55 protein-coding genes, 1 tRNA gene and 3 pseudogenes (1 of these 59 cut by a window edge) are annotated in these 56080 nt (G+C 69.6%); 25 read left to right on the top strand and 34 right to left on the bottom strand.

Annotated elements, in window-relative coordinates:
* Window positions 1-417: the 5' end (the start) of an endonuclease III gene (nth, locus tag ACLIYP_RS03610; RefSeq protein ID WP_412711675.1), read on the bottom strand. It extends 432 nt beyond the left edge of the window; only the first 417 of its 849 coding nucleotides appear in the window; it begins with the start codon at window positions 415-417; the stop codon falls past the left edge of the window.
* 261 nt (window positions 418-678) lie between these two features.
* Here nth and ACLIYP_RS03605 point away from each other — a divergent pair, with 261 nt between their 5' ends.
* Window positions 679-1353, top strand: a complete 675-nt coding sequence (locus ACLIYP_RS03605; RefSeq protein ID WP_093657459.1) for a Crp/Fnr family transcriptional regulator — start codon at window positions 679-681, stop codon at window positions 1351-1353.
* A 189-nt stretch (window positions 1354-1542) separates the two neighbouring features.
* Here the strand turns inward: ACLIYP_RS03605 and ACLIYP_RS03600 are convergent, their stop codons facing one another.
* From ACLIYP_RS03600 to ACLIYP_RS03585, 4 genes are all read right to left on the bottom strand, one after another.
* Window positions 1543-2373: an MBL fold metallo-hydrolase gene (locus ACLIYP_RS03600; protein WP_412711674.1), complete on the bottom strand. Its 831-nt coding sequence runs from the start codon at window positions 2371-2373 to the stop codon at window positions 1543-1545.
* Entirely contained in the window at window positions 2370-3302 is a 933-nt protein-coding gene (locus ACLIYP_RS03595; protein WP_412711673.1) for an NUDIX hydrolase, read from the bottom strand. The genes ACLIYP_RS03600 and ACLIYP_RS03595 overlap by 4 nt, the downstream gene beginning before the upstream one ends.
* 102 nt (window positions 3303-3404) lie before the next feature.
* The gene (locus ACLIYP_RS03590; RefSeq protein ID WP_412711672.1) at window positions 3405-3881 is read right to left on the bottom strand and encodes a RidA family protein; all 477 of its coding nucleotides are present in this window, start codon (window positions 3879-3881) and stop codon (window positions 3405-3407) included.
* Window positions 3878-4036, bottom strand: a complete 159-nt coding sequence (locus ACLIYP_RS03585) for a DUF4177 domain-containing protein (RefSeq protein WP_003991873.1) — start codon at window positions 4034-4036, stop codon at window positions 3878-3880. Before ACLIYP_RS03585 ends, ACLIYP_RS03590 begins: the two co-directional genes overlap by 4 nt.
* A 149-nt stretch (window positions 4037-4185) precedes the next feature.
* On the opposite strand from ACLIYP_RS03585, the gene ACLIYP_RS03580 reads away from it, so the two are divergent.
* Together ACLIYP_RS03580 and ACLIYP_RS03575 are read left to right on the top strand one after the other, a co-directional pair.
* Complete coding sequence (locus ACLIYP_RS03580) at window positions 4186-5163, top strand: ArsA-related P-loop ATPase (protein WP_412711671.1); 978 nt, start codon at window positions 4186-4188, stop codon at window positions 5161-5163.
* Window positions 5160-6536: an ArsA family ATPase gene (locus tag ACLIYP_RS03575; RefSeq protein WP_412711670.1), complete on the top strand. Its 1377-nt coding sequence runs from the start codon at window positions 5160-5162 to the stop codon at window positions 6534-6536. The genes ACLIYP_RS03580 and ACLIYP_RS03575 overlap by 4 nt, the downstream gene beginning before the upstream one ends.
* 131 nt (window positions 6537-6667) lie before the next feature.
* On the opposite strand, the gene ACLIYP_RS03570 is transcribed toward ACLIYP_RS03575, so the two are convergent.
* A complete protein-coding gene (locus ACLIYP_RS03570) occupies window positions 6668-7027 on the bottom strand; it encodes a WhiB family transcriptional regulator (protein ID WP_093657448.1) in 360 nt (119 codons plus the stop codon).
* A 396-nt stretch (window positions 7028-7423) separates the two neighbouring features.
* Here ACLIYP_RS03570 and ACLIYP_RS03565 point away from each other — a divergent pair, with 396 nt between their 5' ends.
* On the top strand, window positions 7424-9838 hold the full coding sequence (locus tag ACLIYP_RS03565; RefSeq protein ID WP_412711669.1) for a transglycosylase domain-containing protein: 2415 nt from the start codon (window positions 7424-7426) through the stop codon (window positions 9836-9838).
* A 120-nt stretch (window positions 9839-9958) separates the two neighbouring features.
* Here the strand turns inward: ACLIYP_RS03565 and ACLIYP_RS03560 are convergent, their stop codons facing one another.
* Complete coding sequence (locus tag ACLIYP_RS03560; protein ID WP_093657826.1) at window positions 9959-10423, bottom strand: GatB/YqeY domain-containing protein; 465 nt, start codon at window positions 10421-10423, stop codon at window positions 9959-9961.
* A 186-nt stretch (window positions 10424-10609) separates the two neighbouring features.
* Here ACLIYP_RS03560 and ACLIYP_RS03555 point away from each other — a divergent pair, with 186 nt between their 5' ends.
* The 4 genes from ACLIYP_RS03555 to ACLIYP_RS03540 all read left to right on the top strand — a co-directional run bounded on the left by ACLIYP_RS03555 (window position 10610) and on the right by ACLIYP_RS03540 (window position 14153).
* Window positions 10610-11551 carry a metallophosphoesterase gene (locus tag ACLIYP_RS03555; RefSeq protein ID WP_412711668.1) on the top strand — a complete coding sequence of 314 codons (942 nt, stop codon included), beginning with the start codon at window positions 10610-10612 and terminating at the stop codon, window positions 11549-11551.
* A gap of 106 nt (window positions 11552-11657) precedes the next feature.
* Window positions 11658-11731 (top strand) — tRNA-Pro (locus ACLIYP_RS03550).
* 241 nt (window positions 11732-11972) lie between these two features.
* Complete coding sequence (locus ACLIYP_RS03545) at window positions 11973-12446, top strand: hypothetical protein (protein WP_412711667.1); 474 nt, start codon at window positions 11973-11975, stop codon at window positions 12444-12446.
* 54 nt (window positions 12447-12500) lie between these two features.
* Complete coding sequence (locus ACLIYP_RS03540) at window positions 12501-14153, top strand: PE-PGRS family protein (protein WP_412711666.1); 1653 nt, start codon at window positions 12501-12503, stop codon at window positions 14151-14153.
* On the opposite strand, the gene ACLIYP_RS03535 is transcribed toward ACLIYP_RS03540, so the two are convergent.
* The 7 genes and pseudogenes from ACLIYP_RS03535 to ACLIYP_RS03505 all read right to left on the bottom strand — a co-directional run bounded on the left by ACLIYP_RS03535 (window position 14083) and on the right by ACLIYP_RS03505 (window position 20747).
* Window positions 14083-14925 (bottom strand): PE-PGRS family protein, encoded by an 843-nt coding sequence (locus ACLIYP_RS03535; RefSeq protein WP_412711665.1) that lies wholly within the window; start codon window positions 14923-14925, stop codon window positions 14083-14085. The two genes, ACLIYP_RS03540 and ACLIYP_RS03535, sit on opposite strands and share 71 nt — an antisense overlap.
* 287 nt (window positions 14926-15212) lie before the next feature.
* On the bottom strand, window positions 15213-16391 hold the full coding sequence (locus ACLIYP_RS03530) for a restriction endonuclease subunit S domain-containing protein (RefSeq protein ID WP_412711664.1): 1179 nt from the start codon (window positions 16389-16391) through the stop codon (window positions 15213-15215).
* The gene (locus ACLIYP_RS03525; RefSeq protein ID WP_412711663.1) at window positions 16391-17896 is read right to left on the bottom strand and encodes an N-6 DNA methylase; all 1506 of its coding nucleotides are present in this window, start codon (window positions 17894-17896) and stop codon (window positions 16391-16393) included. Before ACLIYP_RS03525 ends, ACLIYP_RS03530 begins: the two co-directional genes overlap by 1 nt.
* A gap of 2 nt (window positions 17897-17898) precedes the next feature.
* Window positions 17899-18084 carry a hypothetical protein gene (locus ACLIYP_RS03520; protein WP_031510945.1) on the bottom strand — a complete coding sequence of 62 codons (186 nt, stop codon included), beginning with the start codon at window positions 18082-18084 and terminating at the stop codon, window positions 17899-17901.
* Window positions 18085-18474: 390 nt separating this feature from the next.
* Window positions 18475-20010 (bottom strand): annotated as a pseudogene (locus ACLIYP_RS03515) (LacI family DNA-binding transcriptional regulator).
* 44 nt (window positions 20011-20054) lie between these two features.
* Window positions 20055-20351: pseudogene (locus ACLIYP_RS03510) on the bottom strand (DNA-binding protein); the annotation flags it as partial.
* 150 nt (window positions 20352-20501) lie between these two features.
* Entirely contained in the window at window positions 20502-20747 is a 246-nt protein-coding gene (locus ACLIYP_RS03505) for an XRE family transcriptional regulator (protein ID WP_412711662.1), read from the bottom strand.
* Window positions 20748-21211: 464 nt separating this feature from the next.
* Here ACLIYP_RS03505 and ACLIYP_RS03500 point away from each other — a divergent pair, with 464 nt between their 5' ends.
* The 4 genes from ACLIYP_RS03500 to ACLIYP_RS03485 all read left to right on the top strand — a co-directional run bounded on the left by ACLIYP_RS03500 (window position 21212) and on the right by ACLIYP_RS03485 (window position 25489).
* On the top strand, window positions 21212-22129 hold the full coding sequence (locus ACLIYP_RS03500; RefSeq protein WP_412711661.1) for a hypothetical protein: 918 nt from the start codon (window positions 21212-21214) through the stop codon (window positions 22127-22129).
* The gene (locus ACLIYP_RS03495) at window positions 22126-22884 is read left to right on the top strand and encodes an ATP-binding protein (RefSeq protein ID WP_412711660.1); all 759 of its coding nucleotides are present in this window, start codon (window positions 22126-22128) and stop codon (window positions 22882-22884) included. The genes ACLIYP_RS03500 and ACLIYP_RS03495 overlap by 4 nt, the downstream gene beginning before the upstream one ends.
* Window positions 22885-23682: 798 nt before the next feature.
* Window positions 23683-24168: a MobC family plasmid mobilization relaxosome protein gene (locus ACLIYP_RS03490; RefSeq protein WP_412711659.1), complete on the top strand. Its 486-nt coding sequence runs from the start codon at window positions 23683-23685 to the stop codon at window positions 24166-24168.
* A gap of 463 nt (window positions 24169-24631) precedes the next feature.
* Window positions 24632-25489 carry a hypothetical protein gene (locus tag ACLIYP_RS03485; RefSeq protein ID WP_412711658.1) on the top strand — a complete coding sequence of 286 codons (858 nt, stop codon included), beginning with the start codon at window positions 24632-24634 and terminating at the stop codon, window positions 25487-25489.
* On the opposite strand, the gene ACLIYP_RS03480 is transcribed toward ACLIYP_RS03485, so the two are convergent.
* The 8 genes from ACLIYP_RS03480 to ACLIYP_RS03445 all read right to left on the bottom strand — a co-directional run bounded on the left by ACLIYP_RS03480 (window position 25477) and on the right by ACLIYP_RS03445 (window position 31785).
* Window positions 25477-26337, bottom strand: coding sequence for an aldo/keto reductase (locus tag ACLIYP_RS03480; RefSeq protein WP_412711657.1), 861 nt, complete (start codon window positions 26335-26337; stop codon window positions 25477-25479). The two genes, ACLIYP_RS03485 and ACLIYP_RS03480, sit on opposite strands and share 13 nt — an antisense overlap.
* Entirely contained in the window at window positions 26277-27482 is a 1206-nt protein-coding gene (locus ACLIYP_RS03475) for a JmjC domain-containing protein (protein ID WP_101258373.1), read from the bottom strand. The genes ACLIYP_RS03480 and ACLIYP_RS03475 overlap by 61 nt, the downstream gene beginning before the upstream one ends.
* A gap of 82 nt (window positions 27483-27564) precedes the next feature.
* On the bottom strand, window positions 27565-27726 hold the full coding sequence (locus tag ACLIYP_RS03470) for a hypothetical protein (RefSeq protein ID WP_155071312.1): 162 nt from the start codon (window positions 27724-27726) through the stop codon (window positions 27565-27567).
* Window positions 27727-28269: 543 nt separating this feature from the next.
* On the bottom strand, window positions 28270-28857 hold the full coding sequence (locus ACLIYP_RS03465) for a class IV adenylate cyclase (protein ID WP_101258372.1): 588 nt from the start codon (window positions 28855-28857) through the stop codon (window positions 28270-28272).
* Complete coding sequence (locus ACLIYP_RS03460) at window positions 28854-29531, bottom strand: class I SAM-dependent methyltransferase (RefSeq protein WP_101258371.1); 678 nt, start codon at window positions 29529-29531, stop codon at window positions 28854-28856. Before ACLIYP_RS03460 ends, ACLIYP_RS03465 begins: the two co-directional genes overlap by 4 nt.
* Window positions 29449-30090, bottom strand: a complete 642-nt coding sequence (locus tag ACLIYP_RS03455) for an AAA family ATPase (RefSeq protein WP_412711656.1) — start codon at window positions 30088-30090, stop codon at window positions 29449-29451. The genes ACLIYP_RS03460 and ACLIYP_RS03455 overlap by 83 nt, the downstream gene beginning before the upstream one ends.
* Window positions 30083-30985, bottom strand: a complete 903-nt coding sequence (locus tag ACLIYP_RS03450; RefSeq protein ID WP_412711655.1) for a radical SAM protein — start codon at window positions 30983-30985, stop codon at window positions 30083-30085. Before ACLIYP_RS03450 ends, ACLIYP_RS03455 begins: the two co-directional genes overlap by 8 nt.
* A 107-nt stretch (window positions 30986-31092) precedes the next feature.
* On the bottom strand, window positions 31093-31785 hold the full coding sequence (locus ACLIYP_RS03445; protein ID WP_412711654.1) for an HAD family hydrolase: 693 nt from the start codon (window positions 31783-31785) through the stop codon (window positions 31093-31095).
* Between the two features lie 96 nt (window positions 31786-31881).
* Between ACLIYP_RS03445 and ACLIYP_RS03440 the strand changes: the two genes are divergently transcribed.
* Complete coding sequence (locus ACLIYP_RS03440) at window positions 31882-32655, top strand: XRE family transcriptional regulator (protein WP_412711653.1); 774 nt, start codon at window positions 31882-31884, stop codon at window positions 32653-32655.
* Window positions 32642-33109: an NUDIX hydrolase gene (locus tag ACLIYP_RS03435; protein ID WP_412711652.1), complete on the top strand. Its 468-nt coding sequence runs from the start codon at window positions 32642-32644 to the stop codon at window positions 33107-33109. Before ACLIYP_RS03440 ends, ACLIYP_RS03435 begins: the two co-directional genes overlap by 14 nt.
* Here ACLIYP_RS03435 and ACLIYP_RS03430 read toward each other — a convergent pair.
* Window positions 33091-33660, bottom strand: a complete 570-nt coding sequence (locus tag ACLIYP_RS03430) for an HD domain-containing protein (protein WP_412711651.1) — start codon at window positions 33658-33660, stop codon at window positions 33091-33093. The genes ACLIYP_RS03435 and ACLIYP_RS03430 overlap by 19 nt on opposite strands.
* A 294-nt stretch (window positions 33661-33954) precedes the next feature.
* Here ACLIYP_RS03430 and ACLIYP_RS03425 point away from each other — a divergent pair, with 294 nt between their 5' ends.
* Genes ACLIYP_RS03425 through ACLIYP_RS03400 form a run of 6 tightly spaced genes read left to right on the top strand, consistent with a single transcriptional unit; the run spans window position 33955 to window position 42010 of the window.
* Window positions 33955-35430: an ATP-binding protein gene (locus ACLIYP_RS03425; RefSeq protein ID WP_412711650.1), complete on the top strand. Its 1476-nt coding sequence runs from the start codon at window positions 33955-33957 to the stop codon at window positions 35428-35430.
* 49 nt (window positions 35431-35479) lie between these two features.
* The gene (locus tag ACLIYP_RS03420; RefSeq protein ID WP_412711649.1) at window positions 35480-38269 is read left to right on the top strand and encodes a Z1 domain-containing protein; all 2790 of its coding nucleotides are present in this window, start codon (window positions 35480-35482) and stop codon (window positions 38267-38269) included.
* Window positions 38266-39273, top strand: coding sequence for a PD-(D/E)XK motif protein (locus ACLIYP_RS03415; RefSeq protein WP_412711648.1), 1008 nt, complete (start codon window positions 38266-38268; stop codon window positions 39271-39273). Before ACLIYP_RS03420 ends, ACLIYP_RS03415 begins: the two co-directional genes overlap by 4 nt.
* Window positions 39266-41284, top strand: a complete 2019-nt coding sequence (locus ACLIYP_RS03410; protein ID WP_412711647.1) for an AIPR family protein — start codon at window positions 39266-39268, stop codon at window positions 41282-41284. Before ACLIYP_RS03415 ends, ACLIYP_RS03410 begins: the two co-directional genes overlap by 8 nt.
* On the top strand, window positions 41281-41550 hold the full coding sequence (locus ACLIYP_RS03405) for a hypothetical protein (protein WP_412711646.1): 270 nt from the start codon (window positions 41281-41283) through the stop codon (window positions 41548-41550). Before ACLIYP_RS03410 ends, ACLIYP_RS03405 begins: the two co-directional genes overlap by 4 nt.
* 4 nt (window positions 41551-41554) lie before the next feature.
* On the top strand, window positions 41555-42010 hold the full coding sequence (locus tag ACLIYP_RS03400) for a very short patch repair endonuclease (protein ID WP_412711645.1): 456 nt from the start codon (window positions 41555-41557) through the stop codon (window positions 42008-42010).
* A 13-nt stretch (window positions 42011-42023) separates the two neighbouring features.
* On the opposite strand, the gene ACLIYP_RS03395 is transcribed toward ACLIYP_RS03400, so the two are convergent.
* Window positions 42024-43958, bottom strand: coding sequence for a DNA cytosine methyltransferase (locus ACLIYP_RS03395; protein ID WP_412711644.1), 1935 nt, complete (start codon window positions 43956-43958; stop codon window positions 42024-42026).
* Window positions 43959-44336: 378 nt separating this feature from the next.
* Here ACLIYP_RS03395 and ACLIYP_RS03390 point away from each other — a divergent pair, with 378 nt between their 5' ends.
* The 3 genes from ACLIYP_RS03390 (at window position 44337) to ACLIYP_RS03380 (ending at window position 47180) form a co-directional block, all read left to right on the top strand.
* The gene (locus ACLIYP_RS03390; protein WP_412711643.1) at window positions 44337-45293 is read left to right on the top strand and encodes a transposase; all 957 of its coding nucleotides are present in this window, start codon (window positions 44337-44339) and stop codon (window positions 45291-45293) included.
* A 549-nt stretch (window positions 45294-45842) separates the two neighbouring features.
* On the top strand, window positions 45843-47015 hold the full coding sequence (locus ACLIYP_RS03385) for a hypothetical protein (protein ID WP_412711642.1): 1173 nt from the start codon (window positions 45843-45845) through the stop codon (window positions 47013-47015).
* Between the two features lie 33 nt (window positions 47016-47048).
* A complete protein-coding gene (locus ACLIYP_RS03380; RefSeq protein WP_412711719.1) occupies window positions 47049-47180 on the top strand; it encodes a DUF2399 domain-containing protein in 132 nt (43 codons plus the stop codon).
* A gap of 53 nt (window positions 47181-47233) precedes the next feature.
* On the opposite strand, the gene ACLIYP_RS03375 is transcribed toward ACLIYP_RS03380, so the two are convergent.
* From ACLIYP_RS03375 to ACLIYP_RS03355, 5 genes are all read right to left on the bottom strand, one after another.
* Window positions 47234-47641, bottom strand: coding sequence for a PIN domain nuclease (locus tag ACLIYP_RS03375; RefSeq protein ID WP_412711641.1), 408 nt, complete (start codon window positions 47639-47641; stop codon window positions 47234-47236).
* Window positions 47638-47865, bottom strand: coding sequence for a type II toxin-antitoxin system VapB family antitoxin (locus ACLIYP_RS03370; protein WP_093851651.1), 228 nt, complete (start codon window positions 47863-47865; stop codon window positions 47638-47640). Before ACLIYP_RS03370 ends, ACLIYP_RS03375 begins: the two co-directional genes overlap by 4 nt.
* 185 nt (window positions 47866-48050) lie before the next feature.
* Window positions 48051-49373 (bottom strand): 7-cyano-7-deazaguanine synthase, encoded by a 1323-nt coding sequence (locus ACLIYP_RS03365; RefSeq protein ID WP_412711640.1) that lies wholly within the window; start codon window positions 49371-49373, stop codon window positions 48051-48053.
* Window positions 49370-50158: a hypothetical protein gene (locus ACLIYP_RS03360; RefSeq protein WP_412711639.1), complete on the bottom strand. Its 789-nt coding sequence runs from the start codon at window positions 50156-50158 to the stop codon at window positions 49370-49372. Before ACLIYP_RS03360 ends, ACLIYP_RS03365 begins: the two co-directional genes overlap by 4 nt.
* 252 nt (window positions 50159-50410) lie before the next feature.
* Window positions 50411-50761 (bottom strand): LysR substrate-binding domain-containing protein, encoded by a 351-nt coding sequence (locus ACLIYP_RS03355; RefSeq protein WP_412711638.1) that lies wholly within the window; start codon window positions 50759-50761, stop codon window positions 50411-50413.
* A 40-nt stretch (window positions 50762-50801) separates the two neighbouring features.
* On the opposite strand from ACLIYP_RS03355, the gene ACLIYP_RS03350 reads away from it, so the two are divergent.
* Window positions 50802-51272: an EamA family transporter gene (locus tag ACLIYP_RS03350; protein WP_412711637.1), complete on the top strand. Its 471-nt coding sequence runs from the start codon at window positions 50802-50804 to the stop codon at window positions 51270-51272.
* A 419-nt stretch (window positions 51273-51691) separates the two neighbouring features.
* On the top strand, window positions 51692-52912 hold the full coding sequence (locus ACLIYP_RS03345) for a cytochrome P450 (RefSeq protein WP_412711636.1): 1221 nt from the start codon (window positions 51692-51694) through the stop codon (window positions 52910-52912).
* Window positions 52913-53108: 196 nt separating this feature from the next.
* On the opposite strand, the gene ACLIYP_RS03340 is transcribed toward ACLIYP_RS03345, so the two are convergent.
* The 5 genes and pseudogenes from ACLIYP_RS03340 to ACLIYP_RS03320 form a co-directional block, all read right to left on the bottom strand.
* Window positions 53109-54392: a cytochrome P450 gene (locus ACLIYP_RS03340; protein WP_412711635.1), complete on the bottom strand. Its 1284-nt coding sequence runs from the start codon at window positions 54390-54392 to the stop codon at window positions 53109-53111.
* Window positions 54389-55003, bottom strand: coding sequence for a GTP-binding protein (locus tag ACLIYP_RS03335; protein ID WP_412711634.1), 615 nt, complete (start codon window positions 55001-55003; stop codon window positions 54389-54391). The genes ACLIYP_RS03340 and ACLIYP_RS03335 overlap by 4 nt, the downstream gene beginning before the upstream one ends.
* Window positions 54984-55343 (bottom strand): DUF742 domain-containing protein, encoded by a 360-nt coding sequence (locus tag ACLIYP_RS03330; RefSeq protein WP_093657386.1) that lies wholly within the window; start codon window positions 55341-55343, stop codon window positions 54984-54986. Before ACLIYP_RS03330 ends, ACLIYP_RS03335 begins: the two co-directional genes overlap by 20 nt.
* A complete protein-coding gene (locus ACLIYP_RS03325; protein WP_093657819.1) occupies window positions 55340-55759 on the bottom strand; it encodes a roadblock/LC7 domain-containing protein in 420 nt (139 codons plus the stop codon). Before ACLIYP_RS03325 ends, ACLIYP_RS03330 begins: the two co-directional genes overlap by 4 nt.
* 128 nt (window positions 55760-55887) lie before the next feature.
* Window positions 55888-56080 (bottom strand): annotated as a pseudogene (locus tag ACLIYP_RS03320) (ATP-binding protein); the annotation flags it as partial.

The following is a 56080-nucleotide window of genomic DNA, read 5'->3' as shown; positions in this document are numbered from 1 at the left end:
CGGAACCTCGCCGCCGAAACGGTCGCGCAGGGCGGCGGAGAGCCCCAGCAGCGACCTGGCCTTGTTGCGGAAGAAGCCGGTGGGCCTGATCAGCTCCTCCAGCCGCTCGGGGTCGGCCGCGGCCATCTCCTCCGGGGTGGGGTAGGCGGCGAAGAGGGCGGGGGTGGTCTGGTTGACCCGCAGGTCGGTGGTCTGGGCGGAGAGGACGGTGGCGACCAGCAGCTGGAAGGGGTTCTCGAAGTCCAGCTCGGGGTGCGCGTAGTAGTACACCTCGGCCAGCTCGCGGTTGATGCGCCGGGCGCGGCGGACCATGGCCAGCCGTGTCTCCGGCTTGCCCCCCGCGCCCCTCTTTCCTCCCCCGGCCGCTCCCGGCGGCTTCGCCTCCGTTACCCGTTCGGCGGACTCTCGTTCGCCCACGGCGGAATCCTGGGATGAGCCACGGGACACCGTCACCCGTACGCCCCCTTTCCGTCCGGCCTCACCGGCGTGTTGGACACCCGGCCAGCGTACGGGGGCGCGCCGGCATCCGCCCCGCTCACCGCCGATTCGGGGCCCGATCGGACCCCTGGCGCACGCACCGCACGCCGGGTGCGTCAAACTTGTGACTGATCGCACTGTTTCACCGTCCGGCATCATGGGGGCGACAGACCCGTGGGCACGTGGACAAGGAGAGAACTCGTGGACGACGTTCTGCGGCGCGCCCCGCTCTTCGCGGCGCTTGACGACGAGCAGGCTGCCGAGCTGCGTGCCTCCATGACGGAGACGACGCTCGCACGGGGTGAGGCCCTGTTCCACGAGGGCGACCCGGGAGACCGGCTCTACGTCGTGATCGAGGGCAAGGTCAAGCTCCACCGCACCTCCCCGGACGGCCGGGAGAACATGCTGGCCGTGCTCGGCCCCGGCGAGCTGATCGGCGAGCTGTCCCTGTTCGACCCGGGCCCCCGTACGGCCACGGCCACGGCGCTGACCGAGGTCAAGCTCTTCGGCCTGGGCCACGGCGACCTCCAGCCCTGGCTGAACGCCCGCCCCGAGGTCGCCACCGCGCTGCTGCGCGCCGTCGCCCGGCGGCTGCGCCGCACCAACGACTCGATGTCCGACCTGGTCTTCTCCGACGTCCCAGGCCGCGTCGCCAAGGCGCTGCTGGACCTGTCGCGCCGCTTCGGCGTGCAGTCCGAGGAGGGCATCCACGTGGTGCACGACCTCACCCAGGAGGAGCTGGCCCAGCTCGTCGGCGCGTCCCGCGAGACCGTCAACAAGGCACTGGCCGACTTCGCCAGCCGCGGCTGGCTGCGGCTGGAGGCCCGTGCGGTCATCCTGCTGGACGTGGAGCGGCTGGCGAAGCGCTCGCGCTGAGCCGGCCCCGGCGGCTCCGGGACCCCCGGGAGCGCCCGAGAGCCCCGGGAGCTCCCCGATGCGGCGCGGGGCCGCCCGCCCGGGCGGGCCCCGTCCAGCGGGAGCACGTCCGGGGCGCGGCCCGCGGGCACGGCACGGAAGCACGGCACGGAAGCACGGCCCGCGGGCACGGCACGGAAGCACGGCCCGTCACACCAGGCCGTGCTCCTCCAGGTACTCCAGCTGCGCCCGCACCGACAGCTCGGCGGCGGGCCACAGCGAGCGGTCCACGTCCGCGTAGACGTGCGCCACGACCTCCCCCGGCGTCCGGTGGCCCGCCTCCACCGCCGTCTCCACCTGCGCCAGACGGCTCGCCCGGTGCGCCAGGTAGTACTCGACGGCCCCCTGCGCGTCGTCCAGCACCGGCCCGTGCCCGGGCAGCACCGTGCGCACGCCGTCGTCCACCGTCAGCGAGCGCAGCCGCCGCAGCGAGTCCAGGTACTCGCTCAGCCGCCCGTCGGGGTGGGCCACCATCGTCGTGCCGCGCCCCAGGACCGTGTCGCCGGTCAGCACCGCGCCGTCGGCGGGCAGGTGGAAGCTGAGCGAGTCCGAGGTGTGCCCCGGCGTGGGCACCACCCGCAGCTCCAGGCCGCCCGTGGTCACCACGTCCCCGGCCGCCAGGCCCTCGTCCCCCAGCCGCAGCGCCGGGTCGAGCGCGCGTACGGCCGTCCCCGTCAGCTCGGCGAAGCGGGCGGCGCCCTCGGCGTGGTCCCAGTGGCCGTGGGTGAGCAGCGTCAGCCCCACCCGCCGGCCCGACCGCTCGACGGTGTCGATCACCTGGCGCAGATGCCCCTCGTCCAGCGGGCCGGGGTCGACGACGACCGCCAGCGGCGAGTCCGGCTCGGCGACGATCCAGGTGTTGGTGCCGTCCAGCGTCATCGGCGAGGGGTTCGGCGCGAGCACGCACACGGCGCGGGCGGTGCCCGTGCCGTCGATCGCGCCGCCGCGCGGCTGCCCGGGCAGGGCGGAGGCGTCGGTCACGGCGCGCCCCCCGCCGTCCGCCGGGCCGCGGGCACGTGCTTGGTGAACTCCTCGTGCCCCGGCCAGCTCAGCACCACCCGCTGCCCGCCGGCCCCGTCGTCCTCCAGGCTCGCCCGGGCCAGTACGGGCGTCAGGTCCCGCTCCCCGGACGCGGCCAGCGCCGCGGCGGCGTCGGCGTACGGCACGAGCTGCCGCAGGGTGGCGATCGTCGGGGGCATCATCGTCAGCTCGCCCCGGTCGTAGGCGGCGGCCGCGTCCGCCGGGCGGATCCACACCGTGCGGTCGGCCTCGCCGGAGACGTCGCGGGTGCGCTGCCCCTCGGGCAGCGCGGCGACGAAGAACCAGGTGTCGTAGCGCCGCGCCTCGAACTCCGGGGTGATCCAGCGCGCCCAGGCGCCCAGCAGGTCGCTGCGGAGGACCAGTTCCCGGCGGGTGAGGAAGTCGGCGAAGGACAGCTCGCGGGCCACCAGGGCCGCCCGGTCCGCCTCCCAGTCGTCGCCGGTGGTGTCGGCGACGACCGTGTCCGGGCCGGGGCCGGCCAGCAGGACGCCCGCCTCCTCGAAGGTCTCGCGCACGGCGGCGCACACGACGGCCTGCGCGACCGCCTCCTCCACCCCGAGCCGCCGCGCCCACTCCCCGCGCGCCGGGCCGGCCCAGGCGACCTCCCCCTCGTCGCGGGGGTCCACGCCGCCGCCGGGGTAGGCGTACGCGCCCGCGGCGAAGGCCATGGAGGCGCGCCGGCGCAGCATGTGGACGGCCGGGCCCCCCTCGGCGTCCCGCAGCAGCATCACGGTCGCCGCCCGGCGCGGGGACACCGGCGTGAGCCGCCCCTCGGCCAGGGCGCGGATGCGCTCGGGCCACTCGGGCGGATACCACTGCCCGTCGCGCGGGGGCGTGGGGGACATGGGCTGCGGCGGCGTTGACGGCATGGCCGGATCGTACGGCCGCGGGCCGCGATGTTCGAGTACGGGCCTCGAACACCGCGGCCCGCACCGGCCCGCCCTGTGCCCGTCCGGCAGCCCGGCGGCGGCTCAGTCCGCCAGTTCGACCTGGATCTCGACCTCGACCGGTGCGTCGATCGGCAGCACCGCGACGCCCACCGCGCTGCGCGCGTGCACGCCCCTGTCGCCCAGCACCTCGCCCAGCAGCTCGCTGGCGCCGTTGACCACGCCGGGCTGGCCGGTGAAGTCCGGAGCGGAGGCGACGAAGCCGACCACCTTGACCACCCGGGCGATCCGGTCCAGGTCGCCGGCGACCGACTTCACGGCCGCCAGGGCGTTCAGCGCGCAGACCCGGGCCAGTTCCCTGGCCTCCTCCGGCGTCACCTCGGCGCCGACCTTGCCGGTCACCGGCAGTTTGCCGTCGACCATCGGCAGCTGCCCGGCGGTGTACACGTAGGAGCCGGAGAGCACCGCCGGGACGTACGACGCCAGCGGCGCCACCACCTCCGGCAGGGTCAGCCCCAGCTCCGCGAGCCTGGACTCGACGGAGCCGCCCGCCTCGCTCACTGCTTCTCCCGCTTCAGGTACGCCACGAGCTGCTCCGGGTTGTTCGGGCCGGGCACCACCTGGACCAGTTCCCAGCCGTCCTCGCCCCAGGTGTCCAGGATCTGCTTGGTCGCGTGCACGAGCAGCGGTACGGTCGCGTATTCCCACTTCGTCATGGGGCCGACCTTAGCCTCTCCCCCGCACCCTTCCGCGCGCCCTCCCCCGGTGTCCCCGCCGCCCCGGCCCCGTCCCCCACGCGCCCGGGCGCACCTCCATGGCCCATCCGCAGGCGTACTCCCCCCGTCCGGTGGTTAGGCTGCGAAGGGTGAGCAGGCTGCATGTGGTGACCGGCAAGGGCGGGACCGGAAAGACGACGGTCGCCGCCGCACTGGCGCTCGCCCTCGCCGAGGAGGGCAAACGCACGCTTCTGGTCGAGGTCGAGGGGCGGCAGGGCATCGCCCAGCTCTTCGAGACCGAGGCGCTGCCGTACGAGGAGCGGAAGATCGCCGTGGGACCGGGCGGCGGCGAGGTGTACGCGCTGGCCGTCGACGCGGAGAAGGCTCTGCTGGACTACCTGCAGATGTTCTACAAGCTCGGCGGCGCGGGACGGGCCCTGAAGAGGATCGGCGCGATCGACTTCGCCACCACCATCGCGCCCGGTGTGCGCGACGTCCTGCTGACCGGCAAGGTCTGCGAGGCGGTGCGCCGCCGCACCCGCGCCGGCGGCTTCGTCTACGACGCGGTGGTCATGGACGCGCCGCCCACCGGCCGGATAACCCGCTTCCTCGGCGTCAACGACCAGGTGGCCGGGCTGGCCCGGGTCGGCCCGATCCACAACCAGGCCCAGGCCGTGATGCGGGTGCTCAAGTCGTCCGAGACCGCCGTGCACCTGGTGACCCTGCTGGAGGAGATGCCCGTCCAGGAGACCGTGGACGGCGTCGCCGAGCTGCGCGCCACCGGGCTGCCGGTCGGCTGCGTGTTCGTCAACATGACGCGGCCGGCGGTGCTGGACCGGACGGCGGTGCGGGCCGCCGAGGAGTCCCGCACCGAGATCGCCAAGGCGCTGTCCCGGGCGGGCCTGGGCGGCGCACGGCGCGGCGGCAGGGCGGAGCAGCTGATCGGCCCGCTGCTGCGCCAGGCCCACGAGCACGCCGAACGGCTGGCGCTGGAGGGCGAGTTGCGGTCGGAGATAGCCGGGCTGGAACTGCCCGCGTACGAACTGGAACTGCTGGCCGAGGGCGCCGACCTGCCCGGCGTCTACCTGCTCGCCGGCGAACTGCGCGAACAGGGGGTGGCGAGGTGACGGCACGGGCGGCCGAAGCGGGCACGGCACAGGCGCACGGGCTGGGTACGCTCCCGGTGCTGGACGTCGACGCGCTGATCGACGATCCCGGCACCCGGATCGTGGTCTGCTGCGGCGCGGGCGGCGTGGGCAAGACGACGACGGCCGCGGCCCTGGGCGTACGCGCGGCCGAGCGCGGCCGGAAGGTCGTCGTACTCACCATCGACCCGGCCCGCCGGCTGGCCCAGTCGATGGGCCTGACCGAACTGGACAACACCCCGCGCCGGGTGAAGGGCGTCGACGGCGCGTCGGGCGGCGAACTGCACGCGATGATGCTCGACATGAAGCGGACCTTCGACGAGATCGTCGAGGCCCACGCCGACCCCGAGCGGGCCCGCGCGATCCTGGAGAACCCCTTCTACCAGTCGCTGTCGGCCGGTTTCGCGGGGACGCAGGAGTACATGGCCATGGAGAAGCTCGGCCAGCTCCGCGCGGACGACGAGTGGGACCTGATCGTCGTGGACACCCCGCCGAGCCGTTCCGCGCTGGACTTCCTGGACGCGCCCAAGCGCCTGGGGTCGTTCCTGGACGGGCGGTTCATCAGGCTGCTGACGGCCCCGGCGAAGGTCGGCGGCCGGGCGGGGCTGAAGTTCGTGAACCTGGGCGTGTCCGGGCTGTCGGTGTTCACCGGGCTGCTCAACAAGCTGCTGGGCACGGGGCTGCTGCGCGACATGCAGACGTTCGTGGCGGCGATGGACACGATGTTCGGCGGCTTCCGCACCCGCGCCGACGCCACGTACCGGCTGCTCCAGGCGCCGGGCACGGCGTTCCTGGTGGTGGCGGCCCCGGAGCGCGACGCGCTGCGCGAGGCGGCGTACTTCGTGGAGCGGCTGGCCGCGGACCGGATGCCGCTGGCGGGTCTCGTGCTGAACCGGATGCACGGCAGCGAGGCCGCCCACCTCAGCGCGGAGCGGGCGCTGGCCGCCGCGGAGAACCTCGAGGATGACGGCGTCGTCGATCAGCCCGAGGGGGAGGGTGGTGATGGACGCCCCGCCCCGCGGTCCGCGTCCGGCTCCGGTTCCGGCTCCGATGCGCACTCCGGCGACGGCTCCGGTGCCGGCTCCGGCGAGTCCGCCGAGGACTCCTCCGTCTCCCCGGACTCCCCCGAATCCCCCTCGGCGGCCGAGCGGCTGGCAGCGGGCATGCTGAGGCTGCACGCGGAGCGGATGCACGTACTGGCGCGCGAGCGGCGTACGCGCGACCGCTTCGCCGCGCTGCACCCGGAGGTGCCGGTGGCCGAGGTCGCCGCGCTGCCGGGCGATGTGCACGATCTGGACGGACTGCGTGCGATCGGCGGGCGGCTCGCGGAGCAGCCCGGCGTCGAGCCCGCCTAGCCGCACCGCCGGCCGTGCCGGTGCCGGTCCTGCGGCCGGCGCCCGCGCCGGGCCCTGCCGGGGCCGGGGCTCAGTGCCCTGGTTCTCAGCACCTGGTTCTCAGCACCTGGTTCTCAGCATGGTTCCCGGGTTCAGCCCGCCGCGGCGTAGTCGCCGCTGTACCGCCGCGCGTCGTGCTCGCGCATCTCGACCTCCATGGGCAGCAGGCCCGCGCTGCGCTCGTACTCCGTACGCGCGGTCTCCAGCAGCCGCCGCCAGGAGGTGACCGTCGGGCGGCGGCGCAGCAGCGCTCTCCGCTCCCGCTCGGTCATCCCGCCCCAGACGCCGAACTCCACACGGTTGTCGAGGGCGTCGGCCAGGCACTCGGTGCGCACCGGACACCCGGTGCAGACCGCCTTGGCGCGGTTCTGGGCCGCCCCTTGTACGAACAGTTCATCCGGATCCGCAGTGCGGCAGGCCGCCTGCGCGCTCCAGTCGGTAACCCAGCCCATGCCGGCGCCGTCCTCTCCCGAATCGAGGCTCCCCCACGGCGGCAGACGGCATATTCACCGCTGCCAGTGCAGGACGTTACGGAAGGCGGCCAGGGCGCAACACCCCCGACGGGCCCAATCTTGAATGGCCCGAACGGACTATGGGTGCGCGGCAGATCACCCAACGGAGTGACCGGAGGACGATACCGAAATTTCGGTCAAATACGGTCATTGTTCCCGTATTCCAAGGAGCCGGGATCGGAGGTTTCCTGACACGGGATTGCAATTCGGTCACATCTCAACGCTCGATGGAGTGAACCGCGAGTTGACAAGGAACCGAACGACCGTGTCAGACGTGATACAGCGTAGGCGAACACACGCACACCTGTCCGGCGATTGAGAACGTAGGCTGCCCTCATGCCAAACAAGCGCTCGGGTGGCGGGCTGTCCGGGACCCAGCAGGCCGCCAAGTTCCTCGGCGTCAGCGTGCTCGCGGGAGCGGTGCTGGCGGGCATCGCGCTGCCCGTAGCAGGCGGCCTCGGGCTGGCCGCCAAGGGCACCGTCGAGAGCTTCGACGAGATCCCCATCGACTTCAAGCGCCCCCCGTTGAGCCAGAAGAACCAGATCCTCGACTCCGAGGGCAATCTGATCGCGACCGACTACTACCGCGACCGCACGGTGGTGCCGCTGAAGAAGATCAACCCGATCATGCGGAAGGCGATCGTCGCGATCGAGGACTCCCGCTTCTACGAGCACGGCGCGATCGACCTCAAGAGCGTGATGCGCGCGCTGAACAAGAACGCGCAGGAGGGCGGGGTCGCCGAGGGCGGCTCCACCCTCACCCAGCAGTACGTCAAGAACGTCTTCGTGGAGCAGGCCGGTGACGACCAGCAGAAGGTCGCCGAGGCCACCCAGCAGACCATCGGCCGCAAGATCCAGGAACTGAAGTACGCGATCAGGATCGAGGAGGAGCTCAGCAAGGAGCAGATCCTCGAGAACTACCTCAACATCACGTTCTTCGGCCAGCAGGCGTACGGCATCGAGGCGGCGGCCCGGCGCTACTTCTCCAAGAACGCCGCCGACCTGGAACTGCACGAGGCCGCGCTGCTGGCCGGCCTCGTCCAGTCCCCCACCTACTACGACCCCGTCAACTACCCCGACCGGGCCGTCAAGCGCCGCAACATCGTGCTCAACCGCATGGCCGAGACGGGATCGGCCTCCAAGGAGGACGTCGCGGCGGCCAAGAGGAAGGACCTGGGCCTCAAGATCAGCAAGCCCAGGAGCGGCTGCATCACCGCCACCGACAAGGCGGGCTTCTTCTGCGACTACGTCCGCAAGATCATCCTGACCGACCCGGTCTTCGGCAAGACCGAGGAAGAGCGCAAGGACCTCTGGAAGCGCGGCGGTCTGACGGTCCGCACCACGCTCTCGCCCAAGGCGCAGAAGGCCGCCGCGGAGGCCGCCACCGGCAAGGTCTACGAGGACGACCCGGTGGCCGCCTCCGTCGTCCAGGTGGAGCCGGGCACCGGCAAGATCCTCTCGATGGCCCAGAGCCGCCCGTACGGCCTGGACCAGAACGAGAACCAGACCCTGCTCAACCTCGCGGTCGACAACGCCATGGGCGGCAGCACCCACGGCTTCCAGGTCGGCTCCACCTTCAAGCCGATCATCGCCGCCGCCGCGATGGCCGACGGCGTCAGCCCCGCCAGCACCTACAAGAGCGACTGGAAGACCTCCTTCAGCCTCGGGGACTTCAAGGTCTGCGGCAACAAGCCCTACGGCAGCGGCAGCTGGGACGTCCAGAACGAGCTGGAGTCCGAGAAGGGCACCTGGGACATGACCGGCGCCCTCAGCAAGTCCATCAACACCTACTTCGTCGACCTGGGCCAGAAGGTCGGCCTGTGCGACGTCGTGGAGATGGCCGGGAAGATGGGCGTCCGCCTCGGCAGCGGCAAGCCCGTCGAGCAGAAGCCGGCGATGCTCCTGGGCGGCCAGAACATCAGCCCGCTGTCCATGGCCGCCGCGTACGCCACGTTCGCCGACCGCGGCACCTACTGCTCGCCGGTCGCGATCCAGAAGGTCACCGACGCCGACGGCAAGAAGCTGTCGGTGCCCAAGACCAAGTGCGAGCGGGCGATGTCCGAGCACATCGCGGACTCCATCAACAAGATGCTCAAGGGCGTGGTGGAGGACGGCACCGGGACGAGGGCCGGCCTGACCGACCGCGACAACGCGGGCAAGACCGGTACGACGGACGGCCGCAAGGACGCCTGGTTCGTCGGCTACACCCCGAACCTCTCCACCGCCGTCTGGGTCGGCGACGACATCGGCGATCCGCAGGAGATGTACGACATCACCATCGGCGGGCAGTTCTACGACAAGGTCTGCGGCGGGTGTCTGCCAGGCCCCATCTGGAAGACCGCGATGACCGGCGCCCTCCAGGGCGAGCCCGTCGAGTCCTTCAACGACGTCCAGGTGCCGCGGGCCGCCACCGGTGACAAGAAGGACCGGGGCCGCGGCGGGGACGACGACAAGCCCGGCGACCGCCGCCCCGGCAACCCGTTCCCCGACATCACCCTTCCGCCCGGCGTCATCGGCGGAGGCGGCAACGGGGGCCCGGGCGGGGGCGGAGGCACCAGCACCATGGGCGGCACCACGGTCGGCACCACCGTCGGCGGCGTCACCGGCGGTGACACCGGGGGCGACAGCGGCGGCGACAGCGTCGGCGCCACCTCCACCACCGGGGGCTGGGATGCCGGCGGCGGCAACGGCACGAACGGCAACGGGGGTTGGCAGACCTCCGGCCAGGACGGCGGCTGGACACCGCGGTAGCCGGGCGGCGCACGCCGAGACACAACCGGACATGCGGAGGGGCCCCGGAAACCGGGGCCCCTCCGCATGTCGGTTTCGCTTCCCTCCGGCCCGCGGGCCTGGGATCCCGCGGGCCTGCGGTCAGCCCGCCAGGTGCTTCTTGACGGCGGCGGCCACCCGGCCGCCCTCCGCGCGCCCCGCCACCTTCGGGTTCACGATCTTCATCACGGCGCCCATGGCCCTCGGTCCCTCGGCCCCGGCCGCCTTCGCCTCCGCCACGGCCTCGGCCACCAGCGCGTCCAGCTCCTCGTCGGTGAGCTGCTTGGGCAGGTACTCGGCGAGCACCTCGCCCTCCGCGCGCTCCCGCTCGGCCTGCTCGGCACGCCCGCCCTTGGCGAACGCGTCCGCCGCCTCGCGCCGCTTCTTGGCCTCACGGGTGATGATCTTCTCGACCTCGGCGTCGGACAGTTCACGGGCGCTCTCGCCCGCCACCTCCTCCTTCTGGATCGCGGTCAGCGTGAGGCGGAGGGTGGCGGAGCGCAGTTCGTCGCGCGCCCTGATCGCCGCGGTGAGGTCGTCCTGGAGCCGGGTCTTGAGCGTGGTCATGCCGGAAGTGTGCCAGGACGCGGAGCCCGGCGCCCACTGCATTGTGCGCGCCGTCTCCTCCCCCACCCCCTCCCCTACCCCCTCGGCCACCCCTCGCACGGTCCCGGCCCGAACCCGCTCGAACCCGTTACCGCTTCCGCAGCCCGTGCGTCCGCACCCCGCCCGCGTGTCTGCGACGATGGGCCCATGCGTGCGCGATACCCGCTCTCCCTCAGAATCCCCCTCGGCGTCACGGCGGTCGGCGCGGCCTGCCTCGCCTACTCGGCGGGCATCGAGGCCCGCTCGTTCCGCCTCAGGCGCGTCACGGTGCCCGTACTGCCGCGTGGGATGCGACCGCTGCGCGTACTCCAGGTCTCCGACATCCACATGGTCGGCGGCCAGCGCAAGAAGCAGCGCTGGCTCCAGTCCCTGGCCGGACTGCGCCCCGACTTCGTGATCAACACCGGCGACAACCTCTCCGACCCGGAGGCCGTCCCCGAGGTCCTGGACGCGCTCGGCCCGCTGATGGAGTTCCCCGGCGCGTACGTCTTCGGCTCCAACGACTACTACGGCCCCCGGCTGCGCAACCCCGCCCGCTACCTGATGGAGAAGGCCAGCGGCCGCCACGGCCTCAACGGCAACCCCCCGGCGGTCGGCGCCGTCCACAACCCGTGGGAGGGGATGCGCGACGCGTTCGACTCGGCGGGCTGGGTCGGCCTGTCCAACACCCGGGGCCGCATCAAGCTCGACGGCGGCGAGGAGATCGCCCTCACCGGTCTGGACGACCCGCACATCAAGCGCGACCGCTACGACGAGGTGGCCGGCGGCCCCGAGCACGACGCGGACTTCCCCCTCGCCGTCGTCCACGCCCCGTACCTGCGCGTCCTGGACGCCTTCGCCGCCGACCGCTACCCGCTGATCCTGGCCGGCCACACCCACGGCGGCCAGCTCCGGGTCCCCTTCTACGGCGCCCTGGTCACCAACTGCGACCTGGACACCGACCGGGCCCGCGGTCTGTCCCGCCACGAGGCGGGCGGCCACCGCTCCTACCTCCACGTCTCGGCGGGCTGCGGCGCCAACCGCTACACCCCCTTCCGGTTCGCCTGTCCCCCGGAGGCCACGCTCCTCACCCTGACCGAGCGCCCCTGACCGCACCGCCACACCTCCGCCACGCCCCCGCCACGCCTCCTCGGCACCCCGGGAAACCGGATTTCTCCTGAGCGCGGGCGTGGGCTAAAGTAGTCCTCGTTGCACACGGGGTGTGGCGCAGCTTGGCAGCGCGCTTCGTTCGGGACGAAGAGGTCGTGGGTTCAAATCCCGCCACCCCGACAGCCGAAACACCAGGTCAGGGGCCTGATCCGCTCAACGGATCAGGCCCCTGCCGGGTTTCCGGGGACTGTTTGGGAACCATTCGGGAGCTGAGCACGGGAAACGGCTCCCAGGCCATGGCGTGCCGAACGGGCCGTAGGCTCTGGATGTTGCGTTGCCACCGCGATGGGAGGGGGACGCATTGTTGCAGCCACGCAGCGCCAAAGCGGTCGGGAAGGACTTCCCGTATCGGCTCAGCACCATGTGCTACATCGAGGTGCACGGAGATGGCTCCGTGACCCACGGCCGGGACGCCGAGACTTATCGGCGGGCACGGGCAGGTGAGTCCCGGTTGTACGCCGTGTGGCCAGGTGAGTGGTCCAGCCATCTGTTCGTCATCGACGATCTGGACGGATATGCCAAAGCCTTCGGCATCGTCCACGACGAGGAGCGGACCGGTCTGGCGGACCACCATCACGACGTCCGGTGGGAGGTGGCGTCGTGGGAGGACAAGCTCGATGGCACCTGCATCTCGATCGAAGTATGGCTCGACTGCGGCTGTGAAGTGCGTGATCTGAACGTCTTCGCCAAGCAGATGCGCGAGCAGCGAGGCTGGGACATCGCCACTACCAGAGGCTGGGGAAGCGGCGGTGGAAGCTACTACATGCGCGCGAGAAGGAGGAGTCTCGAAGGGCGGCCCTCTACCGCAACCGCGAAAGGTGACACCAAGCGGTGAGAGATTCTCCGTACGGCTTGTGTTGGGCCGGTCACTGAGGGTGCGACCGTCACCATGCACCGTTGGTCGCGTCTCAACGATCGCCAGCTGGCCTTACTCACCCGCATCGGCGAAGGCACCGATCCCGTCACCTCCGACAGCCCGGAACTTGCCCTCACTGCTCGGGCCCTGAAGGAGCGGGGGCTCATCGTCATGCCGAAGGACGGCAAGAGGTGGCGGGCGGAGATCACCGACGCCGGGCGCTTCTACCTGCGGCACGGGCACCATCCGGACAAACCCCCGCGTGTACCCCGGAGACAGCGGATCTCAGCCACCGATCGCGAGGCTTCGGACTCCGACCATGTCCAACAGAGCACGGCAGAGACCCGGGAGCCCTCCGCGCAGCGCACCGCCATGTCTCCTCGGCCCTCCACACAACCGTCCAACCCCTCGCCGGCGGACATCGGTCCCGCCCTGATCGAGGAGGTTCAGAAGGCCGGGCGCTTCCTGCGCATCCCCAACCCGGACGACGCAGAACGGGCCCGCTATCGCAGGGCGTTCGACGCGGCTCGCAAGTGCGCCCCGACCGGGTACCACTTGAAGTACAGCGGGCGGGCCAAGAGCGACTTCTTCCTCGGCCTGCTCAGAGTGAGCGGCGAGGACGACACGGAGTGGAACCGGATCCGGTTGCAACGGAGCCGGGTGATCACCGACATCGACGAGGTCCTCGCCCTGGTCAAGACCGACCGCAGCGCCTTCGAGGTCTCGGATGAGGTGCTTCCCCGCGTGCTGTCCCTGCTCCGACTCCTGGGCGAGGAGGCTCTCCTCCGCCACGGGGACATCACCGTCTCCAAGAAGCGCAGGCAGCCGAGGCCGATGCTCACCGTCCACGGAAGGACGTACAAGGTCGGCTTCCGTGAGCGGGAGAAGCGGGTCCAGTACGTACCGGCCCAGAACGGCAGGCGCAGGGTGTATGACTGGCAACGGGTCATCCCCGCGCATCGCATGGAGCCGTCCGGGGAGCTGGAGTTGCACCTCAGTCAGCAGCAGGGGTATGGGCGCCTCTGGCAGAAGGAATGGGCGGATACTCCCAAGAAGCGGCTTGAGGATCAGATCGGTTCCGTCCTCCGAGCGCTGAAGAAGCACGCCGAGGAGCAAGAGCGGGAGCGACTGGCACGCAAGGCGGAGCGGCGCCGGCAGGAGGAGGAGCGGAAGCGGCAGGAGGCCGAGCGCCGGCGGTTGGAGGCCGAGGAGCGGGAACGCACCCGGCGGGATTGGGAGGCCGCCATCAGCGTGGCCTCGATCAAGGCCGTGGACGCCGCACGGGCCGAGCATTTCGGAACCGCCTTGGAGCAGTGGCGAACCGCCGGGGAGATCCGGGCCTTCTGCGCAGCATTGGATGAGGCCGCCGCCCACGCGGGCGAACCCGATAAAGCCGAGAGGCTGTTGCAGTGGTCGGCGTGGGGGAAGGCGGGGGCCGACCGCCTCGACCCCACACTGAACGGCCGGGGTCTCGCCGGGCGAAACTTCCACGCGGAGCCGACGGGAGAGGAGCTGCGCCCCTTCCTCGACGGCTGGAGTCCTCACCGCCCCGAGAAGGAGAAGCCGCCCGCGGAACCCTCCCCGCCCAAACCCGACGTGGCGGCGTGGCGCGGTGTTAGCGACGCACTTCGGGACCAAGGCTGGAGATATGGACGCCAAGGTCGCGCTCAATGGTGGAGGCGATGACACCGTGGCCACGTTCACGCAGGGCCTTCACGGCACGCTCGACGAGCTCACCGAGCCGTAGGACCTCGGCGCGCAGGGCGACCAGCTCGTCGTAACGCTCCGCCTTGTCCTCACCGCACCACTCCCGGACGGTCCGCAGGGCGGCCGCCTCGGCGTCCAGTTTGCGGTCGTCCCGACGGCCGTACGAGTACCAGGATGACTGGGTACGCTCCTGCTCGATGTCCTGCTGCTTGCGGTCCACCTCCGGGAGGATCTCATCGGCGAGGCGGGCGGCGACATGGCGTGCAACGCATTCGGTAATCTGCCAGCCGACCAAGCACAGGCCGTTGCGGTCCTCATGGAGCATCGGGTGCGCCCGCAACTCGGTGGGGTCCATGCCGATCAAAGGTGCTGTGTCGTCGAGGCGACCGAGTTCCAGGACGCCCGCGTCGGCCACGCCGCGGCGCAGCCGCAGCCTGTTCTTCGGCCGGACGAACCCGAGGATCATTCGCGCCGCCTCGAACTCGGCGCTGCCCCGCATATCCCTCGACGCCTCGGCCAGGGACAGCTCACTCACGTCATCCGCGCGGAACGCCTCGACCTCATCCCAGCGTGCGATCAGGCATCCGAGACTCACCCACTCCTGCAGACCGGCCTCGTCCCCCTCCAGGAACCGGATATGAACCCGTCCTGTCCTTCCCGACCCGTTCACCCGGACGATTTCCACCTGATGGACGGCGCTGCCCAGCTCCTTCGAACTGGCCCGGTAGGCCCAGTGTTCCCCGATCTCCATGCGCTTATTGAGCCAGGCCGATCGGGCCCTCCGCAGCGTTTCCCGGAATCGGGTTCCTTGGAGCGATGACCATCTCCGGAGGTTGCCCCGGGGGCAGAACCTCCAGTCTTCGGAGCGGGCAGCCCGACCGCTCCTGTCATGGCCACCTTCGGCGCCACCCTCCACAAGGAGCCATTCGCAACCTGCTCGTGGCGGACTTGGCCTGAACCGCGTGCCGTCCGGGCCTCAGCTACCCGGACGGCGCTTTCCGGAGCGGTCTCAAGGTAACGTGATGTGAGGCATTCGGTTCAACTCCTCCTCGTGCTGGAGGAGACGCCGCGCAACAGCACATCGAGAAGTTCCGCCAGAGTCCGGTTCTCGTCGAGCGCTGCCCGCGCTCTCGCGTGCAGGGGTTCCGCCACGGTATGAAACTGCCGGCGCACGTCCGGACCGGGCCAGGCGACGCCCAGCCGCGCGAAGGCCCGGCCGGTAATCTCACGTGCGCTCCGTCCCTGGGCGATTCCCGGGATCTCATCACTCCGTGAGCGGAGTTCGTGCAGAAGCCACCAGCGGTCCTCGGGGTCGGCGGGCCGGACCGCGAGGACGCCTCGGCGAGGTGCCGCGGGTACCAGTGTGATCGCCGTACGTGCTCCGTCTGGTCGCGAGGCAACCAGAAGTGTTCCCGGCTCACAGACTGCACTCGGCTCGGCGGGGCCCTGGTGTTCCGCATGGCCGACATACGGCATGGTGGTGCCCAAGACGTCGGCCGGAGCCACCCAGGTGATGTCCGTTTCGCTGTCTTCCGGAGAGGCGCCGGGGGAGGATTTCCCGGTCACCGCGCGGGCGACCGTGCCAAACGTGCAGGACGTCCACGATGCCCGATGCCGCGCCCAGGACGCGTGGCAGGCGTCCGCCACGGCGACCGCACCGGCGGCGATCTGCCGGTTGAGGTCCGTCTTCGCCTCGATCAGGGCGACCAGCTCGCAGAGCTTGTCGATCTGCTCGCGTGGCGGAACCCACACCTGCATCTTCTTCAGCGCGTCAAGACTGAGCGTCGGCTCGACATGGGCGGAGACATGTCGGCCAATCCATGACTGGGCAAAGGGAGTCCGGAACCAGATCCTCAGCCATGGTGTGGTGCGCGGATCTTTCGCTCTGACGATGCCGACGGACCGGGTCGCGATCCATCCCGCATGCTGCCTGGTGACCAACGCGGCATCACCGACTCGGCGGACTAGGACGACGACCAAGTCCCCCTCTTTGAGGACTGCTCGTGTTTTCCTGGTGATGGCCGTGGCGACACCGTCGGGCCGGTTCGCCATGACACGCCCGTCACGGACGTCACCCGCCCGGATGACGCCCTGGTGGTCGGGAAGGTCCCGGTCGTGAACTCCGTAGGTGAGCAGGTCATCGGCGAGCTCACCCACTGTCGTCTCCTTCCAGGGACCGAACCTCCCCGGGTGGATGGCAGCGACGAAGTCACGCATCACAGCTCCCCCAGAACACGCAGCAGGTCGGTCTCCAGTCTGTGGGACTCTTCGAACCTGGCCTGGAGCTCCTCCACGAGTGCCGCGACACGTCCATCCTCCGTGATCGCCTCGTCGGCCGACTCACTCGTGTACAGCGGAGGCAGCAGGTCGTACTGGTGGTCGGCGATCTCCTGGAGGGAGAGGGAGCGGCACCAGCCGGGCTCGTCCTGGTAGGAGGCCTGTGTCTGTCCGGTGGCCGGTGGCGCGCCTCTCCACGCGGCGAGGGTGCGCAGGATCCTCTCCGTACCGTCGCTCCCAAGGCGCCGCTGCCGGGTGTCGGGCACCGTCTCATACGCGCCCCGGGCGTCGATGAGGAGAACCTGACTACGCCGGTCGCTCCGTCCCTGTCCCCGTTGGGGACCCTTGTCCCGGTTCAGTAGCCACAGGCAGGAAGAGATACGCGTGTGGGGGAACAGACCGGGTGGCAGTGCGATCACGCATTCGACGAGGTCGCTGCGGACCAGCCGCTTGCGGATCTTCTGCTCGACCGGCCGGACTCCCGTGGCGGCGCCGTCGGCCATGAGGATCGCGGCCCTGCCCTCGGAGTCGAGGGCATGCGCGATGTGCAGGATCCATGCGAAATTCGCGTTGTCCCGCGGCGGGAGCGCGTCATCCGGCCACCTCGGGTCGCCTCTGCGTGGCGTCTCCGCTCCCCGGAAGGACATGTTGAAGGGAGGATTCGCCAGCACGATGTCGTAGAATGAGTCCGACGGCTTCTCAAGGCTGTTCACCGCCGGGCCGATGTGCCCGTCGAGGCCGTGCGCACTGAGGTTCATCCGTGCGATCTGGAGTGTGCCGGCATGGAGGTCCTGCCCTGTCAGTGCCAGGCTCGAATGCAGTCCACCCAGACTCTCACTGACCTGGCGAGCGGCCTCGATCAGCAGTCCGGCCGAGCCGCACACCGGGTCGAGCACACTCTGCCCGTCCTGCGGGGCTGCCGCCGCCACCATCAGCCGCACGATGTCGGGCGGTGTGAAGTAGTGGCCGCCCTTCGCCTGCGCGGAGGACAGATCCTGGAGGCACTGCTCCAGCAGCTCGCCCCGTCGAACGGCCTGGTCGATGGCTTTGACCAGATACCGGAGAACCGTGTCGGCCGTTCGGGGAAGGTACGGCACGGATTCCCCACCCGCATCGGCGCCATCTGATTCGTCCGTCCGCGGCAGCCACTGGCTCAGGCAGTACCGCACATAAGGGCTCAGGGGCTGCTGGTCTTCCGCTCGGCGGACAAGCGACGGCCAAGAGGGCTTCTCGGCCTCCCGCCGTCCGTCCGGGCCGTCCTGTGCCCGGCTCGCCCGGCTCTTCATGTAGATGAGACCGACGACAACCCGGCCGGCGTCGTAGAGGTTCAGCAGACCGCCGAGGTCACGCGTCAGCCGCCGCACTCGACGCGACACCGCGTCCGGTCTGTCTGCTGTCGTCCCCACCTCCGGGTTCCCCCGGCGTACGCGCTGCTCGCCGCTCATGCTCACACCAGCCCGAAGGTGGACACGAACAGGAGGGCCAGGGTCAGCGCGGCGGCGAAGGTCTTACCACCCGCCTGGATCGCCTCCGCCGCACCGGCCCCGCTGTATGTCTTCACGATCGCACCCAGCAGCGCTGTGGCCAGTGCCACCAGGAACGCCGTGAGGCCGAGCATCAGTGTCCACTTCACGTGTGACTCCCCCTCGCTTTATGCGCGCAAGCCCAACCGAGGCCCGTACGCGGTGTGTCCGGCCCGCTTCCTGTCTGCCGAGCCACAAGAACTGTAGAGCCTCAGGGACAAGTGCCGCTCAGAGCACGCCGTTTGGGGTTTTCCAAAGGAAGAGAGTACACATAGGGCCGTTTGAAGAGAAGCACGCTGTTTGGGTTCTGAGCGAGTCCCGGCTACACCGGACGCTCCTCGGCCAGGGCGCGGACGGGTCCCCAGCCGCAGTCCAGCCGATGGTCCCGGGTGCAGGAGCCGGTCGATCAGTGCCGCACCTTGGGCGCCGTAATCAGAACACGTTGCGGGAGCCAGGGATCGTCAATCATGCCGCCCCTTCCGGCGGTGTGGGGACATCAATCACCGACCCGTCTGTACCGGACCGGCAGTTTCTCTGCGGGCGCGCAGGATGCCGTCGAGCACACGAACCGGTGAGGTGGGGGACATGGCCAACCGGGCGTCGAGTGCTGCCTCCCACTGCTCGGTCAGCCCCAGCTTGAGGCGCTTGCGCATGCCGGGGGTGACGTGGGCGTAGCGGGCGGAGACGGAGCCGTCGATGTGGCCCATGCGTTCACCCATGAGGACCTTCTCGGTGCCGAGGTCCTCCATCACGGTCCGGTGGGTGTGGTGCAGGCCGTGGGGTGTGAGGCCCTTGGCGATCGGCAGCCAGCAGGCGTCGGCCCGTCCGCCGGCGCCGCGGCCGCGTGCCAGGATGCCGGGCCAGGGCTCGCCGAGCAGGGGGACGGGCCGGACCTCCTGGGGGCCTTCTTCGGGTACCAGCCCGAGGTTGCCGGGGTGAACAGCCAGGTGGCGAAGCCGTTGCGACGCCAATGGGCCGCGTTCTCCGTCGGCGCGCCGCCGCGTATGAAGCCGAGTTCGGTGATGACCCTCTCCACGCGGGCGCGGGTGTCCTCGTGGACGCGCTCGGGGCGGTTGAGGACGTTGGAGACCGTCCCCGTGGAGACACCGGCGCGGCGGGCGACGTCCGCCAGCCTGGCGCCCTGATGTCCGCCGGTGCGCGCCGTGCCCTGGCCACGGAAGACGTACCGCTTGCCGTGGCAGGGGCACGGAGACGGTTTGGTACGGGCGATGTGGTCGGCGGTCAGGGCGGACAGGAAGTCGGGGGCGTCGATGGTGCGGTAGCTGTCGTCCTTGGGCGGGCAGCGGATCAGCGTCCCGGAGTCCAGCTCGTACAGCTGGTGTTCGACGCGGACGGCGCCGGGGCGGGTGAACTCGGTCTCCAGGCCGACGATCTCGCCCCACCGCATCCCGGTGTACGCCATTGAGGACCACGGCGACGAACTCGTCGTCGCGGCCGCAGAGCAGCGCGGCTCTCTCGGCGATCAGCAGGGCGCCGAGAGGATCGGTGATGGTCTTCTCGGGGCCGCGGTCGCGGGAGCGGCCGACGCGCTTGCCGCGCCCGCGGCGTCTGGCCGCCGGGTTGGAGGTGATCAGGCCCTCGTCGATCGCGTCCTCGAGGATCAGGTGGAGCGTGGAGCGCCAGGTCTTGACGCTGGAGGCCGCGTAGAGGGCCTTCTCCTTCTTCTCCCACAGATCGACGTCCGAGCGGAGGATGCCGGCGAGCGCCTTGTCCTCGAACGCGGGGAGCAGGTGCTCCTCGATGTGGCGCTTGTAGTTCTGCATGGTCGAGGCGGCCAGGTCCTGGGCGGCGTACCAGCGGTTCGCGTACTCGCCGAAGGTTTCCTGGCCGAGCGCTGGGTCGCGCCAGTCGCCGCGCCGGTACCTGTTCTCAGCCTCGCTCGCGGCACGCTGGGCCTCGCCCTTGGTGGCGAACCTGATCGCCTTGCCGCGCTCGTCGACGACCGTGAGGTGCTTGCCGGGCGCGGTCTTGTACCGGCCGCGCCAGTAGTTTCCGCGCTTCTCCGCGAAACCCACTTTCCGGTGTCTCCTTTGTCTCTGGGTGCCTCACGTCGGGGTGCGGCTATGCCGTCGTACTGGGCTCGGCGCGGTGGCCGGGCCCGCAGGCGGTTCGCCGGAGTGGTGAGGGGGCGGGGCGGTTGTGCGGAGTCGTCCCGCGAAGCAGCCGTGGAGGACGGGACGGCCGCACTTTCGGCCGGTGGGGCAGGGCGAGTCGGGGCCTCTTCGCGGAGGCGGATGATTTCGGCGAGGTGGTCGGCGGTGAAGCGGTAGGCGCGGCCGACGCGGGTGTGCGGGATGAGGCTCCGCCGGGCCCGGTCCTTGACCCACCAGGCAGAGCAGCCGAGTGCTTCGGCGATCTCCTCGGGGCGGTAGAGGCGGGGTAGAGGGGTGCCGCGCGGGTCGTGCGGAAGGTGGGTGGTCGCGGATGTGGGTGAGGGTCGAAGCAAGGGAAGCGGGTCCTGACTCGGTGGTGGGCGGACTCGGTCAGCGGCCCTGGACGGGCCTCGTCATGGAACGGTCGGGCCCTGCGGCAGCACGAGGGGCGAGGCGAGGAGGGCCTCGGCGATCGCGGCAAGGTCGTCGGCGTCACAGCGGCGCTGAGCGCATTTGATGCGGGGCGGCATCGGGTGACCGAAGGAAGTCGCATGGTCGGTCGTCTGGCGCTGGGTGAGGCTGCGCTCGGTGCGGAGCGTTTCGACGGTCCGGACGTCCCGTATTCCTGCTGGAGTGTTTTCCAGTGAGCGTGCTGTCATATCTCTATTCCTAGCGTTCATTCGCCGGTTTGGTTAACCGGCGATCGTGGCCTATATTGCGGCCCGCGCGGCACACACGCGGAGGGATTTCCGTAGTCCGGGAGACTCGGGGAGCCACGCTGCGCGACGCCCGAAGAGTGCTCTGACATGCGGTGTTGTGTTGTAGCTTCCCCGGCGGAAGTCCGTCAACGGATTGGCGATGTGATCCTTCCGGCTCGGCGTCCAGGGCAACTATTTGGTCGGCCGTCGATCATGCCCTACGGTTTTCACGTCGCCCCTCGCGGCATGTTTTCCGGCTGCCTTTCTGCCGTCAGAGATTCGGCCGCATCGGGATGGACTTGAGCGATCCGGGTGTGGCTGTGTTGACGACACCCCGGAAAGCGCGACCTGCCATCCGCGAGCCGCGCCACTACCCGGCCGATCCCCTGCCCCCGCCCGCTGGCATCGAGTGAGGACCGCCCCTCTTGGCACGCATCCGCACCATCAAGCCCGAAGCCTTCGTCTCCGAGTCCCTGGCCGCCGTCACCCTGACCGCCGAGCGGACCTTCTTCGGCCTGCTCACCCAGGCCGACGACCAGGGCCGCCACCGCGACCACGCCGCGATCATCGCCGGGCAACTGTGGGTCCTGCGCCCGGAGCACACGCCCGCCGAGGTCGAGAAGGACCTCGCCCAGCTCGCGAACGCCGGCCTGATCTGCCGCTACAAGGGCCCGGACGACAAGCGCTACCTGCACATCGTCACCTGGCACCAGTATCAGAAGATCAACCGGCCCAGCAAGAGCCGCCTCCCCCGCTGCCCGCACCACGACGCTCCGCCCGGCACCGCGACGCGTACCACCGAGCTCGCCGAACGGATCGGTGCCACGGAGCCCGCAGCGCCGCCTCACGGAACCCTCCGTGAAAGCTCCCGCGAGCTGAGCGAGCCCGCGCCGAATCCTGGCCCTGCTGAAGGATCCACAGGTGAGGGCGGTGCCACGGAGCCCTCCGTGAGGGAACACGGAGGGCTCCCGGCAGCGGCGGTGACGCCTCACCGTCCGGATCCAGGACCTAGGAGCTACCCCGTCGGGGGCGCGAGCGCCCCCGCGCCCGACACCGTCTCGGCTCGGCACCTCATCGGCGAGTACGCCGCCGCCTGCGCCCACCGCCCACCCAAGGACGTCCTGGGACACCTGGGCCGCGAGGTCGGCAAGCTGCTGGCCGAGGGCATCGATCCCGCCCACATCCGGTCCGGGCTGGAACGCCACCGGGCCAAGGGCCTGCACCCGAGCACCCTGCCCAGCCTCGTGCACGAGGCGATGAACGCCAACCGGCCCGCATCCGCCACCCACCGCCCGTGGACGAATCCGGCCGACGTCGAGGCGGCGTACGGAGGCGAACTGTGACCACCACCCACACCCGCGCACCACAGCGCGCCGGACAGCTGACCGACCGGCTCAACGCGATCCTCGCCGCCCGCGGCATCGACCCCGACGCTCCCCTGGACGAACAGGCCAACGAGCCGGTCACCGCCCTGGAACTGGCCGACGCCCGCATACCCGCCCGCTACCGCCGCGCCCTGGCCGGCCACCCGCAGATCACCGCCTGGGCCGACACCATCGCCCACACCGGACGTCCCGGGCCGGGCGGCGCCCCGGGCATCGCCGAGGGCCCGTCCCTGCTGATCGCCGGACCTACCGGCACCGGCAAGACCCACCAGGCATACGGCGCCATCCGCACCCTCCTGACCGCCGGGGTCCGCCTGCGCTGGGAAGCCGTCACCGCCGCCGACCTCTACGCCCGCCTGCGCCCCCGCTCCGGCCACGACAGCGAACGCGACCTGCAGGCCCTGGCCCGCTGCCCGCTGCTGCTCCTGGACGACCTCGGCGCCGCCAAGGCCAGCGAGTGGACCGAGGAGCTCACCTACCGGCTCGTCAACCACCGGTACGAGCACCTGCGCCCCACCCTGATCACCACCAACCTCCCCACCGACGAGCTGCGCACAGCGCTCGGCGACCGCGTCGCCTCCCGCCTCACCGAAATGACCGACCGCGTCATCCTCACCGGCTCCGACCGACGCCGCACGACACCCGCGCACGCCACTGCGCCGGCCACCGTGGCCACCCCTCCGCCGGCCCCGGTCCCAGGGCGCACCCGCTGAGCAACCCGCACCCGAGCGGAACAGCGACGGCTCGGCCGCCGCTGAAGTAGGCGACCAGACACGTCGGCCCAGTCGGCAGAAACGGGGACCGCAGACCATCCGAGACCACGGTCTCCTCGGAAGCCGGAGACCGTCCCGGGGACCGGGGACCGGGCGCTGGGGACCACGGTCCCGCGGGGACCGGGGACCGCGCAGACCGGGACCGAGGTCGAGGCCGCGCGCAGGGACCGACCACGGGATCAACGGACCAGCATCGCCGCAGGTCAGCAGCCCATGACCCAACTCTCCGCAACTCCGTTTCCCGCAACAGGAACCGGGGACCGAGACCCGGCCCCGGGGACCGCCGCCTGCCTGCCGATCACAGGACGGTCCCCACAAAGCAACAGCAGACCAGGTTCGGGGACCGTCCCCGTGCGCGGGAACAAAGCCACGGGGTCCGAGCGGGGACCGGGAACCACGAATCACCTTGGGGACTGGAAACCGCAGGGAACCAAGGTCAGCAAGGGCAGGACCCAGACGCGGCCCTCACCAGCCACCGACCAAGAACCGTCCGCGGACAGAGCGGTAGCGGCGTCGCGGGCCCACCCCACACCCGGCTCTCTGTCCCGTCCTCACCATCCGGCGCTTCCGCACTCAACCTCTACGAGAAAGGCCCCGATGCACGAGCACCACAACCCCACGCCCGTCGGCCAGCAGGAGGTGACCACCCCAGCCACAGGCCGAGCAAGTTATCGGCCAAGACGCTCTTCCCCGCCGGGGAAGGCGTCTTCGGCCATGCCCGCCCCGGAGGTGGCGGAAGTGGACCAACACCAGGAGGCGCTGGTCCACAAGGCAGCGACCGAGGGCGGATCGCAGCCGGGGAAGCAGCCGCCGCCGCTTGAACACCGCGACGCGAAGACCTTGCGTAAACGCTCCCCGAAACCGCCCACGCACAAGCGCGATTACGTGTGCAGTGTCCGCCTGAACGACGACGAGAAGAGGCTGCTCACCGCTGCTGCGACCGCCGCGTGCACAACCCTGCCGGCCCTCCTCGCCCGCAGCGGCCTCGCCGCCGCACGTGACTTCGACACCACCGCTGCCGCCATCGCCGGACGCCGTGAACTCGTCGCCGAACTGTTCGCAGCCCGCCGACACCTCGGCCACGTCGGCAACAACCTCAACCAGATCGCCCGAGCGACCAACGCCGGAGCCCACCCTCCCGAACTCGACGCCGTCATCGCCGCCACCAAGCGCGCCGTCCAGCGTGTCCAGCACGCCACCGACCAGCTCCTCCACCAGGACTAGGAACACATCACCGGAATGATCCCCAAGATCCACAAGCGCGGGCAGCGCACCCTCGGCCTCCTGTCCTACCTGTACGGGCCGGGCAAGTACGAGGAGCACACCGACCCGCACCCGATCGCTTCCTGGGACGGCAACGCCCCCGGCCCCGGCCGTGACGAGAACGCCGCACCCATCCGCCAAGACGGTCGCCTCCTCATCGAGGCCATGACTATCGCGCCATCCAGGGAGAAGCGCAGTGGCCGCTGCTACCGACGAGGCCGAGTTCTTCGCCCACATCGACGACCGGGCGGCGCAGGGACAGCTGGTCGCCCCCGGCGGAGTCTTGGACCTCCCGCCCGTGCCGTACCAGCCGCCCTGGGGGTCGGGCTGGAGCAGATCGCCGTGCGGCCGTGCCACGTCTTCCCTTCCGGAGACATGGGAGGCCGGTTCCTTGCTAGCGTCGGACGGCCGCCAAGGAGGTTCCGTGTCATCTTCCGCGCCTGCCACCGCACCGGCCGACCTGCGAATCGAGCCGGTCGACGCTGTGCTCGACGATGTCGAGCGGTCTCTCCAGACCCGGCTGGACCGGGACACGCTGGTGCGCAAGCGGCGCTCGCTGGGTGCGCGGACGGACCGGGGCACATGGGTGCGGATCGAGCGGCGCCGGATGGAGAAGATCGGAGGCCAGGGCTGGAACGGCACCGAGTGCGCGGCCGTCCTGGAAGGAGTCACGCAGCCCCGGTGGCACCGGGCGGTGGTGTGGCGCCAGCCGGACGGTGCCGCGATGTGGCGGGCGGACGAGACCGATCTGCTGCCCGGAGCGCCGATCGGCACCAGCGTCCTGGCCGCCGATCCCGGACTGCCGGATGCGTGGTGGCGGGCGTTGAACGCCTCGCTGGACGCGCTGGCCGCCCACCGCACGAGCCGTGTCGCCACTCCGGACACCGTCACGATCACCCAGCGGGGTGTCACCGAGGCGGTCCGCCGTTTCCTGCCCGGCGGCATCGATACGACGGTGAGCCAGTGGCGGCCCGCGCACGCGGACCTGAACTGGGCGAACATGACCGGCCCGGAGTTCTGCCTGTTCGACTGGGAGGACTGGGGCATGGCACCCCGAGGGCTGGATGCCGCATCGCTGTGGGGCAACTCCCTCGCCGTCCCGGCCCTGGCCGAACGCGTCCGCCAGGAGCGGCGCCGCGACCTGGAGAGCCGGGACGGCAAGCTGATGACCCTGTTCGTCTGCGCGAAGATCCTGCCCCCAGATGCCCACCCCGAGGACCCCCGCCTGGAGCCGGCACGCCGGACAACGGCACGGATCGCGGAGGAACTTCAGACCGGCTGACGGCTCGTCCGCTCGCGGAGAAGCCGCCGGTACGTGCGCAGGCTGCCGACATCCGTCTTATATCGCAGGGCAGTGACCAGCTCCGCCAGGTGGGACGGGGCGTCCGTGCCGACGGCGACCCTCCCCACCTGTGGCAGCCGGTAGGCGGTGCGGAACGCGGCCTGTACGGCGGAGAGACCGTCGTCAGGGTCTTGGACGAAGACCCGCGGGTCGAAGGTCTTCCACAGCGGGTCTCCGGTCCCGCCTCCGAAGGGGCTCATGCCCCACAGCTGATCAAGGCCGAGGCCCCATCGTGCTGCCAGGGCATCCGACGCCTCCAGGGTGTCGATCGGAACCAGGAGCCCCGCCCGGACCATGAGCACGTCGGGCCTGGGCATGGTGTCGTCCACGAGGCCGGGCAGTGGGCGGGGATCCCATGAGGAGACGCCCCAGGCCACGCACAGCCCGTTCGCCGCAGCTCTCTCCAGGGCGGCGCACGCCGTACCCAGCGCTTCCTGAGCGACGGAGAAACGTTCGGGCAGGGAGCGTTCCGGGTTGTGCAGGAACACCAGGTCGGGGACGCGTCCGAGGTCACGGTTGGTCTGTTCCACGGCTGCCCGGAGCCTGCCGGGGTCGAGTGAGTGCTCGGCCCCGCAGGCGGCCGGGAAGAATCCGACCTTGGTGGAGACCGTGAAGCGGGGCAGGAGGTCGCCCCCCACCTCCGCCAGGGCGGTGTGGGCCGAGAAGCCGTGGTAGTTGAAACTGGTGTCGATCGCCTCGACACCGAGTTCCAGCGCGCTGGTGAGGATCAGGCGCTCATGACGAGATCGGTGTAGCCCGAGGACAATTCGGGGGTCAGGTTCGCGCACAGTTCCTCCTCCACCAGGATCTTCGCCAGGGTTCCCACCTCGGCGCCCACGACCTGGGCGGCCTCGTCCAGCCGCACCGGGTGGCCGCTCAGGAGCAGGCGGAGTCCGGGCAGGGCCTTGGAGGCGAAGGTGAGTTTCTTGCCTGCGGCCACCACGGTGACCGTCTCCTGTTCCTCCTGGATCAGCGGCGGGAACTCGCTGACACACACCACGGCCCCAAGCGGTCCGAAGATCTCCAGGAAGGGGACGTGCCGACCGGAGGGAGCCTCGCGCTCGCGGAGCCGAAGGAACTCCGCCGGGCCGCGTGCGTCGAGGAGCCGGGAGGCCGCGTCGGTCAGCCGCCGTTCCTGGACCTGCTGCTCCTCCGGGCTGCCCCAGCGGTCGAGGTCATGGCGGAACACCTCCTCCTGGCGGGACCAGTCGGCGAGCCAGGTCAGCCAGCTCACGGCGGTGCGCTTGGCGAACCCGAAGGTCACGTGGGTGCTGTGGCCGCCGCCCCGGCCCGCCCGGGTGGCGGCGTGCCAGTAGCCGCGGGGAATGTGCATGACGTCGCCGGCCTTCATGGTGCCGGTCCACACGATCTCCTCGCTGGGGGTGTTGTTCCGCTCGGCGTCCCGGAACATGGGCACGGGCCGTGACGTGCCACGCACCTCCCACTGCTTCTCTCCGGCGAGTTGCACGATGAGGACGTCGTGGTCGTCCCAGTGCAGGTCGAAGCCGGAGGCGTCGTTGGTGGTCAGGTACACGTTCGCCTGGACGTGCTCCCGGGACCACCACTGCAGGGCTCGGCACGTCACTTCCATCGTGGGGTCGAAGACGTTCGACTGGTCCAGGACCAGCGTCGCACCCTCGCGCAGCAGGCTGCCCACGCGGCGCATGCCGGCCATCGGTATCGCCTGGCCCCGGGGTGTGACCTGCCGGTCCAGGTACGCGTCGGGGTGCAGCTCCTCGCCGCCTTTGAAGAAGCGGAACTGGGGGTTGGCCAGGCTCCGGCGCATGACCATGTCGAGCAGGCGCGCGGGCGTGAGCAGTCGGGTGACGAGCTGGGGGTCGCCGACGCTTCCCCGGGCGAAGTCCTTTCCGAGCGGGGCCGGGCCGTCCCACCCCAGTGCCTCTTCGACGGCGCGGACCAGACGGTGCTCCATGGGCTGTTCCCTTCCTTGCGTCAGATGGGAGGTGGAAGGTGGAGGGGCCGCGTGCGCGGCCCCTCCACCGGAGAGCCGGCGGTTACGCCGCGTGGTTCAGGCCGTCGCCACCGGGCCAGGGGCCGTCACCGGAGCTGCCCTGCCCCGGGTCGGAGGCGCTGCTGTCGTGCCGGTCGTGGACGCTCGCGAGGACTTCCACGGCGACCAGAAGCCCCTCCTCCACGGAGGGGGTGGTGTCTCCCACTTGGTGCTCCTTCCTCTACCGGTTCTCCCGCCGGGTTCGGCGGGAAGCTGTGGTGTGCGGAGGCGCTGGTGTTGCCGGGGCCGCCCCGTGGCCGTAGGGGAGTCGTCCACGGGGACGGGGTAGGAGGGGGGCGGCTCGCCGGCCCGGGCGGTGTTCAGCCGCGACGCGGGAAGCCGCCTCGTGCTCGGTGCCTTCCTCCACGCCGCCTGCCGGGCGACTCGGCTCCGGCGGGAGCGCCAGGGTGCGCGGAGCGCGTCGGTGCGTCGTTGAGGAGGACGGCTTGCCAGACCTGCTCCTGCAGCTTCCGGATGCAGGAGCCGCAGGCGTACATCGGTGCCTGGACACCGGCCACGTTCACGGGACCGATCCACAGGACGCGGGTCCACCGCCGGCCGCAGTAGAGCCAGCAGGAGCCGTCGACCCACCGGTTTCCGTCGTCGGTGGCCGCCGGGGCGGGAAGCCCGCCCCGGGCGAAGTCGGGGATGCCCGGTGCCGCCCTGTGTGGCCCGGCCGGTTCCGGAAGCACGGTGCTCCCCCCGGGGGTCAGGTGCCCTGGGTGGGCACGGGGCGGGACTCGTCCTTCTCGGAGTCGGCGAAGAGGAGGGTGGGCTCGGAGAGGATGTCGCGGCCCGCCTCGCTCTTGTAGATCTCGTCGACGCTGCCGAACCGGGCCTCGGAGTAGTCGAGTTCGAGGAGGGCGGCGGCCTGGCGGACCGATGCCTCGTCCGGGCCCTCGATCTCGACGAAGGTGGGGAGGTCCGGCCAGGTGTCGAAGTCGAAGACGACCTCGCCCAGGCTCCACTCCTCCCGGTAGTTCTCCTGGTAGCGGACCTCGCGCAGCCCGATGCGGCGAAGGATCTCGGCCATGGCGTGCAGGTCGGCCACCTCGGTCTCGACCTCGGTGGTGCCGTCGATGGTGGTGGCGTCGGTGACCTGCTTGAGCGTGAGCGTGGACCGGGTGCCCTCGTTCCGCAGGCGGATCCAGGCGCCGACGTCGAGGGCGTCGTTCTCGAAGATCTTGCGGGTGAGGAGGGTGCGCGGGAGCACCTGGACGGCACCGAGCCGGGTCAGCCTGGTCTGCAGGTCGGTGACGTCGACGGCGAGGAACTTCGCTTCGTACTCGTGCTTCATGAGTCCTTCTTCCCGTAACGGTGGGAGGGGCCGGGCGTACGGGCCGCGAGGATCAGACCCATGCGATGGGTGTGGTCCTGGAGCCGGCCGACGTGGGCCCGTTCGGTGAACTCGTTCGTGCGCAGCGTGAGCAGCACGTTCCAGTCGCCGATGAAGTGGCGCCGGAGCCTTTCCGGGGACGTGTAGTGCTCGACCAGGTGGTGGCGGTGCTCGACGGGCATCATGAACTCCGCGCCGAAGAGGCCGCCCGGACCGACCAGGCGCTGCATGTGGTGGACGAACTCGGCGAGCGGGCGGTGGTGGTTGGCACTGTAATGCCAGGAACAGCTCGTCCAGACCGCGTCGCAGGGCGTGCCCGGCGGTTCGTTCTGGAGGAAGTCGCCCTCGACGACCTGCACGCGCTCGTGGAGCTCTTCAAGTTCGAGCCGGTCGGTCAGGCCCATCGCGTGGGTGTGCTCCTCACCCGGAAGGCGGACCTCGCCGCCGTGCAGGGCCAGCGGGTCGCGTTCGATGGCGATGACGCGGTAACCGGCGGCTGCCAGCGGCAGGACGAACTTGCCGTCGCTCGCGCCGACGACCGCGACGGTGGCATCAGCGGTGATGTGCTCCCTCAGCGCGGCGAGGAACTGGGGGAAGAAGGTGAGGGTGTGCTCCCACAGGCTCTGTGTCCGCACGGTGGTGGGCTCCTTGCGTGTCGAAGGTGAGGATCGCCCGGAGGACTTCGTCGGGGTCGAGGCCGGTGGTGTCCACACGGTGCATCGGGAACCGGGCGTAGGCGGCGGTGAGCCGGTCGACGGTGGCCTCGGCGAGAGCGTCCCAGTGGGTCACCGGCTTGTCCCGCCCGGCCAGGCGCCGCCGGCGCTCGTCCTCTCCGCAGACCAGGTGGTAGGTGACGGGCTGCGGCAGGTCGGGCGGCAGCGTGATCCCGAGGCGGGCGCCGAAAGCGTGGTGGGTGGCCAGGCAGCGGGCGAAGTAGCTCTCCACGACGACCGGGATGCCGAGGGCGAGATGGCGCCGTATCTCGTCGGCCGCGGTGAACAGCGCGGAGAGGTGGAAGCACATCCGTGCCTCGACGTTCCCCCGCTTGTCCACGTCGCGCCGCAGGCGCTGGTAGGCGGGCGGTACGGTCGGGACCAGCACCGCGCCACGGGCCGCCGCCAGCATCGGCGCGATGGTCGACTTGCCGGTGCCGCGGAGTCCTTCGAGGCTCTCGAACAGCGGGCGGTCAGACACGGCCGTACACCACGTCCGGCACCGCGAGGGCCAGTTCGTCGGTGGCGGTGGGCCGGTGGACGATGCGATTGGCGAGCTTGTCGTACCAGAAGGCGTGCGCGTCCCTGCCGACGGCCTTGCAGGACATAGTGAGCGCACCGCGCGGGTCGGCCTCGATCCGCTCGATCTCGGACGGGCCGCCGACGGGGGCGCAGACCTCCGGGGCGCCGTGCTCGGACAGGTCCTCGTCGACGACCACCTCGATGGCCGGCTGGGCCTCCCGGAGCCGCTCGCGCAGGCGGGCGTACGCGGCGGGTTCGGTGACCAGGAGCTCCGGGTGGGCGGCGGCGTTGCCGACCGGACGCAGGCAGTGCAGCTTCAACTGCCGTACCCCGAAGTGTTCCAGGACGCGGGCCAGCGGCAGTACCTCGTCGATGTTGCGGGAGGTGACCGTCATGGTCGCGCCCGCGGGGACGCCGAGTTCCCGGGCGAGGTCGAGCGCGTTCAGCGCACTCCGGTAGCTCCCGGACCTGCGGATGTGGTCGTTGGTCGAGCCGACACCCTCCAACGAGACCCGCAGCAGGTCCAGGTGCGGGGCGATCTCGGCCAGCCGGCGCTCGATCCGGTAGCCGTTGGTGCAGATCTCGACCCGCAGGCCCAGCTCCTGCCGGGCGTGCCGGACCACCCGGGCGAGGTTCCTGTAGACGAACGGCTCGCCGCCGAGGAGGGTGACGGCCTCGGTGCCGTACCGGTTCCGCATGAGCGTGAGGAGGTTGGCGGCCTGCTCGGCGGTGAAGGCGTCGGCGTGCTGGAGCCGGGTGCCGTGGAAGCAGTGCAGGCACTCGAAGTTGCAGCGGTACAGCAGCTGCAGGTACAGCATCCGGATCCTGCGGATACCGGTGACTTCCGCGATCACGTGGGCCTCCTCCGGCCAGTCGCCTGGTTGGAGACCCGATGGTGGCGGAGCGTACGGGGACCGCGTCACCGCGTATCCGGACGCTCCGAGGACGTCCCGGGACGTTTTCAGCGCGCCGCGAAGGACTCCAGGATCCTCAGGAGGTCCGCGGTGTCCGACAGGTCGGGCAGTACGACGGACGCGCCAGCGGTGATCAGCTCCTCGGCGCTGTGGATGCCCGAGGCGACCGCGACGATCCCGGAGCCCGTGGTGAGCGCGGACTCCACGTCCCGTGGCGTGTCACCCACCAGCACCACGGGCACGTCAGGGCGCACACCGCGAAGAAGGCGGGCGCGCTCCCGGGCGACGGCCACGAGGCCGGGGCGCTGGAGCGCGTCGGCACCGTAGGCTCCGACCGACAGGTCGAGCAGAGGGTCGAGGTCGAAGGCCGACAGCTTCACCCGGGCGTTGGCCGCGATGTTCCCGGTCAGGATCGATGACACCCAACCGTCCTGTACCGAGACGGCCTTGAGCGCGTCCCGCACGCCCGGCAGAGCCGTCCCACGCCTGCGCAGCTCCTCAAGCCGCTCCTGGCCGGCGAGGGCGAGGGCGGCCTCGACGGCGGTCCAGTCCGGCTCGGGCAAGCCCTCGCGCAGGAACATCTCCCGCATGATCAGGCGGTCCGTGCGGCCCTCGGTCCGTGCCGGTCCGGTCGGCGGGCGGCCTGCCAGCGCCGAGAACGCGGCCGCGTAGATCTCCTTGCTCACCCCTGCGTTGTCGATGAGCGTGTGGTCGATGTCCCACAGGACGATGAGCTGCATTCCGCCAGGGTAAGCACCCGGGTGCGGCGCCGGCCTCGCAGGAACGTCCCATAACGTCCTTGCCCGACCACGCCCGCCTCGGCTTCCATGGACCCTGTGAACGAGCGACTTCACTCCGTACTCGCCCAGCGCGGCGTCCCGCCCGAGTCGCTTGCCGAAGCCTGCGGGGTGGACCCCAAGACCGTCAGCCGCTGGCTGGGCGGGCGCGTACCCCATCCGCGGCACCGCTTCCGTGTCGCGCAGCACCTGCGGGTGGAGGAGACGTTCCTCTGGCCCGCCCCGCAACCCCGGACCGGCCGCCCCGCCGCAGGATCAGGCGCCGAACTCGTCGGCACCTACGCCAACCGCGCCAGCGTCCCCCGCGAGATGTGGCTCTCGCTGCTTCGGGAGGCCCGGAAGGAGATCGGCGTACTCGTCTTCTCCGGCACCTTCTTCGCCCAGTCCAACCCGCACGTCGCCAAGATGCTCGCCGAGCGCGCGGCCGACGGGGTACGGGTCCGCCTGTGCTTCGGCGACCCGGCGGGCCGGGCGGTCGCCGTCCGAGGCCGGGAGGAAGGCATCGGCGACACCCTCGCCGCCAAGATCCGCGCTTCCCTGACCTACTACCGCTCCCTGCTCTCCGAGGAGGGATGCGAGGTGCGGCTGCACGACACCACGCTCTACACGTCGATGTTCCGCTACGACGACCACCTGCTGGTCAACCCGCACATCTGGGGCCAGCCGGCCAGCGCCAACCCCCTGCTCCACCTCAGGAGAGTCGACGCCTCCGGGTGGTTCGACAACTACGCTCAGAGCTTCGACGCCGTCTGGGCCGGTGCCCGGCCCTGGACGCCCGACCAGGAGGGGATGGCCGCCCATGGGCAGGACTGAGTACTACCACGATCCCGACGCCCCCAAGGCGAACACCCTCATCCCCGCCAGCAACCTGCTCGTCGTCGACGCGGACGGCGCCATCCTGCTCCAGCGCCGCCGCGACACCGGCCAGTGGGCCCTGCCCGGCGGCGCCCAGGACATCGGCGAGACGGCCGCCCAGTGCGCGGTGCGCGAATGCCTGGAGGAGACCGGCATCGTCGCCGAGATCACCGGCTTCCTCGGCGTCTACACCAACCCCCACCACATCGTCGCCTACACCGACGGCGAGATCCGCCAGCAGTACGAGACCACCTACATCGGCCGCCCCGTCGGCGGCGAGCCCACGATCAACGACGAGGCCGACGGCGTCCGCTTCGTTCCCCCGGCCGACCTCGACCGGTACGACATCCACCCCAGCATGCGCCGGCAGATCGGCGACTACCTCGCCGGCACCTACCCCCGCCTGGACTGAGCTGCCAGCGCATCCTCCACCCGCTCCACCGCGGCGAAGATCTCCGGCGCCGCCCGACGGATGAACCGCCCCACCACACTGTCGTCCCCGTAGCGGCCCCGGATCTCGGCCACCCGCTCCTCGGCGGTGGTCCGCTCCCCGTCGGGCGTCGTCGTCATGTCGCAGTAGACCAGCGCGTCCACCAGCAACTGGTCCTCCAGCAACGGGAACTCCGCCTCCAGCACCTCCCGCAGCCCGCGCTCCTCGGCCTCCAGCAGCGCGAACGAGTGGTTCGCCACCAACCGCACCAACTGCTCGCCCGCACCATGCTCATCACGCAGGAACCGAGCCCCGTCCAACGGATGGAACCCTGTCTTCGTCAGCCGTGGCGCGTATCCGACATCGTGCAGAGTGGCAGCAGCAACGAGCAGGGATGCCCCCTTGCCGAGTGCCTGGCTTACTTCGACCGCGCGTTCGGCCACTCCTCGCGTATGTGCCCACCGTCGTGGAAGCGCAGTGCTGAGTTCGGCTTGCGCTACCTGCGTCGACCACTCCACAGCCAGATCGCCCATATCGCACTTCCTGCCCTGGAGGGTTCCTGGCCACGCCACGCTGCACACCCTGTGACTCAGCGGCGTATGTGTCATGTCTCGTGAAGCTGATTGGCAGCTCTTCACAGAGATCACCTACGCCCGACAAGCCCCTTTCGGTAGCATGCTCCGAACCGGGGGGCCGGCTGATGTGGGGCGATTAGTAGCGCACTCAACACGTGAAGCCCGAGAAGTCCTACCACATGCGGCTCCCCCGGAGCACAGAAGAATCGACCGCACAGGACTGACCGGATGCACCGGGTACGGAGCGTGAAGATGGACTTCGACGTCGCCGCTCCCGACCCTGCCGGCATGGTGGCGTCGCTCAGTTCGCTCGGCTACTCGCTTCCTGCCGCCATCGCAGATCTCGTGGACAACAGCGTCTCGGCAGAGGCCAAGAACATCGACATCGACTTCACGTGGGACGGACAGAGCTCCTGGATCGCGGTGACGGACGACGGTAAGGGGATGACGGAACCCGAACTGGTGACCGCCATGACGGTGGCTGCCCGCGGTCCGTCCGCCGAGCGGAGCGCCACGGATCTCGGTCGTTTCGGGGTGGGGTTGAAGTCCGCCTCCTTCTCCCAGTGCCGCAAGCTCACCGTCGCCACAGTCAGGGACGGGATCTGGCACATCCGAACGTGGGACCTCGGTGTCGTTGAGCACTACAAGGAGTGGCGGCTTCTCCGTGACCCCGGCGGCACGACCACGTCCCTACTGCGTCGTGTTACGGGAAGCATGCAGCACGGGACCGTCGTCCTGTGGGAGCAGCTCTCCGGCTACTACAACACCGCCGTGGCCGGTGATGACGAAAAGACACAGGCCCAGTTCTATGCCGAGGCAGAACGTACCGAAGCCCACCTCTCAATGGTTTTCGCCCGTTTCCTGCAGCCCCCGGCCCGGCGCCGGATCCGGGTTCGCGGCTCCGACCTCTCCCCGTGGGACCCGTTCCTGTCCACGCACCCGTCGGTACAGCGGATTCCCTGGGAGCCTCTGCCACTGGGATCGGAGTCGGTTCGTGTGGAGCCCTTCGTCCTCCCGACGGCACAGCGTCTCTCGAAGGCCGAGTACGAGTCGGCTGCCGGGCCCAGGGGATGGCTGGGGCAGCAGGGGTTCTACGTCTACCGTCGTGACCGCCTGATCCTGGCTGGCGACTGGCTGGGGATCCGCGGCCTGCGGCGCGAGGAGAAGTACAACCTCGCGCGGATAGCCGTGGACATCCCGGCGGAGGCCGACGCTGACTGGGGCGTGGACGTGCGCAAGGCGAGCGTGGTTCCCCCCGTCTCCTTGCGTCGTCACCTGGAGAGGATCGCCAAGCACACCCGCGAGATGGCCGCCCGTTCCGCACGACAACGTGGTCAGGTGGTCTCACGGGCACACGGTGACCCGCTGAAGTTCGCCTGGAACGTGAAGCGTCAAGATGGCCGAATCCTCCTGCGCGTCAACAGAAAACACCCCCTGGTGAAGGCAGCACTGCACGGCCAGGGCTGCAGTCCGGACGTTGTCCGCTCAATGATCCGCCTCCTTGAGGAAACGGTCCCGGTAACGGCGCTTCGCGTGCTTCACGAGACCGACACGGTCGACGACCCCGAGCCCTTCGGCGGTCCGGGGCCGGCCACTCCGGAGACCGTCGGCATCGCCCGCCAGGTGTACGAGGCACTCGTGGGGCAGGGCCGCTCCCCTGAGGACGCCCGGGAAGTGCTCAGCTCCATGCCTCCCTTCGACGAGCAACAGGGTTTCTGGAACTCCTGACCAACCTGGTAACTGCCTACTCCCAACCGACCGGCCGCTGGAGGTCGCTGTGAGCACCGCCCCCGAAGACAGTCTCGAAAAGGCCGAGCAGACCGCGGTGCTGCTCCTGCCGGGCGACCGCCAGGCAACGCCGGCCGAGGTGGACTTCGCCGTGAACACCGCAGTCAGCATCCTCGCTGCTCAGGGGATCACAGTGGAGCGGGACCAGGTGCGGAAGGTGCTCGAGGCTCGGGCTTCCGTGTTCCAGGCCGATTCTTCCGCGATGAAGAACGACGAGGGCCACGTCCCCTGGCTCGCCGACGCGAAGGCCGACCGGAAGTGGGACTTCTGGGACCGCTACCGGCGCTACCTCCTGAGCGTCTCCAAGCTTCCGACGCAGGTCGTGCGCCGACTCGACCAGAGCACCGACGACGTCCTCGGCGAGCTGGAAGACCCTCAGCGGGAGGGCACCTGGCGCCGGACCGGGCTCGTGATCGGACAGGTCCAGTCCGGCAAGACAGGGCAGTTCATCGGGCTCGCCGCGAAGGCGGCCGACGCCGGTTACCGGCTCATCGTGGTGTTCGCCGGGATCCACAACGATCTGCGCAGTCAGACCCAGCTCCGTATCGACGAAGGGCTCCTCGGGTTCGACACCCAGTACCAGTTCCGCTCGGATGACGACGCGCACCGTCATATCGGTGTCGGCGCGATGTCGCACGGCAAGCGCCTGAAGGCCGCGTCGCTCACCACCAGCCACGAGAAGGGGGACTTCGCCCGGAAGACAGCGGTCTCCGCGAACGTCCCGGTGGGTAGCGTCCCGGTGGTCCTCGTGGTCAAGAAGAACCGCCGGATCATCGACAACCTGCGCGACTGGGTAATCGACAACCACGGCGTGGAGGAGCCGGAGACCGGCCGGATGGTCGTTCCCGACCTCCCCTTGTTCGTGATCGACGACGAAGCCGACAACGCCGGGGTGAACACCTCCAAGGACCCCGACACCAACCCGTCGGCGATCAACAAGGCCATCAGGCGGTTGGTCAACAGTTTCACGAAGGCGTCCTACGTCGGCTACACCGCGACTCCCTTCGCGAACATCTACATCAGCCCCGACACCGACCATGACGAGCTGGGCCCCGACCTCTTCCCGGAGAGTTTCATCCGCGCCCTGCGTGCGCCGTCCAACTACCTCGGTCCGGAGCGTCTCTTCGGTCTGCAGACCGACGGCGACGAGGAGGACATCGAGCCGCTGCCGCTCATAAGGCATATCAAGGACACGGACCTCTGGGTGCCGGACAAGCACAAGTCCCACCACCAAGTGCCCGACTTCCTGCCCAAGTCGCTACAGCGTGCCCTCCGGTCCTTCGTCCTGGCCTGCGCGGCACGCCGAGCACGCGGACAGGTCGCCGTACACAACTCCATGCTGGTGCACGTGACCCGCTTCACCGCCGTACAACAGCAGGTCCGCGATCAGATCGACGCCCACGTACGTCTGCTCTTCGACGTCCTCCAGGACAGGTTCAGCAGTGCCCGTGAAGAACTCGAGGAAGAGCTGCAGCTGCTGTGGGAGGAGGACTTCGTCCCCTGCACCGAGAACATGACCGGGAACAGACTCGACTGGGAGGACGTGGAATCCCATCTCCACGCCGCTCTCGCGAAGATCACCGTCATGGCCGTCAACGGTGCGGCGAAGGATGCCCTCCAGTACTACGAGCGCCGGGAGACCGGTCTGTCGGTCATCGCCGTCGGCGGCGAGAAGCTCTCCCGCGGTCTGACCCTCGAAGGGCTGTCGGTCAGCTACTACCTGCGTGCCTCCAAGACGTACGACACCCTGCTGCAGATGGGCCGCTGGTTCGGTTACCGCCCCCGCTACGAGGACCTGTGTCGGCTGTACACGACACGTACGCTGCAGCGCCAGTACGCAGAGATCACCGCAGCCACCGACGAACTCCGGCGCGACATCGAGGAGATGTCCGCGGTGGGACTCACCCCACACGAGTACGGCCTCAAGGTCAGGACCTCGTCGCTCGGCCTGGGCATCACGGCCTCCAACAAGATGAGGCAAGGCACGCGTGTCCGCCTCAGCTACTCCGGTGAGCTTCCCGAGACGACCATCTTCGACCTGTCCGAGAAGGTGGTTCGCCACAACCACGAGCTTCTCGGGTCGTTCATCGCACGCCTCGATGTTCTCTCCACCGGGAAGGTGGACAAGCGGAGCGGGAGCATCACCTGGGGTGGCATCGCGGCCTCGGATGTCACCGAGGGTTTCCTCGACTCCTACCTCACCGACCGACACGCCCAGCGGGTTCGTCCGGCCTTCATCGCGGAGTACGTACGCCAGTGTGCCAGGCAGGGCGAGCTGGGAAACTGGACGGTCCGCCTCGCCAGCCGACTGTCCGAGGGAGAAGCGGTCGAGATCGCGGGCCATTCCATCGGTCTCATCACACGCAGCCACTCCAAGTCTTCAGAGGTCGTTCCCGGCCGTTACACGATCAAGCGTGTACTCAGCCCCGCCGACGAGCTCTGCGACCTGACCGAAGAACAGTTCAATCATGCGTTGAAGGCCACGAAGGAGGCCGCGAAGGGGAAGCTCAACAGGAAGGGTGAACCACTCGACCCCGACACCCCCCGCGGTCGGCCTCTACGTCATCAGCGCCGTGCTGACCAGCCGTTGCTTCTGCTGTATCCCCTCAGCCCTGCCGAGGTGGCCAAGTCGTCGGGGAACCCCGAGCCGGTCGCTCCCCTGGTTGGGTTCGCCATCAGTTTCCCCTTCTCCCGTCACCAGTTGAAAACCGAGTACGTGGTCAACGACATCTGGTTCAAGCAGGACATGGAGTTCGACGACTTCGAGGACGAAGAGTGATCGACGAGAGCGTATGGCAGGAGCTGGAGGTCCATCAGCAGACCCCGGGCAGGTCCACCAGGCGGCTCCACCCCGATTCCCCGCACGACATCCAGGTGTCGGTGACGCACCCCGCTCTCCGGCGGATGCTGCTGCTCGGCACCGACGCCAGGACCGCCGACACCGTACGGCAGGAGATTCACGAGCTGCCGGCCACCCGTGGCCTGCAGCTGAACCTGTCGTCGGTGTCCGGCAACCACTACGAGCTCCAGGTCGTGCTCACCGACGACGAACTCACGGAGGTGTTCTCTCCCCTCGTCACGGACATTGCGGACGTGGTGCGAGACGCACCGACCACCGAGACGGCGGCGGAGGCCGCGGTTCGCCGCTACGTCCGATGGCAGCAGCTGCTGCGCTCCGTGTCGCGCGAGGGTCTTTCCCGGCAGGCCCGGTGCGGCCTGTTCGGTGAACTCCACTTCCTCCTCGAGTACGTGCTTCCGGCTGTGGACCAGCACACGGCCGTCAGCTCCTGGACCGGCCCCCGGCAGACGAACCAGGACTTCCAGTTGCCCGGCGCCGCGGTCGAGGTGAAGACGACCACAGCTCGCTCACCCCGGACGGTCCAGATCGCGAGCGAGCGGCAGCTGGACACGGCCGACTCGACGCCCCTCGCGCTGGCTCACGTCGTCCTCGACGACCGGCAGCGAGGGCTCGGCAGGAGCCTGAACGCCTTGGTGGACGAGATACGGGCCCGTCTGACCTCGCCGTCCGCCTCCCAGCGCTTCGAGAGCCTGCTGGTCCAAGCCGGTTACCTGCCGAACCAGCGGGACCTCTACGACCACGATCGCTACACCCTGCGTCGCAGCGAGTTCTGGACGGTCGGGGAGGGTTTCCCCAGAATCGTCGAGGCCGAACTGCCGCCCGGGGTAGGCAACTGCACCTACACCATCGACGTGTCGGCCTTGGTCGCCCACAGCGTGACCGCCGAAGCACTGGTCGATCTGATCCGAGGAACCAATGGCTGAGCACGACCTCTACGAGTACTCACGCGCCCTGGTCACCGACATCCAGGCGCTAGCGGATGCCGAGGGCGGCTCGATCCCGAACACGTTCACTCAGCACGTACTCGAGATCCTCGAGGAAGCCGGTGTCGTCACCGATGCCGCACTCGCGTACCACTCCTCCCGGGGACTGGAGATCTACGGCTACGGTCTGCCCGAGGACGGTTCCAGCCTCGACCTCTACACCACGGACTTCAACCTGACCCCGTTGAGCAGCAAACTGACCAAGGCCGAGTCCGACAGGCTGTTCCGCAGGCTGTTCGCGTTCCTGGGCAAGCACGAGACCATCCGCCCCAACCAGGAGGACAACACCGATGTTCACGACATGTGCATCGGTGTGGAGAAGGCGCTGTCGAGCGTTCCGAAGATCCGCCTCTTCCTCCTCAGCAACAGGGTCAGCACGACGAGCGCCCCGGAGCCCAGGGAGTTCGAGGGCATCCCTGTCACGCACGAACTCTGGGACCTTGCGCGGCTCCACAGGCACGAGACCTCCGGGAGCATCGGCGAGCCCATCAAGGTGGCCTTCGACCGGCCCCTTCCCTGCCTGGCAGCACACAGCGACGAACCGAACTACTCGGTCGTCCTGGCCGTCATCCCCGGCCGACAGCTTGCCGAGCTGTACAAGGAGCACCGGACCCGGCTGCTCGAACTCAACGTCCGGTCCTTCCTCCAGACCCGCGGCGCCGTGAACAAGGGCATCCGCGACACCCTGCTGAACGCTCCGGGCCGCTTCCTCGCCTATAACAACGGCGTGACCGCCACCGCCTCGGACGTGGACTTCGAGACCGACGAGTTCGGCAGTCCCGTCGCCATCAGGAGCATGACCGGCCTCCAGATCGTCAACGGCGGTCAGACCACCGCCTCGCTGCACCACGTCCTGACCCGTGACAAGCGGGACCTGGACGGGGTTCATGTGCAGATGAAACTCACGATCGTCGATCCCGCGCACCTGTCCGAGATCGTTCCGAGGATCTCCCAGTACTCCAACACCCAGAACAAGGTGACGTTGGTCGACTTCAGCTCGAACCACGAGTTTCACGTCGCCTTCGAGCGCGTCTCCCGCAGCCTGTGGGCCCCTGCGACCGACGGCAGCGGTCAGGAGACGCGATGGTTCTACGAGCGGGCACGGGGCCAGTACACCGACAAGTCCGCCGAGTACGAGACCCGTGCCGCCCAGCGCAAGTTCAAGCTGATCACGCCGAGCCGGCAGAGGTTCAGTAAGTCCGACCTGGCCACCTTCATACACTCTTGGGAGCAGCTCCCGTACTGGGTGAGTCGCGGCGCCCAGAAGAACTTCGCGCACTTCATGGAGCGGATCGAGAAGTCCGATCCGGTCGTGGACGTGCAGTACTGCAAGCGCGCCATAGCCACCGCCCTCCTGTTCCAGGCTGCCGACCGGATCGCCCGTGCGCACTCGGCCGGCAGCCACAAACGGCTGATCACGACCTACACGGTCGCCCGGCTCTCTCTCGCCGCCGAGAAGCGGATCGACCTCGACCGGATCTGGAACGAGCAGGGCACCACGGACGCACTGAGGGGCGCCCTCGACGAACTCTGTCCCTTGGTCATGGAGACGGTGATCTCCAGCGACCGACACGTGTCGGAGTGGGCGAAGAAGCCCGACTGCTGGGACGAGGTGTCCCGCATCCCGTGGACTCTCCCCGCCGCACTGGCCGCCGAGCTCACAGCCGAGCCCTTCGAGATCGCCTCTCTCGAGAGCACAGAGTCCGACGAGGCCGAAGCCGCCGTTGAGGCCATCCCCAGCGAGGAGTGGCGGGCTCTCGCGGACTGGGCCCGCGAAGGCCGGGTCCTGCGCTCTGTCGACAGACAGCTCGCCGACCGTGTCGCGCAGCGTCTGTCCCAGGGGCGACGGGTCGTCGGGGCCCAGGCAAGGCAGGCGATGGAGGTCTACGAAGAGGCCCTGCGGCAGGGATTCCACCCCGTACCCGTCAGCCTCGACCAAGAGACTGCATGAGCGCGGCAGTCCCGGAAGAGCTGGGGCTGCCGTTACAGGGTTCCCTCGCCCAGCAGGTCGTTGATCGCATCTTCTGCACGCCTCAGTGCGATGCGTCCGTCTCCGTCGCTGAACGCGACAAGTGCGGCGCCTGGTGCAATACCGGCTTCGGCCAGCAGGCCGATCGGCAGCTCGACACGGCCCTGGTCATCGACACGGAGTTCGGCTGGTTCTCGGAGCATGAGGAGAGTGTGGCACTCTCCGTCTCGGAGGGTTGGAAAGGCTAAAAAGATGATCATGACCGAAGGCGGCAGAACGCCGGGGCAGCAGTGGGTCGCCACTGCTGAAGGGGAGCACCTTCGTGGTCGACGGGTGAGGGACACCAAACCCGAGGTCGCTCTCAGGAGGGCAGTGCACCGGCTGGGTCTCAGGTTCCGTCTCCAGCGGAAGGTGGCGCCACGATGCACGGCTGACTTCGTGCTCCCCGGGCGTCACATTGCCGTTTTCGTAGATGGCTGCTTCTGGCACGGTTGCCCCGAGCACACTCCGAAGGAGTTCAGAGGGCCCAATGCCGCACTCTGGCAGAGGAAGATCGAAGCCAACAGAGAACGCGACCGCCGTAACACGGCGCAGGCCACGGCAGCCGGGTGGACCGTGGTTCGGATCTGGGAGTGCGAGATCCGCCGCGACGTGGAGGGTGCCGCACAGCGGGTGGCTGAGACTGCTGGCTCGAACGGCTCGGAGTGACGCCGCCGACCGGTCAGTCCTGAGGGATGGCCAGGGTCAGCTGGTCATAGGGCAGCTCTGGCCGACGAGCACAGTGCGCGACGAGCGGACACTCCGAGCACCTGGGCTGCTCGTCCCTGCACAGATCCCTACCGATGAGTCGAATCGCACCCATGCGCAGTGGAGCATCCTTGCCTGCGCCCACGAGCTTCACCAGATTCACGCGGCCCTCGCTGAGGCGATTCGCGTGGTACGTTTCGACACCGTTCACGCGAGCTGCAACCCGCAGCGTGCTCTGGCCGACCAGCATGAGGTCCTCTCCGATCAGCAGTCGGTAGAGGGATGCCTCGGCCGGCTTCATGGCCACCTTGGCGGGTACGTCGAAGCGCTTTTTCCACTGCCAGTCGTAAGGCTTGTCCACCAGCGGTGCCAAGCGGTCGAGGCGGGACCGGACAGTCGTCGTGGGCGCTACGTCGATCAGTTTCTTGAACAGTGCCGCGGTGAGTGTCTTCGACCTCTTGACGGTGGTCATCAACTCCGCCATCACGACTGGCTTGATCTTCGCACCGGAGAGTACGGCTACCACGGCAGCGTGGAGCGGTACCGGCTCCTCACCAGGCAGCTGATACCAGTCACCGCCTTCGCGCCTGCGCTTCGCCCAGTCCGTGAGGTCGTTCCTGACCTCACGCCAGCGGGGCTTGAGACCGACGGACTCCGCCACGTCATCAACCGGCTGGAGTACCTCGGCAGCAGCCTCTCCCAGAAGCGGAGGTACAGCGTTTCCGATCTGCCGGAAGGCGTCGCTCCGGGTGCCGGCAAACCGGAAGTGATCCGGGAACGTCTGCACGCGTGCGGCCTCCCGCACGGTGAGGGTTCGTAGTTGCTCCGGGTGGATGTACCAGTAGCCGTCCTTGGCGATGTGAGCGGTGATCGTACGGCTCAGCTCGTCCCACGCCAGCTTCTTGTACTTGTCCGTGTACTTTTCGGCGCTGTACCGCTGGTACCCCTTCTCGTCCTCGGTCAGCTTCTCCTGAAGCTGGGAGTACTTCGTGTCGGATTCCATGACCTCGAAAATCCGGTGGTCGTCCTTCCGGACCCTCCGGGTCATGTGATCCCAGACCACACCACGCGGCGCCTTTTCGCGCATCTTCATGGCGAAAGGCGACAGTTTGTGAGGCTTCCGGTACTTCAGTACCCGCTCTCCCACCCGCTCCGTGGGGACGACCTCCAGCTCGGGCAGGTCACCGATGGCGTCGCGCAAGGTGGTGCGCCGGGAGTCGGGCTTCCGCCAGGTGAAGTCGTCGACGTCCTTCCTCGCCAGGAGGATGAGACGCTTCCGGTGTTGCGGGACACCGTAGTTCCACGCGTCAACAAGCCGCACCTGTGTCGCGTAGCCGAGCTCCTCCAGCTCGTCCTCAATCGTCCGGATGACGAAGAAGTCGTCGTGAAGCCCCATGTCGGGGACGTTCTCCATGAGAACCGCCCGCGGACTGATCCGCTTCACCATGTCCAGGTAGGCGCTCCAGAGCTCCTTGCGGCGATCTTCGGGATCGCGGCCATGGTTTTTGACCAGATCACGGATCTTGTTGCGTCCGGCCCTGCTGAAGGGCTGGCAGGGAGGTCCTCCAGCTACAAGGTCGATCGCGGCTGGCTTGAGGATTGTTTCAAGCCGGTCGCGTTCAGCAGGGTCACCAAGATCCATCTTCAGACTGAGCCCCGGGAAGTTCGCCCTGTGGGTTTCCAGCGCTCGCTCGTCGAAGTCGACGGCTGCTGCTGTAGTCCATCCCGCGCGCTCGAGGCCAGCGCTCAGTCCGCCGGCGCCGGAGAAGAGATCGACAGCCAGCCTCTTACCCTTGCCGAAGCCCTTCAGCCAGTCCTGGAAGCTGTCCGGGGTGCAGCTGTGGTCGTTGGGGTCCAGCTTGAGGTAGTCGCTGCGTTCGAGAGGTACGCCGTAGTGCCCCTGCTTCACAGCACAACCCTTCGTACGCATGACATGAACCGGGACCAGGAGATCACAGAAGCGCTGGTGGAAGCAAGGATTCCAACGAAGTGAACCTGTGGAAACCTGCTGCTCACTCACCGCGCGTCCCAGCTACCGCGGATCCTCGGAACCCCCCGCACCCCAGGTCCGAGTTGGTGCTCTGTGGACTCTGAGACGACCAATCGTAAACGACTGAGAGATGATGATCCTCATTGGTTCAACGAGGGACTTCAGCAGAGACACAGTTGCCAGGTTTTCCCAGCTCAGCCAGCTGACGTACCAGCTGGTCCCTCGGACGGGCAAGCTGGGAGAAGCTTGGCCTGCTCCGATGGACATCCGAGAGCAGGACTTGAGCCCTTCGGAAGCATGCTCACCGCAGGGATCGCGGGGAAGAAGGAGTCGCGCCGTCGTCGCTCGTTCACTCCGGGCCTCAAAGCCGAGGTTGCCGAGCTGTGCCGACGCAGGGACCTCTCGGTCGGCCAAGTTGCCAAGAGCCTCGACCTGACCGAGACCACGGTGCGCGGTCGGACCAAGGAGACCGAAGTCGGCTCGAGCAAGCGGGAGAGCCTGACCACCACACCGCTGGCACCCGTCAAACCAGAACAAACTCAGCCAACCACCCACCAGACAGACTGGCAACGAAACCGGGACCGAAGACAGGCGGCCGTGGTAGTCCTGAAGCCACGCTACTGCGATGAACGGACGACGAGGGGCATGGACATCTCCGATCTTGGTGCACTGGTCATCACACGCCGCAGTGGAAACGAGCCGATAACGATCGGCGACGCGGCCGTGGGCACACTCGGCGAGTTCTGGAGTTGGGCGTGCTCAGATCTGGCCAACAACACCATGCGCGGCGTCCTGGCCGAGTACCTCGTGGCCACGGCCTTGGGCGCCGCCGCAGGCACCCGCACCGAATGGGACACCGTCGACATCCGCACGCCTGAGGGCTGGCGCGTCGAGGTGAAGTCAGCGGCCTACCTCCAGTCGTGGACACAGTCCCGGCTGTCGGACATCTCGTTCTCCATCGCACCGGCATCCGGCTGGGACGCCCAGACCGGTACCGCCTCGGCCGATGTGTTGCGCCGTTCAGACGTGTACGTCTTCTGCCTCCTGCACCACCAGGACAAACAGACCCTCAACCCGCTGAACCTCGACCAGTGGACTTTCCACGTCCTGCCCACCCGCGTACTCGACGAGCAGTGCCCCGGCCAGAGAACCATCCGACTCTCCAGCCTGGGGTTTCTCAGTCCGCTGAAAACCTCGTTCGGCGGCCTGCACGAGGCAGTGGCCGCGTGCGCCGACAGCATCCATGGCTCCTGAGCGACCATGTGCTGCCTGGGCCGCCCCGGTCACGAACAGTTTCACGTCCACCTCGGCGAGCTGCCGGAGGCGGCCCTTCCACATGCGGTGTACTGCCAGGCATTTCAAGAGTGTCCATCACCCGAAGATCATCCTTCCGACATGATGCCGAGGTCTCCACGCTGGGAGCCGCCTGGGAGCCGACCTGTTCCCCAGGCCCCTCCCAGGCCACCCGAGAGCAACCGTGCCTCCCTCTCTGACCTGCTGAAACGTCATCGCAGCCGGTAAGATCAACAACCGGACCTCATTCGGGACGAAGAGGTCGTGGGTTCAAATCCCGCCACCCCGACAGCCGAAACACCAGGTCAGGGGCCTGATCCGCACAGCGGATCGGGCCCCTGCCGGGTTTCCGGGGACTGTTTGGGAACCATTCGGGAGCTGAGCGCGGGAAACGGCTCCCAGTCAGTTTCTGAGGCAGGCGCGGGATTCCAGGAGCGGAACGCGATGCTCTGGTCCGCGTCATGGGCTCGGGACGCCGGTCTGACACCGCCGGGCGGACGATGGGGCAGAGTGGATCATCTCTTCACAGTTGCGGGTCGTTCGGCGACTCCGGTCTCACCCACTGGACTGGCCGCAGAAGGGCTGTTCGAACGACAGCACCTTCAGGAGTGGGTAATCGACAACCCGCAGATCCTCGGGGAGTCGGTACTGGTGATCACCGCGGAGTTCGACCGGTGGACCGACATGGACGGGGTTCCGGCGCGGGGCCGGCTGGACATCCTGGGGTTGGACGTCACGGGACACCTCGTGGTGGTCGAGCTGAAGCGGGGAACGGCCGACCGGGATGTCCACCTCCAGGCGATCGCCTACGCCGCTCTGGTGTCCCGTTTCGACCTCGACACTCTGGCCCAGGCACATCGCGACTTCCTCGCGAGCAGAAAGCAGGCCCTCGACCTCGAGGCTGTAGGCAGCGCCTCCTGGACCATGTCGACGGGGAGTGGAGCACGGAGCTGCTCCAGCGGCCCCGGCAGGTGGTCACCGCCGCCGACTTCCCAAACAGGTCACCCACACCGTGGTGTGGCTGTCGGAGCTGCGGCTGACGCCTCGGCACGGCGTGACGGAATCCATCCGCGAAGCCATCGCCGCGTGGGTGGGCGAGGACGACAGCCGCGCGACAGCCACCTGGAGCAACAACACCGCCAAACCCCTGGTCCGGGAAGCCGACAGCAAGGCCTGTACACCGACCGGACTGGCCAACCACATCTTCCACAGCGTGACCGAGCGGAAAGCCGACGGCATCCAGGCACAACCTGGTGGGTCGTCGACACCAGCCACGTACCGGACGATGTCGGCCCCGACGAGTGGGTGGCCCTGGCGGGCGCCGACCTCGCGTCCCTGGCCAAGCGGCTCAACGGCACGGGAAAGGACTGGACGGGCCTGCACAACTTGCCGGGAGCCATCCCGCCCGGGCGCTGGACCACGTACGGCGATGTCGCGACCGTCATCGGCAGCCACGCCGTCCCCGTCGGCACCCACCTCGCCACCTGCGACCAGTACCCCAACCCGTGGCGGGTCCTCAATGCGGCCGGGCGCGTCAGCACGGGCTTCCGGTGGGCCGACCCGACACGCACGGACACACCCGCAGACATCCTGACGGCCGAGGGCATCCGCTTCGACGGGGACACCGCAGCCCGGGAAGCACGCCTGCCGCTGGATGAACTCCAACGTCTTCCGGGCAGCTGACACCCTGTCGGAAGCTGTCGCGGTCCGACGAAACTGTGGCCTGTCGACGCGGCCTGGGATCCGGGTCTCGCCCCCGCCATGACCGCCCTCGGCGTCGCGCTCCACGAGGAGGCCACCCTTGACCTTCTGGTGGACGACCTGTCGGCCGGAGGTAGGAACGCCTGAAGGCGCACAGCAGATGCTCAGGGTGCGAGCCCGGTGCTCCGGAAGCCGACCGCCTACCTGATGTCGATCATCCGGACCGGCTGCCCGGTGGTGCGGGCGATGGTTTCGAAGTCCCGGTCGTAGTGCAGCAGTGTGAGTCCTGCTTCTTCCGCGGCCGCGGCCACGAGAAGGTCGACGGCTCCGGCACTGCGATGCTCCCCCTTGGCCGTGAGCCCGCGCTGGACGACGCGGGCGCGCCGGTAGACGCCGTCGGGCATGGGGCACCAGGTGAACTGGTTCAGTCGCCCCTGGATGGCTTCACGGTCCTTCTCGGAACGTGCGGAGTAGAGCACTTCCAGTTCGGTGAGGTCACACAGGGCGACCAGCCCGGCGCCCATCCGCTGCTCCCAGTCCTCGGTTGCCCGGCGCAGCAGGAGACGGACCAGGGCCGACGTGTCGATGAGGTAGTCGGCCACGCTCACCGGGCGGAACCACCTCGGTAGTTGCGCTTGTCGAGGAGGAGTTCGGCGTCAAGAGCGCCTTCGTCCGCGAGGTCCTGCAGTTCGTGCAGGGCGCGCAGACGGCGGTTGCGGGCCACGATCTCCCGCAGGGCGGTGTTGATGGTGTCCCGCTTCGTGGAAGTGCCCAGCTCCTTTGCCGCTGCCTCCAGGGCGTCGTCGTCGAGGTCGATGACGGTTCTGCTCATGAGCACCACCTTCATATACATCAATCAATGTATCAATATACATGACTCAATGTATCACGGGGCGGTCCAGGCCGGCCCGGACGTCTGCGGACCGGTGAGCACACCACTGACAGCAGGAGGCAAGGTCCCCCGCGGCCGAGGCGGACCGATTCCGGTCCGGTGCGAGCAGGTCTCGCCGGTGCCGTCTACGCCGCACCGGCTGCCTCGGCCGCAGCCGCCGGCTGAAGCAGCCGGGCCAGTTCCTCACGCCCGCGCCTGATGACATCGAGCGCCGATGCCGGATCCGTACCCGGCGGCAACGGAGTATCGGTGAGCACATCCGTAAGCGTGTACCGGCCGAGCAGCCACCGCTGCAGTGCACGCCAGTCGGTTCCCCGGTTGAAGGGGAGGTTGTTCGCCCATGGCGATGCCTCGTATCGGGTGCCGTCGGCGCCGTTCGCGTGGAGCAGCCCGGAGCGGCGCACCAGGCACGGGAAGCAGACGCCGCAGTTGGCGACGGGAGGGCCGCCGCTGCGGCGGGTGGGCGGCTTGCCGCAGCTCAGGGTGGACTCCAGGTCTGCCGGGGTGAGGCCCGCGTCGCGCCCTGCCCTGCACACCTCGCCTTTCGTCAGCTGAGCCAAGGGATTGACCACCCGTACCGCGCTCCCGGCGTCGCTCACGGCGGCAATCACAGCGTTCAGACCGGCCAGCGTCCACGGGTGCACGGAACGGGTGGAGCAGGCGGCCGAACGCGCGGGCGTCAGAGGTGGATTGAGGGCGAGCTGGCCGTTCTCGGGGATGTGGACGGTGGCCACTCCGTGCGCGGTGGCGGCACGGATCGCTCCCGCCGCGTACAGCAGGCCGCGGGTGCGGGAGGAGGTCTCCAGCCGCAGCCCGGAGCCGTCGCCCGCCGGGGTCTGGCTCATCGGTAGCAGCATCACCGGCCGTGGTCCGCCCAGTCGCTCGACGGCCTTGTACACCCGCTGCTGGAGACGCAGCAAGCCGATCTCACGGAACATGACGAGCAGCAGCGGCCGGGGGTTGTCGGCGCGCGAGCGGGTGGCGGCCCAGCTGAGGGAATCCAGTCCACCGGAGAACAGCGCGACTTCCGAGGCACGAGGGTCGTCGGGGAAGATCATCGCCTCCTCGACCCGATGGCCGGTGAGAGGCCGGAAGTCCACATTCCAAAGGTCCCCCGTGAGGATCTGGAGGAGCGCGGTGAAGTGGGTACGGACGGCTGCGCTCTGCCACCGCTCGTACTCCGTGACGGGCACGGTGAGGCTGATGCGGCGGGTCCACCGGTCCCGGACGCCGGTCCGGCGTACGTGTTTGTCGGCGATGAACGCGGCCCTGGCGACGCGGAACAGGTCCTCGGCCCAGTCGGGGACCGGACCGGGCAGGTGGTGCCGGCCGGTGATGCGGCGCTCCTTCTCCTGGAAGTCCTCCTCGCCGATCTCCGTCCATCGGGCATCGTGCGGCCGATCCCCGCGGTGGCCACGCCACCAGAGGAAATGGTCGGAACCGGTCATGCCGCGGCTCCCTCTTCTCCGGTGGTCTCGTCAGTGATCAGGCCGAGTGCCCTGCCGACCGCCCGCGGTACCAGCGACGCGGCGATCTCGGGAAGCACGGCTGACGGATCCTGTGCACCGCCCACTACCGGCTGCGCGGTGTCCACGGTCTCTGGGAGATCCGTCGCTTCAGCGGCCACCTCGCAGGGATTCGGCACCAGATCCACCGTCTTCTCCGCGACCCAGTCGGCGATCCTGCCCTCCGGATCGGTCGCGATGAGCACCGGCACTGCCAGTTTGACGTGCTCGGCAACCACGGACCGGAGGAATTCCCCCACCATGTCGGCGAAGAAGATCTGGTAGAGATCGCACAGGATGCCCCAGGCGAAGCCGCCGTGCGCGGCACCCGCGTCCATGGCGTCGTCCAGTTCGGGGTGCCTGTCGCGGACATCGCGGACCGCAGCGGCCACACCCCTGCGCACCGCGGCGTCGGCGAGTGTGCCGCCGTCTCCGCCGACCTCTAAGACGAGACGTGCGACGAGCGCGTCCGCCGACTCGGCGCCCTCGGCGGCCAGCGAGCTCAGGGCCTCGGCGAGCCGCTCACCGGCCGCGCAGGCCGTGTCGTACAAGCCGAAAGCCGATCGATCGGCACGGAGCGTCTCGTGCAGGGCACGCAGATGGTCCGCGGCGATCTCCTCCAGACGCTGATCCGCGTTGCGCGAGTCCGCCCGCCAGCGCGCCAGCCGTCTCGCAGCGGAACTCCACCGGTCGCCATTCGGCCCCTCCCACCGCGTGGACGTCCCCACAGCACCCCCAGCCCGACAGTGTCCCTCCCCGCTCTTCGCAGTCATGGCATCAGACCGGACGATTCCCAGGTAGGGCGCGACTCGGCCAGGGCGGCGCGGACCGGACTGGGAGCCGTCTGGGAGCCAACCTGCCCCCGGAAAACCTCCGGAGCCACCCGAGACCACGGCAGTCCGACGCCCTGACCAGGGAAAATGCCATCCATGCTGGCAGGCTCGCCAACCGGACCTCGTTCGGGCCGAAGGGGCCGCGGGTCAGTCCGCCGCGGCCCCACCGGGCGAGCCGGCGGTGGCCGCGTCGCGCAGCGCCCTCAGCAGGCCGCGCAGGGCGGGCTGTTCGAGGGCGGTCTCCCGTACGGCCGCCGAGATCACCCTGACCGGTTCGGGGTTGCGGACCGGGCGTACGACGACGCCGGGATGCCGGACGCGCAGCCCCGGTCCCGGCATCGGACCGATGCCGAGGCCCGCCGCAGCGAAGCCCTGCGCGGTGGCGTAGTCCTCGCTCCTGACGGCGAAGTCGGGGCTGAAGCCGACCGCCGCGCAGGAGTCGGTCACCGGCTCCAGGCAGGGCCCGGACGGTTCACGCGGCTGGGGGTCGCTCGCCATCCTCGGCGCGGCCGCCGGTTATGCGGTCGCGTTCACCTACATGGGCCGCACCCTGGCCGGCAGGGGTACGCCCACCATCTCGCTCTCCGCCGCCCAACTCGTCGCAGCGGGCGCGCTGACCGCCGTCGCGGTGCCGTTCGACGGCCTGGAGGCGATCGACCCCGGCCCGGCCGCCCTGACCGCGGTCGTCGTCCTCGGTGTCCTCTGCACCGCGGTCACCTTCCACCTCACCCACCGGATCATCAACGACGAGGGCGCCACCGACGCCGCGGTGGTCGGCTACCTCCTGCCCGTGGTCTCCGTCCTCCTCGGCGCGGTCGTCCTGGACGAGCGTCTGAGCCTCCGGGTGGTGCTCGGCATGGCCGTGGTCCTCGTGGGCGTCGGGACGACGCGGCGGAACGGAGCGGTGTCCGCGTCCGCGGCGCCGGCCGGTGAGGGCGCGGTGGATGGTGCGTCCGCGGCCGCCGACGGCCGGGCCGCCCGCCGCGCGGCCCAGGGAGGCGGGCGATGACCTCCGGCTGATCCCGGTTGCGGTCGGCGCACCGCGCGCCGGCCGGTGAGACGCCCCCGTCCGCCCCGCCCCCGCCTTCCGGCCGGGGCGGCCGCACTTCCCGGGTTCGGGCGACGAGCGGCGGGAGATCACCTTCGGCCTGAAGTCGTACGCCGCGTGACGCGACCGGTGGCATTTCGAACCACCGGCCTGCCCCCCCACCGGGTCCCCGAGCCGAGTCGCGCGGCGGGGCTTGCCGAGTGGCCCGTGTTCGGGGAAGCAACGATCATGAACGGCGATCGGTGGCTTGAAATAGACGCTCTGGCAAGGATTTTGACGATGCATATGTGATGTGCATGTGCTTTGGCAAGGCTGTTCCAGCCGACGGATGATCAATACCCTGAGGCTGTCTGCCCGTCACGTCTTCGATGGAGCTCGCCTTGTCCGGTACGCAGCAGTTCCCCGACATACTCTCGCCCGAGTTCGCCGCCGATCCATACAGCGCCTACCGCGCGATGCGCGAGAGCGCGCCGCTGATCTGGCACGAAGCCACCCGCAGCTACGTCGTCTCCCGGTACGAGGACGTGGAGCGGGCGTTCAAGGACGGAACGTCGTTCACCACCGACAACTACGAGTGGCAGGTCGAGCCGGTGCACGGGAAGACGATCCTCCAGCTCAGCGGCCGCGAGCACGCGGTGCGCCGGGCCCTGGTGGCCCCCGCCTTCCGGGGCAGCGACCTGCAGAACAAGTTCCTGCCGGTCATCGAGCGCAACTCGCGCGAGCTCATCGACGCCTTCCGCCGCACCGGCAGGGTGGACCTGGTGGACGCCTACGCCACCCGCTTCCCCGTCAACGTCATCGCCGACATGCTGGGCCTGGACAAGGCCGACCACCCCAGGTTCCACCGCTGGTACACCTCGGTGATCGCCTTCCTGGGCAACCTCTCCGGCGACCCGGAGGTGATCGCGGACGGCGAGCGCACCCGGGTGGAGTTCGCCGAGTACATGATCCCCATCATCCGGCAGCGCCGCGAGAACCTGGGCGACGACCTGCTGTCCACGCTGTGCGCCGCCGAGGTGGACGGTGTGCGGATGAGCGACGAGGACATCAAGGCGTTCTGCAGTCTGCTGCTGGCCGCCGGCGGTGAGACCACCGACAAGGCGATAGCCGCCATCTTCGCCAATCTGCTGGCCCACCCCGAGCAGTTCGCCGCCGTGCGGGAGGACCGCTCGCTGATCGACCGGGCGTTCGCCGAGACCCTGCGCTACACCCCGCCCGTCCACATGATCATGCGGCAGACCGCGCAGGACGTGGAGGTCAGCGGCGGCACGATCCCGGCCGGGGCGACCGTCACCTGCCTGATCGGCGCCGCCAACCGCGACCCGGGCCACTACAAGGAGCCCGACTCCTTCGACATCTTCCGCGACGACCTGACGGCCACCACCGCGTTCTCCGCCGCGGCCGACCACCTGGCCTTCGCGCTGGGCCGGCACTTCTGCGTCGGGGCGCTGCTGGCCAAGGCGGAGGTGGAGATCGGCGTCAACCAGCTGCTGGACGCCATGCCGGACATGCGGCTGGCCGACGGCGCGGAGGTCGTCGAGCAGGGCGTGTTCACCCGCGGCCCCAAGGAGGTGCCGGTGGTGTTCACCCCCGCCGCCTGACCGGGCCGAGCCGGAGGGCGGGAGCGGCGAACGGCGAACGAGAACGGCAGCGGAAACGGAAACGGCCGTGCCGTCGCCGGAGCGGAGGGCTCCGGCGGCGGCACGGCCGGCCGTACGGGGGCCGGTGTGCGGCCCGCCGCAAGGACCGCCGCAAGGACCGCCGCAAGGACCGCCGCAAGGACCGCCGCGAAGAGGGCTACACCACGGGGGTGAAGGCGACCGGCAGGGAGGTCAGGCCCCGCATCCAGATGGACGGCCGCCAGGTCAGCTCCTCCGGCTCCACCGCCAGGACGATGTCCGGCAGCCGCTCCAGCAGCGTCTCCACCGCGGTGCGGGCGATGACGTCGGCCAGCTGGGGGGCGGGGTAGGGGCAGCGGTGCTCGCCGTTGCTGAAGCTCAGGTGGGCGGAGTTGACCTGCGCCCCCACATGCCCCTCGGGCCAGATCTGCGGGTCGGTGTTGGCCGCGGCCAGCCCCAGCACCAGGCAGTCGCCGGCCCTGATCTGCCGGCCGCCGAGCTGGATGTCGCGGACCGCCCAGCGGCCGATGAAGTTCTGCGTGGGGGTGTCCAGCCACAGCACCTCGTTGAGCGCCTGGCCCACGCTCACGCGGCCGCCGGAGACGTTGACGGCGAAGCGGTCGTCGGTGAGCAGCAGCCGCAGGGTGTTGCCGATCCAGTTGCCGGTGGGCTGCTGGGCGGCGGCGATGATGGAGATCAGGTCCTGCACGATCTCCTCGTCGGTCAGCCCGGCCGGGTCGGCGATCATGCGGGAGGTGACGTCCGGGCCGGGATCGGCGCGCTTCTCCGCGACCAGCCGCTGGATGCGCTCCTGGACGCGGACGTAGGCGGCGACCGGGTCGTCGCCCTCCGAGGCGTCCAGGGACATCCGCAGGTCCTCCACCAGGTCCTCGGTGTCGGACCCGGTGAGCGGCATGCCGCACATCCGGACCGCCGCGCGCATCGGCAGGGCGTGGGCGTACGCGGACATCAGCTCCGCCTGCCCGCTGCCCGCGAACTCGGCGAGGAGCTGCGCCGCGATCTCCTGGCAGTCCTGGGAGAACTCCAGCTGGTCCACCTCCTCCAGCGCCGCGCTGATGACGCCCGCGCGGCGCTGGTGCTCGGCGCCCTCGGTGAACAGCACCGACGGCTGGTAGCCGACGAACGGCAGCAGCGGCCAGTCGGCGGGGATGGCGGGCCACTGGTTCCAGCGCCGCGAGTCCCGGGCGAACAGCTCGTCGTGGCTGGTGACGTAGGAGACCTCGGCGTATCCGAGCACCAGCCAGGCGGGGATGCCGCCGTCCAGCAGCACGGGGGCGACCGTGCCGTGGTCGCGGCGCAGCGCGCGGTAGAGCTGGAAGGGCGTCTGCTGGTACTCCAGGCCGCTGAGCGGAACGGCGTCGGGGTGGGCCGCGGGGCAGCCGGGGGGCGGGGCGGCTGTTTCCTGGGCGGGCTGGTCGGACTGGGCGGGCTGGTCGGTCATACGGTCATCTCCCGTGCCAGTGCCTGCTGGTAGAGGTGGTCTACGAGGGTGATCAGCACGTTCTTGCCGGACTCGCGCAGCCGGGCGTCGCAGTCGACCAGCGGCACGTCCTCCGGCAGGTCCAGCGCCTGGCGGATCTCGTCCAGGGAGAAGCGCGAGGCGTCGTCGTCGAAGCGGTTGACGGCCACCACGAACGGGGTCCCGTGGTGCTCCAGACGGTCGATCGCGTACCAGGAGTCGGCCATCCGCCGGGTGTCCACCAGCACCACCGCGCCGAGCGTCCCGGAGAACAGCCGGTCCCACAGGAACCAGAAGCGCTCCTGCCCGGGCGCCCCGAAAAGGTAGAGCACGGTCTGCTCGTTGAGGCTGATCCGGCCGAAGTCGAACGCCACCGTGGTGGTGTTCTTGTTCCGCAGGCCGGCGATGTCGTCCACCCCCGCACCGGCCTGGGTCATGACCTCCTCGGTGTTCAGGGGGCGGATCTCGCTGACGGATCTGACCAGCGTCGTCTTCCCGACGCCGAAGCCGCCCACTATGACGATCTTCAGTCCGGTCTCGGCGGCGTCCGCGAGCGGCGTGCGCGCCGGGGCCTCAGAGGTTGCGGAGTCCAATGAGCACCTCCTTCAACAGGGCGGATTCGGGCGCGTCGCCGTGCGCTGCGGACGGACGCGGGTTCCGTGCGGTGATGCGTCCGGCGGCGAGCAGATCGCCGAGGAGGATCTTCACCACGGTGATGGGCAGGCGCAGATCGGCCGCGATCTCGACCACCGCGGTGGGGTGGGCGCACAGTTCCAGGATCCGTACGTGCTCCGACTGCATGCCCTCCGTCGGCCGGCACTCGCTGACGATGAGCGTGACCAGGTCCAGCCCGGCCTCCTCACCCCGGCTGCGCCCGCCGGTGACGGTGTAGAGCCGGTGGGGGTCGCCGATGTCGACGGGTTTGCGGATCATGACGGGACGCCGCCCTCGGCCGGCTTGCGCGGCTCGGCCCGCAGGTGCTCGCCGATCTGCTCGACCAGCTCGTCCATCTGGTGGCCGACCACTCCGGGGTCGGCGGTGTCGTCGGCGACGACGGCCAGATGGGCGCCCTCCCCGGCCTCGACGATGAACAGCAGGCCCCCGTGGAACTCCGTCATCGAGTGCCGCACCCCTCCGCTCCCGTCGCCGAACTCCACGGAGGCTCCCTGCGCCAGGGCCTGCATCCCGGAGGAGATGGCCGCGAGCTGGTCGGCCCGGTCCAGGGTCAGACTGCTGCTCCAGCACAGCTTGAGCCCGTCGCGGGAGAGCACCAGGGCGTGTCGGGTCCCGGGAGTGCGGTTGAGCAGGCTCTCGAGAAGCCAGGTGAGGCTGTTGTCGGTGGTCTCCATGATCTGCATCGGGCGTTCCGGGCCGACTGTCCGGCCACCGGCCCGTGCCTCCAATCTCACGGTCTTCGCTGGGGGGTGGGGTGCCCGCCCGGACGGGCGGGCACCCCGGGTGTGTCGGAGGGGCGCGCCTACTCGGAGGGGTTCTCGGGGCGCCTGGAGCGGTGGAACGCCCCGAAGCTCGCTCCGGCGTCACGGGCGGGGCGCTTCCGCTGCGGAAGACCGGCGGATGCGTCGGCCGCCCGCTCGCGGGCGCGGTCGGCCCGGGCCAGGGTGCGGCCCCGGGGCCGCACCGGCAGCCCGTGGGCGGTCTCCCCGGCCGCG

It is taken from the genome of Streptomyces nanhaiensis (assembly GCF_046614825.1).
Taxonomy (GTDB): Bacteria; Actinomycetota; Actinomycetes; order Streptomycetales; family Streptomycetaceae; genus Streptomyces; species Streptomyces radiopugnans.
This window is presented reverse-complemented; position numbering and strand designations above follow the sequence as displayed.

Coding starts and splice junctions, on each gene's coding strand:
- ACLIYP_RS03435 (WP_412711652.1), top strand. CDS start 32,642: ATGGGCAGGACTGAGTACTACCACGATCCCGACGCCCCCAAGGCGAAC.
- ACLIYP_RS03525 (WP_412711663.1), bottom strand. CDS start 17,896: ATGAGCGGCGAGCAGCGCGTACGCCGGGGGAACCCGGAGGTGGGGACG.
- ACLIYP_RS03530 (WP_412711664.1), bottom strand. CDS start 16,391: ATGCGTGACTTCGTCGCTGCCATCCACCCGGGGAGGTTCGGTCCCTGG.
- ACLIYP_RS03535 (WP_412711665.1), bottom strand. CDS start 14,925: ATGGAGATCGGGGAACACTGGGCCTACCGGGCCAGTTCGAAGGAGCTG.
- ACLIYP_RS03410 (WP_412711647.1), top strand. CDS start 39,266: ATGGCTGAGCACGACCTCTACGAGTACTCACGCGCCCTGGTCACCGAC.
- ACLIYP_RS03425 (WP_412711650.1), top strand. CDS start 33,955: ATGGACTTCGACGTCGCCGCTCCCGACCCTGCCGGCATGGTGGCGTCG.
- ACLIYP_RS03370 (WP_093851651.1), bottom strand. CDS start 47,865: ATGAGCAGAACCGTCATCGACCTCGACGACGACGCCCTGGAGGCAGCG.
- ACLIYP_RS03330 (WP_093657386.1), bottom strand. CDS start 55,343: ATGATCCGCAAACCCGTCGACATCGGCGACCCCCACCGGCTCTACACC.
- ACLIYP_RS03340 (WP_412711635.1), bottom strand. CDS start 54,392: ATGACCGACCAGCCCGCCCAGTCCGACCAGCCCGCCCAGGAAACAGCC.
- ACLIYP_RS03465 (WP_101258372.1), bottom strand. CDS start 28,857: ATGAAGCACGAGTACGAAGCGAAGTTCCTCGCCGTCGACGTCACCGAC.
- ACLIYP_RS03585 (WP_003991873.1), bottom strand. CDS start 4,036: ATGACGAAGTGGGAATACGCGACCGTACCGCTGCTCGTGCACGCGACC.
- ACLIYP_RS03505 (WP_412711662.1), bottom strand. CDS start 20,747: ATGACAGCACGCTCACTGGAAAACACTCCAGCAGGAATACGGGACGTC.
- ACLIYP_RS03365 (WP_412711640.1), bottom strand. CDS start 49,373: ATGACCGGTTCCGACCATTTCCTCTGGTGGCGTGGCCACCGCGGGGAT.
- ACLIYP_RS03595 (WP_412711673.1), bottom strand. CDS start 3,302: ATGCCGTCAACGCCGCCGCAGCCCATGTCCCCCACGCCCCCGCGCGAC.
- ACLIYP_RS03475 (WP_101258373.1), bottom strand. CDS start 27,482: ATGGAGCACCGTCTGGTCCGCGCCGTCGAAGAGGCACTGGGGTGGGAC.
- ACLIYP_RS03565 (WP_412711669.1), top strand. CDS start 7,424: ATGCCAAACAAGCGCTCGGGTGGCGGGCTGTCCGGGACCCAGCAGGCC.
- ACLIYP_RS03570 (WP_093657448.1), bottom strand. CDS start 7,027: ATGGGCTGGGTTACCGACTGGAGCGCGCAGGCGGCCTGCCGCACTGCG.
- ACLIYP_RS03430 (WP_412711651.1), bottom strand. CDS start 33,660: ATGGGCGATCTGGCTGTGGAGTGGTCGACGCAGGTAGCGCAAGCCGAA.
- ACLIYP_RS03355 (WP_412711638.1), bottom strand. CDS start 50,761: ATGGCGAGCGACCCCCAGCCGCGTGAACCGTCCGGGCCCTGCCTGGAG.
- ACLIYP_RS03540 (WP_412711666.1), top strand. CDS start 12,501: ATGCACCGTTGGTCGCGTCTCAACGATCGCCAGCTGGCCTTACTCACC.
- ACLIYP_RS03400 (WP_412711645.1), top strand. CDS start 41,555: ATGATCATGACCGAAGGCGGCAGAACGCCGGGGCAGCAGTGGGTCGCC.
- ACLIYP_RS03560 (WP_093657826.1), bottom strand. CDS start 10,423: ATGACCACGCTCAAGACCCGGCTCCAGGACGACCTCACCGCGGCGATC.
- ACLIYP_RS03325 (WP_093657819.1), bottom strand. CDS start 55,759: ATGGAGACCACCGACAACAGCCTCACCTGGCTTCTCGAGAGCCTGCTC.
- ACLIYP_RS03555 (WP_412711668.1), top strand. CDS start 10,610: ATGCGTGCGCGATACCCGCTCTCCCTCAGAATCCCCCTCGGCGTCACG.
- ACLIYP_RS03350 (WP_412711637.1), top strand. CDS start 50,802: ATGGGCCGCACCCTGGCCGGCAGGGGTACGCCCACCATCTCGCTCTCC.
- ACLIYP_RS03545 (WP_412711667.1), top strand. CDS start 11,973: ATGTGCTACATCGAGGTGCACGGAGATGGCTCCGTGACCCACGGCCGG.
- ACLIYP_RS03445 (WP_412711654.1), bottom strand. CDS start 31,785: ATGCAGCTCATCGTCCTGTGGGACATCGACCACACGCTCATCGACAAC.
- ACLIYP_RS03405 (WP_412711646.1), top strand. CDS start 41,281: ATGAGCGCGGCAGTCCCGGAAGAGCTGGGGCTGCCGTTACAGGGTTCC.
- ACLIYP_RS03390 (WP_412711643.1), top strand. CDS start 44,337: ATGCTCACCGCAGGGATCGCGGGGAAGAAGGAGTCGCGCCGTCGTCGC.